Origin of the sequence: Mesorhizobium erdmanii USDA 3471 (assembly GCF_000472705.1) — a bacterium.
GTDB classification, from domain to species: Bacteria; Pseudomonadota; Alphaproteobacteria; order Rhizobiales; family Rhizobiaceae; genus Mesorhizobium; species Mesorhizobium erdmanii.
The window spans coordinates 160,637-217,709 of sequence record NZ_KI421454.1; the positions used below are offsets into that span (position 1 = coordinate 160,637).

The 57,073-nt window shown below is 59.4% G+C and carries 49 protein-coding genes and 6 pseudogenes; 16 read left to right on the forward strand and 39 right to left on the reverse strand.

What is annotated here, in order from left to right:
• Nucleotides 1-196: 196 nt before the first annotated feature.
• Both A3AU_RS1000000138495 and A3AU_RS0131170 read right to left on the reverse strand, forming a co-directional pair.
• Nucleotides 197-312: pseudogene (locus A3AU_RS1000000138495) on the reverse strand (nitrogen fixation protein NifQ); the annotation flags it as partial.
• 110 nt (nt 313-422) lie between these two features.
• Nucleotides 423-1,328 (reverse strand): LysR family transcriptional regulator, encoded by a 906-nt coding sequence (locus A3AU_RS0131170; protein ID WP_027056367.1) that lies wholly within the window; start codon nt 1,326-1,328, stop codon nt 423-425.
• A 43-nt stretch (nt 1,329-1,371) separates the two neighbouring features.
• On the opposite strand from A3AU_RS0131170, the gene A3AU_RS1000000140605 reads away from it, so the two are divergent.
• A complete protein-coding gene (locus A3AU_RS1000000140605) occupies nt 1,372-1,527 on the forward strand; it encodes a GNAT family protein (protein WP_272481108.1) in 156 nt (51 codons plus the stop codon).
• A 35-nt stretch (nt 1,528-1,562) separates the two neighbouring features.
• On the opposite strand, the gene nolL is transcribed toward A3AU_RS1000000140605, so the two are convergent.
• Both nolL and A3AU_RS1000000138505 read right to left on the reverse strand, forming a co-directional pair.
• Entirely contained in the window at nt 1,563-2,684 is a 1,122-nt protein-coding gene (gene nolL / locus A3AU_RS0131175; RefSeq protein WP_027056368.1) for a nodulation factor fucose acetyltransferase NolL, read from the reverse strand.
• Nucleotides 2,677-3,240, reverse strand: a pseudogene (locus A3AU_RS1000000138505) (GNAT family protein); the annotation flags it as partial. The gene nolL and the pseudogene A3AU_RS1000000138505, both read right to left, overlap by 8 nt.
• A 158-nt stretch (nt 3,241-3,398) precedes the next feature.
• On the opposite strand from A3AU_RS1000000138505, the gene A3AU_RS0131185 reads away from it, so the two are divergent.
• A complete protein-coding gene (locus tag A3AU_RS0131185; protein WP_027056370.1) occupies nt 3,399-4,343 on the forward strand; it encodes a LysR family transcriptional regulator in 945 nt (314 codons plus the stop codon).
• 14 nt (nt 4,344-4,357) lie between these two features.
• Here A3AU_RS0131185 and A3AU_RS0131190 read toward each other — a convergent pair whose 3' ends face one another.
• The 11 genes from A3AU_RS0131190 to A3AU_RS0131245 all read right to left on the reverse strand — a co-directional run bounded on the left by A3AU_RS0131190 (nt 4,358) and on the right by A3AU_RS0131245 (nt 16,905).
• Nucleotides 4,358-5,170 carry a TIM barrel protein gene (locus tag A3AU_RS0131190; protein WP_161633554.1) on the reverse strand — a complete coding sequence of 271 codons (813 nt, stop codon included), beginning with the start codon at nt 5,168-5,170 and terminating at the stop codon, nt 4,358-4,360.
• Between the two features lie 295 nt (nt 5,171-5,465).
• Complete coding sequence (locus A3AU_RS0131195; RefSeq protein WP_027056372.1) at nt 5,466-6,116, reverse strand: LysE family translocator; 651 nt, start codon at nt 6,114-6,116, stop codon at nt 5,466-5,468.
• A 21-nt stretch (nt 6,117-6,137) separates the two neighbouring features.
• The gene (locus A3AU_RS0131200; RefSeq protein ID WP_006328898.1) at nt 6,138-6,761 is read right to left on the reverse strand and encodes an FMN-binding negative transcriptional regulator; all 624 of its coding nucleotides are present in this window, start codon (nt 6,759-6,761) and stop codon (nt 6,138-6,140) included.
• Nucleotides 6,762-7,248: 487 nt separating this feature from the next.
• Nucleotides 7,249-7,908 (reverse strand): chitooligosaccharide deacetylase NodB, encoded by a 660-nt coding sequence (gene nodB, locus A3AU_RS0131205; protein WP_027056373.1) that lies wholly within the window; start codon nt 7,906-7,908, stop codon nt 7,249-7,251.
• A gap of 498 nt (nt 7,909-8,406) precedes the next feature.
• Complete coding sequence (gene pdxR / locus A3AU_RS0131210; RefSeq protein WP_010913827.1) at nt 8,407-9,876, reverse strand: MocR-like pyridoxine biosynthesis transcription factor PdxR; 1,470 nt, start codon at nt 9,874-9,876, stop codon at nt 8,407-8,409.
• Between the two features lie 637 nt (nt 9,877-10,513).
• Nucleotides 10,514-10,666 carry a nodulation protein NodZ gene (locus A3AU_RS1000000139320; RefSeq protein WP_418001088.1) on the reverse strand — a complete coding sequence of 51 codons (153 nt, stop codon included), beginning with the start codon at nt 10,664-10,666 and terminating at the stop codon, nt 10,514-10,516.
• A gap of 125 nt (nt 10,667-10,791) precedes the next feature.
• A complete protein-coding gene (locus tag A3AU_RS0131220; RefSeq protein ID WP_027056374.1) occupies nt 10,792-12,813 on the reverse strand; it encodes a carbamoyltransferase family protein in 2,022 nt (673 codons plus the stop codon).
• A gap of 300 nt (nt 12,814-13,113) precedes the next feature.
• A complete protein-coding gene (locus A3AU_RS01000000136450) occupies nt 13,114-13,902 on the reverse strand; it encodes an ABC transporter permease (protein WP_032918482.1) in 789 nt (262 codons plus the stop codon).
• Between the two features lie 3 nt (nt 13,903-13,905).
• Nucleotides 13,906-14,928, reverse strand: a complete 1,023-nt coding sequence (gene nodI / locus A3AU_RS0131235; protein ID WP_081709736.1) for a nodulation factor ABC transporter ATP-binding protein NodI — start codon at nt 14,926-14,928, stop codon at nt 13,906-13,908.
• A gap of 49 nt (nt 14,929-14,977) precedes the next feature.
• Nucleotides 14,978-16,252, reverse strand: a complete 1,275-nt coding sequence (nodC, locus tag A3AU_RS0131240) for a chitooligosaccharide synthase NodC (protein WP_027056376.1) — start codon at nt 16,250-16,252, stop codon at nt 14,978-14,980.
• Nucleotides 16,253-16,308: 56 nt separating this feature from the next.
• Nucleotides 16,309-16,905, reverse strand: a complete 597-nt coding sequence (locus A3AU_RS0131245) for a NodA family N-acyltransferase (protein ID WP_027056377.1) — start codon at nt 16,903-16,905, stop codon at nt 16,309-16,311.
• A 1,000-nt stretch (nt 16,906-17,905) separates the two neighbouring features.
• Here A3AU_RS0131245 and A3AU_RS1000000140610 point away from each other — a divergent pair.
• Both A3AU_RS1000000140610 and A3AU_RS1000000140615 read left to right on the forward strand, forming a co-directional pair.
• Nucleotides 17,906-18,166, forward strand: coding sequence for a hypothetical protein (locus A3AU_RS1000000140610; RefSeq protein WP_027056378.1), 261 nt, complete (start codon nt 17,906-17,908; stop codon nt 18,164-18,166).
• Entirely contained in the window at nt 18,163-18,540 is a 378-nt protein-coding gene (locus A3AU_RS1000000140615; RefSeq protein WP_027056379.1) for a Fic family protein, read from the forward strand. The genes A3AU_RS1000000140610 and A3AU_RS1000000140615 overlap by 4 nt, the downstream gene beginning before the upstream one ends.
• On the opposite strand, the gene nodS is transcribed toward A3AU_RS1000000140615, so the two are convergent.
• The 7 genes from nodS to A3AU_RS0131295 all read right to left on the reverse strand — a co-directional run bounded on the left by nodS (nt 18,488) and on the right by A3AU_RS0131295 (nt 25,623).
• On the reverse strand, nt 18,488-19,057 hold the full coding sequence (nodS, locus tag A3AU_RS1000000138515; protein ID WP_081709737.1) for a nodulation methyltransferase NodS: 570 nt from the start codon (nt 19,055-19,057) through the stop codon (nt 18,488-18,490). The two genes, A3AU_RS1000000140615 and nodS, sit on opposite strands and share 53 nt — an antisense overlap.
• A 386-nt stretch (nt 19,058-19,443) precedes the next feature.
• Entirely contained in the window at nt 19,444-20,625 is a 1,182-nt protein-coding gene (gene ubiM, locus A3AU_RS0131270; protein ID WP_027056382.1) for a 5-demethoxyubiquinol-8 5-hydroxylase UbiM, read from the reverse strand.
• A 417-nt stretch (nt 20,626-21,042) separates the two neighbouring features.
• A complete protein-coding gene (locus A3AU_RS0131275) occupies nt 21,043-22,017 on the reverse strand; it encodes a hypothetical protein (RefSeq protein ID WP_027056383.1) in 975 nt (324 codons plus the stop codon).
• A 243-nt stretch (nt 22,018-22,260) separates the two neighbouring features.
• Nucleotides 22,261-23,991, reverse strand: coding sequence for a ParB/RepB/Spo0J family partition protein (locus A3AU_RS0131280; RefSeq protein WP_027056384.1), 1,731 nt, complete (start codon nt 23,989-23,991; stop codon nt 22,261-22,263).
• Nucleotides 23,992-24,070: 79 nt separating this feature from the next.
• The gene (locus A3AU_RS0131285; RefSeq protein ID WP_027056385.1) at nt 24,071-24,490 is read right to left on the reverse strand and encodes a DUF2958 domain-containing protein; all 420 of its coding nucleotides are present in this window, start codon (nt 24,488-24,490) and stop codon (nt 24,071-24,073) included.
• Between the two features lie 12 nt (nt 24,491-24,502).
• A complete protein-coding gene (locus A3AU_RS1000000139325; protein WP_154674704.1) occupies nt 24,503-24,664 on the reverse strand; it encodes a hypothetical protein in 162 nt (53 codons plus the stop codon).
• Nucleotides 24,661-25,623 (reverse strand): ArdC family protein, encoded by a 963-nt coding sequence (locus A3AU_RS0131295; protein WP_027056386.1) that lies wholly within the window; start codon nt 25,621-25,623, stop codon nt 24,661-24,663. The genes A3AU_RS1000000139325 and A3AU_RS0131295 overlap by 4 nt, the downstream gene beginning before the upstream one ends.
• Before the next feature lie 802 nt (nt 25,624-26,425).
• Here A3AU_RS0131295 and A3AU_RS1000000140845 point away from each other — a divergent pair.
• From A3AU_RS1000000140845 to A3AU_RS1000000137085, 5 genes and pseudogenes are all read left to right on the forward strand, one after another.
• Entirely contained in the window at nt 26,426-26,698 is a 273-nt protein-coding gene (locus tag A3AU_RS1000000140845) for an aldehyde dehydrogenase family protein (RefSeq protein ID WP_272481105.1), read from the forward strand.
• Nucleotides 26,620-26,940, forward strand: a complete 321-nt coding sequence (locus A3AU_RS1000000140850) for an aldehyde dehydrogenase family protein (RefSeq protein WP_272481106.1) — start codon at nt 26,620-26,622, stop codon at nt 26,938-26,940. Before A3AU_RS1000000140845 ends, A3AU_RS1000000140850 begins: the two co-directional genes overlap by 79 nt.
• A 128-nt stretch (nt 26,941-27,068) precedes the next feature.
• Entirely contained in the window at nt 27,069-27,824 is a 756-nt protein-coding gene (locus A3AU_RS1000000138525; RefSeq protein ID WP_161633555.1) for a transposase, read from the forward strand.
• A complete protein-coding gene (locus A3AU_RS1000000139335; protein WP_154674705.1) occupies nt 27,818-28,774 on the forward strand; it encodes a glycosyltransferase family 10 domain-containing protein in 957 nt (318 codons plus the stop codon). The genes A3AU_RS1000000138525 and A3AU_RS1000000139335 overlap by 7 nt, the downstream gene beginning before the upstream one ends.
• 161 nt (nt 28,775-28,935) lie before the next feature.
• Nucleotides 28,936-29,880: pseudogene (locus A3AU_RS1000000137085) on the forward strand (IS630 family transposase).
• A gap of 74 nt (nt 29,881-29,954) precedes the next feature.
• Here A3AU_RS1000000137085 and A3AU_RS0131330 read toward each other — a convergent pair.
• From A3AU_RS0131330 to A3AU_RS1000000138530, 3 genes and pseudogenes are all read right to left on the reverse strand, one after another.
• A complete protein-coding gene (locus A3AU_RS0131330) occupies nt 29,955-30,326 on the reverse strand; it encodes a hypothetical protein (RefSeq protein ID WP_027056388.1) in 372 nt (123 codons plus the stop codon).
• 80 nt (nt 30,327-30,406) lie between these two features.
• On the reverse strand, nt 30,407-31,693 hold the full coding sequence (locus A3AU_RS0131335) for an acyltransferase family protein (RefSeq protein ID WP_161633556.1): 1,287 nt from the start codon (nt 31,691-31,693) through the stop codon (nt 30,407-30,409).
• Nucleotides 31,694-31,790: 97 nt separating this feature from the next.
• Nucleotides 31,791-31,925: pseudogene (locus A3AU_RS1000000138530) on the reverse strand (transposase); the annotation flags it as partial.
• A gap of 232 nt (nt 31,926-32,157) precedes the next feature.
• Between A3AU_RS1000000138530 and A3AU_RS1000000141035 the strand changes: the two are divergent.
• A pseudogene (locus A3AU_RS1000000141035) lies at nt 32,158-32,793 on the forward strand (aldehyde dehydrogenase family protein); the annotation flags it as partial.
• A 197-nt stretch (nt 32,794-32,990) separates the two neighbouring features.
• Here the strand turns inward: A3AU_RS1000000141035 and A3AU_RS01000000136485 are convergent.
• The 5 genes from A3AU_RS01000000136485 to A3AU_RS0131370 all read right to left on the reverse strand — a co-directional run bounded on the left by A3AU_RS01000000136485 (nt 32,991) and on the right by A3AU_RS0131370 (nt 41,040).
• Complete coding sequence (locus tag A3AU_RS01000000136485; RefSeq protein ID WP_209444686.1) at nt 32,991-36,137, reverse strand: class I SAM-dependent DNA methyltransferase; 3,147 nt, start codon at nt 36,135-36,137, stop codon at nt 32,991-32,993.
• 358 nt (nt 36,138-36,495) lie between these two features.
• Entirely contained in the window at nt 36,496-37,521 is a 1,026-nt protein-coding gene (locus A3AU_RS0131355; RefSeq protein WP_027056392.1) for an OmpA family protein, read from the reverse strand.
• Nucleotides 37,509-38,771, reverse strand: coding sequence for a hypothetical protein (locus A3AU_RS1000000137420; RefSeq protein ID WP_051355516.1), 1,263 nt, complete (start codon nt 38,769-38,771; stop codon nt 37,509-37,511). The genes A3AU_RS0131355 and A3AU_RS1000000137420 overlap by 13 nt, the downstream gene beginning before the upstream one ends.
• A gap of 3 nt (nt 38,772-38,774) precedes the next feature.
• Entirely contained in the window at nt 38,775-39,608 is an 834-nt protein-coding gene (locus A3AU_RS0131365) for a hypothetical protein (RefSeq protein ID WP_027056393.1), read from the reverse strand.
• Nucleotides 39,595-41,040, reverse strand: coding sequence for a membrane protein (locus A3AU_RS0131370; protein WP_027056394.1), 1,446 nt, complete (start codon nt 41,038-41,040; stop codon nt 39,595-39,597). The genes A3AU_RS0131365 and A3AU_RS0131370 overlap by 14 nt, the downstream gene beginning before the upstream one ends.
• Nucleotides 41,041-41,452: 412 nt before the next feature.
• Between A3AU_RS0131370 and A3AU_RS01000000136495 the strand changes: the two genes are divergently transcribed.
• Together A3AU_RS01000000136495 and A3AU_RS0131380 are read left to right on the forward strand one after the other, a co-directional pair.
• On the forward strand, nt 41,453-42,280 hold the full coding sequence (locus A3AU_RS01000000136495; protein WP_245235617.1) for an excalibur calcium-binding domain-containing protein: 828 nt from the start codon (nt 41,453-41,455) through the stop codon (nt 42,278-42,280).
• 60 nt (nt 42,281-42,340) lie between these two features.
• Nucleotides 42,341-42,649 carry a hypothetical protein gene (locus tag A3AU_RS0131380; protein ID WP_154674706.1) on the forward strand — a complete coding sequence of 103 codons (309 nt, stop codon included), beginning with the start codon at nt 42,341-42,343 and terminating at the stop codon, nt 42,647-42,649.
• 20 nt (nt 42,650-42,669) lie between these two features.
• Here the strand turns inward: A3AU_RS0131380 and A3AU_RS0131385 are convergent, their stop codons facing one another.
• Together A3AU_RS0131385 and A3AU_RS0131390 are read right to left on the reverse strand one after the other, a co-directional pair.
• Nucleotides 42,670-43,320, reverse strand: a complete 651-nt coding sequence (locus A3AU_RS0131385) for a hypothetical protein (protein WP_027056396.1) — start codon at nt 43,318-43,320, stop codon at nt 42,670-42,672.
• A gap of 50 nt (nt 43,321-43,370) precedes the next feature.
• Nucleotides 43,371-45,038 (reverse strand): DUF4403 family protein, encoded by a 1,668-nt coding sequence (locus A3AU_RS0131390; RefSeq protein ID WP_081709740.1) that lies wholly within the window; start codon nt 45,036-45,038, stop codon nt 43,371-43,373.
• A gap of 435 nt (nt 45,039-45,473) precedes the next feature.
• On the opposite strand from A3AU_RS0131390, the gene A3AU_RS01000000136500 reads away from it, so the two are divergent.
• From A3AU_RS01000000136500 to A3AU_RS1000000139640, 3 genes and pseudogenes are all read left to right on the forward strand, one after another.
• Nucleotides 45,474-46,583, forward strand: a complete 1,110-nt coding sequence (locus A3AU_RS01000000136500; protein ID WP_081709741.1) for a trypsin-like serine peptidase — start codon at nt 45,474-45,476, stop codon at nt 46,581-46,583.
• On the forward strand, nt 46,580-47,557 hold the full coding sequence (locus A3AU_RS0131400) for a DNA/RNA non-specific endonuclease (protein ID WP_081709742.1): 978 nt from the start codon (nt 46,580-46,582) through the stop codon (nt 47,555-47,557). Before A3AU_RS01000000136500 ends, A3AU_RS0131400 begins: the two co-directional genes overlap by 4 nt.
• A gap of 171 nt (nt 47,558-47,728) precedes the next feature.
• Nucleotides 47,729-48,319, forward strand: a pseudogene (locus A3AU_RS1000000139640) (toll/interleukin-1 receptor domain-containing protein); the annotation flags it as partial.
• 858 nt (nt 48,320-49,177) lie between these two features.
• Here the strand turns inward: A3AU_RS1000000139640 and A3AU_RS01000000136505 are convergent.
• From A3AU_RS01000000136505 to A3AU_RS0131440, 7 genes are all read right to left on the reverse strand, one after another.
• Nucleotides 49,178-50,344, reverse strand: coding sequence for a Shedu immune nuclease family protein (locus A3AU_RS01000000136505; RefSeq protein ID WP_051355518.1), 1,167 nt, complete (start codon nt 50,342-50,344; stop codon nt 49,178-49,180).
• Between the two features lie 129 nt (nt 50,345-50,473).
• On the reverse strand, nt 50,474-51,103 hold the full coding sequence (locus A3AU_RS1000000137095; RefSeq protein ID WP_335337266.1) for a hypothetical protein: 630 nt from the start codon (nt 51,101-51,103) through the stop codon (nt 50,474-50,476).
• Between the two features lie 23 nt (nt 51,104-51,126).
• Complete coding sequence (locus A3AU_RS0131420; RefSeq protein ID WP_027056401.1) at nt 51,127-51,696, reverse strand: hypothetical protein; 570 nt, start codon at nt 51,694-51,696, stop codon at nt 51,127-51,129.
• 452 nt (nt 51,697-52,148) lie between these two features.
• Nucleotides 52,149-53,117: an omptin family outer membrane protease gene (locus tag A3AU_RS0131425; protein WP_027056402.1), complete on the reverse strand. Its 969-nt coding sequence runs from the start codon at nt 53,115-53,117 to the stop codon at nt 52,149-52,151.
• Nucleotides 53,118-53,457: 340 nt separating this feature from the next.
• Nucleotides 53,458-53,913, reverse strand: coding sequence for a GNAT family N-acetyltransferase (locus A3AU_RS0131430; protein ID WP_027056403.1), 456 nt, complete (start codon nt 53,911-53,913; stop codon nt 53,458-53,460).
• Nucleotides 53,914-54,304: 391 nt separating this feature from the next.
• The gene (locus A3AU_RS0131435) at nt 54,305-55,420 is read right to left on the reverse strand and encodes a threonine aldolase family protein (RefSeq protein WP_027056404.1); all 1,116 of its coding nucleotides are present in this window, start codon (nt 55,418-55,420) and stop codon (nt 54,305-54,307) included.
• 47 nt (nt 55,421-55,467) lie between these two features.
• Nucleotides 55,468-56,343 (reverse strand): AraC family transcriptional regulator, encoded by an 876-nt coding sequence (locus A3AU_RS0131440; RefSeq protein WP_027056405.1) that lies wholly within the window; start codon nt 56,341-56,343, stop codon nt 55,468-55,470.
• A gap of 166 nt (nt 56,344-56,509) precedes the next feature.
• Here A3AU_RS0131440 and A3AU_RS1000000141040 point away from each other — a divergent pair, with 166 nt between their 5' ends.
• Entirely contained in the window at nt 56,510-56,893 is a 384-nt protein-coding gene (locus A3AU_RS1000000141040; protein ID WP_161633557.1) for a transposase, read from the forward strand.
• Nucleotides 56,894-57,073: the final 180 nt, after the last annotated feature.

The window sequence follows — 57,073 nt, forward strand, 5'->3', positions numbered from 1 at the left end:
TCGGCCCGAAATAGTAGGATCGTTCGGCGATATCGTAGTTGTATTCACCAACTGTGATCCAGCCGCGATTGAACGTCGACAGACCCGCGCGGCGGCTTTCCAGCGGCGGAATCTCAAGCGCCGCCTGCCCTTGGTAAGGCGGCTTACCGGAATTCGGCAGGACGACGAGATGAGTTATCTCACGCTCAGGATCCCCGCAATTCGGTGCGGCGCATGGCGAAAACCTTCAGCCTCGCACAGCTTGCGGTAAAAGTACTTCTTCCACTTCACGTTTTTGGTGTTGCCGGCTGCCAGCGTGGGGAAACACGTGGCACGCGTCATGCAAAATCATCGAATGTGCGTCAGACCCAATTTTACACGCCGGTTCGCACCCGTATGAGGCGCTGAGTAAATCGAGACTAAGACCAGGAGTGCCCGCGACTTCACATGCGGGATGCCTCCTGCAACATTATCTGCCGCATCCAGATGCTTGCCGGATCACTGTTGTGAAGGGTGGGCCATTGGACGGCCTCGGTGAACGTGGGTAGTGGCCGCGGAAGTTCGATGATCCGCAGGGGAAAGGTTTTTTTGAAATGCTGAACCAGCCGGAAGGGCATGGTCGCTATACGAGCTGTGCCTGAGACCATCGGCGGAATCATGCTAAAGGCCTGCACGACGATCTCGACACGTCTCTTGAGACCATGCTCAAGCAAAAACTGTTCCTCGATGGAGGGCATCTGGGCACCGCCGACCCTGAACGCAATGTGCTTCATCGATACGTATCTCTCGAATGTAAGCTGCCGTGGCAACTCCTTGTTCGTGGGGCAGCCCACGCACACGAATGTCTCGTCGAACAGCGCCGCTCTTGGATGGGCGCTTGACATGAAAAATTCCGGAAGAATCAGAAAATCGACGTCACCGCGCCGGAGAAGCTCATCGGGGTCGTGGTCGAGCGGCCGCAATTCGAAGCTGACGGCGGGTGCTTCGCGTGCAACCCGCTCCACGACCTTTTCAAAAAACACGAGTGTGGCGAAATCGGAAAGAATGATCCTGAAGCGGCGATCGGATTGAGCCGGATTAAACGGATCCCAAGAAATAATCGAGCATTGGATGTGCAAGAGTGCGCCACGAACTGCGGGAGCGAGTGTTTCCGCACGCGGGGTTAGAACACGTTCGCGGCCGCTCATCGTAAACAGTTCATCGTTGAAATAGTTGCGCAGCCGGGCGACGGCCGCGCTCATGGCCGGCTGACTAAGGTTGATGCTGCTTGCCGCCGCCGTGAGGTTGCGCGCGGTCAGCAGTGCGTCGAGCACGACGAGAAGGTTCAGATCAAGGCCTTTGAAACGCATGCCTCATCTGTCCGTAACGTGGTTGTTTGTCATCGTGACCATTATGGGCGCTCGTTTACGGTCCCACTCAGAGGTGTTGTGTCCCGACCTGCCGCCCGCGCGCGTGGAGGACGTGCTCGTCGTAGTTATGGGGATAGCGCGGCCGATGAGCGAATGGCCGACCGGTACAACAGTCGATCGGATAGGTCCGGAGCTATGAAACATGTCGATTACAGATGCGAATTTTTCACGTGGCTAATTGATTACATATTGAGATTTGAGCGGACTTGGGTGCGGCGGCGCTCCGACAACGATCCGCGACACATATCCGAGGTTGCGCGCAATACTGCGAATTGCCATCGCTATGACGACAATCGCCACTCCAAGCACAGTTGCGAAGGCGATTCTGGTCGTGAGATTCCAGACTTCTCCAAACTGTATCAAATCCATGAGGCGAAACACGGCACCCTGGACCAGGTAAAGCAGCAGCGTGCTTTGACCAAGCTGCACCGCGACAAAGCGAGCTACTCTAGTCGAATAGACAAGTCTCCAGCATTGGAACATAGACTGCATTGCTACCGCAGAAGCCGCCAAAGAGCCAGCGAACATCAGAAAAACTCGTTTAGCTGACTGTTCATCATGAATTAAAACGAGATTGTTGTAGGCATAAGTCTCCTTGCCCCATCCGAGGAAGCATATGAAAGCCGCTATCGAAAATAAGACAACAAAAATCGATTTGTAACGCCAGATGACGCCATTCTGCCATCCGATCGGCTGGGCAAACAGGAACCCTAAACAATAAAATGGGTAAGTGTATTTTAACAACGGGGTTATTGATAACGTGATGGGTGCGAATGCGACCGCAATTGCAGATGCGCTTATGATCCATATCGATAGACGGTTGAAAGTTGTAAGAACTCTAATCAGAATGAACGAAATAAATGCCGCCCATATGAACCAATAGGTTCCAATAACTTCCGTCGGCAAATCCAACAATGTATCAGTCAAACTCTTTGTAGGAAAAATCACTGCGGACTTTAACGTCCAAATCAACGTACACCAAAAAAGCATTGGCAGTAGTAGCTGCATTGCCCGCTCACCGACACCTTGGGCGAACGATTTTCGCAAAATTGCCCCAGAAGAAAGATATCCGCTTATCGCCATAAAGAGAGGCATATGAAACATGTAGATCGACTTGAAATACGGCGACAGCCAGAAAGCGTCGGTGCCATGGTAGATTAAATATTGTAACAAGTGCCCAATTATCACCAAAGTAATGAGTATACCTTTGGCGAAATCAAAGCTTAGGTCTCGGTTGTTTGTCCCTGCTGGGCACGAGCCGTGTCCCTTCGCTCCGGCTCTTATGTGATCAAGCATCAGACTCCAGCCTATCTGTTGCAGTTGCTACTTGCCGTTTCTGGGCACGGCGAGCGGGGTGCAAAGGATCGAAAATCACGCGGATCGCGGCGTGGTATGGAGGGCCGATTGGCTGCAACCGAGCGGACAAAGTCCCAGTGCCTGATCGCAAACCTCGAGCGCATTGGCGGTCGCGATCATGTGTGGCGATGCGAACGCCCGGCACTATGGTCGTCTGGCCGTCTCTGCAGAACCTCTCAAGATGGTTTCGCAACGGGTGCCGAACCATGCCAAAAGCGAATGGAATGCCACGCTGCTGCAGCTCCGGCCGCATGATGCGGATAGAATGACTCATTCCGAGTCTCTCAAGATCCGGATGCATCCTGTACGATCCGAGTTCGCCTACCAAGAAATCAACCTCGCCAACCGTGGAGAAATGGCGCAGCAGGTCCTAGTGAGCTGCTACGCCGTGCACATCAGAGCCGATTGCGCGAACCTTCGGCCCTGCACCGGCCCAGCTACAACCGCCTGAAAGCCCCTGTCGCCCATAGGCCTTTTGGAAGAAGGCGGAGAGTTCGACATGATCGGCTACTTACAAGTCATTTCCCAGCACACGCTGCAGAAGCAGTGGCGTGATCGGGCGCATGTCAAGTGCGGTCATCTATGCAGCGCCCTGGAAGTTTGGTAAAATCGATTGTTTAGATCGCGAGCATCCACGCTATGGATAAGTGAAAGATGCGCTTCAAGGGCCTTGATCTGAACCTTCTCGTCGTGCTCGATGCACTGCTGACCGAGCGGACCCTCACGGCGGCGGCAAGCAGCATCAACCTTAGTCAGCCGGCCATGAGCGCGGCCGTCGCCCGGCTGCGCGACTATTTCAACGATGAACTGTTTACGACGAGCGGCCGCGAACGTGTTCTAACCCCGCGTGCGGAAACACTCGCCCCCGCAGTTCGCAGCGCACTGCTGAACATCCAGTGCTCGATTATCTCTTGGGATCCGTTTAATCCGGCTCAATCCGATCGCCGTTTCAGGATCATTCTTTCCGATTTCGCCACACTCGTGTTTTTTGAAAAGGTCGTGGAGCGGGTTGCACGCGAAGCACCCGCCGTCAGCTTCGAATTGTTGCCTATCGACGACGACCCCGATGAGCTTCTCCGGCGCGGTGACGTCGATTTTCTGATTTTTCCAGAATTGTTCATGTCAAGCGCCCATCCAAGAGCGGCGCTGTTCGACGAGACGCTCGTGTGCGTGGGCTGCTCCACGAACAAGCAGCTGCCACGGCAGCTTACATTCGAGAGATACATGTCGATGAGGCACGTTGCGGTCAAGTTCGGGCGGACGCTGAAGCCCTCAATCGAGGAACGGTTTTTTCTTGAGCATGGTCTCAAGAGACGTGTCGAGATCGTTGTGCAGGCCTTTAGCATGATCCCGCCGATGGTCTCAGGCACAGCTCGTATAGCGACCATGCCCTTCCGGCTGGTTCAGCATTTCAAAAAAACCTTCCCCCTGCGGATCATCGACCTTCCGCTGCCACTACCCACGTTCACCGAGGCCCTTCAATGGCCCGCCCTTCACAACAGTGATCCGGCAAGCATCTGGCTGCGAGAGATATTGCTACAGGAGGCGTCTCGAATGACTTCTCTGGGGGACGCCAAAAGGCGCCCCAGGCAGCCCTAATTTACTCCCGCGTCTCACGCCGGCACTCGCGTCAATAGCCCGTGTCGGAAGAGAGCGATGCTCGCGGCAAGTGCGCCTGCGAGGTCGTCCAGCGGGTGGGCTGCGTCGACAAACGGTGCGAATGAGAAGGGCCCCCCATAGCCGCCATCAAGCAGCGCCCGGATCTGGCTGCCATTGTCGGAACCGACTAGGACGCGATCCGGGTAAATCCAGTGGATCGGATCGTTCACGCTTGAAATGTGGACGAGACCGGTCAGCTCGGAAGAGAAGAACGTCTCCCCGGCAAGCGTGTGGTGGAACGTGTCGTGCACGAGGCGGAAGACGGATTGGCCATCAATGGCGGCAATGGCCTTAGCCGCTTCGTTCTTCGATCGAAGCGAGCAGGTCCGGAAGCCCAGCGGCTCGATGAGACCGATCAGACCGCGCGACTGGAGGATTGGCTTGAGCGCCTTCAAGGCGACGCGGAGATCGCCGCGGCGCTCGACATTGGCGGGCCAGGAGCCGTCGTTGACCGGCACCAGCATGAGCGTCTTGGCTCCGCAGGCCGCTGCATAATCGGCGAGCTTGCTCGCCTCGGCCCTGCGGGCGGGGGTCCACTCATTGAAGCGCTGGAGGGCATTGACGGAAATAATCCCAACGCCTGTGTCGGCGGCCGCAGACCGGACGTCCGCCGCCGGCATGCCGCGTGCAATGGCATTGCTGCCCGGTTGGCTGCGGATCTGGACATCGGTTAGGCCCTGGTCGCGGGCAAAAGCGAAAAGTGCCCTGACGTCAAGTCCGGGCGTCGCCAAATAATCGAGTGCAAAGCGGGGCGATGCTTGGCGCATGGCTTGGCTTTCCTTCCATGAAACGGGCGTCATTCTCGGCTGACTGGCTTCTACCGTGCGTTGATTCGCGAGGGCCAAAATGATGGGCATGAGCGAGGCGAGGGAGTCGTACTCACGTTTCTCTCACGCTATGTTTTTCTCTCATTTATGAGCCGACGTTCACCCAAACGGCGGTGCCGCGCCTCCTGAGACATGGCTTGAATAGGTGCAATGACCGAACTGGCTCGCAGCCATCCAACTGCTTCCGCAAGGTACCCGCCAACCCTGAAAGATGCCCAACCGATCAGATTCAAACTCAAGCAGCAGGGTGTTTCGCCAGAGCGAGGCCGACGCCCAGCGCGATCATCGCGCCGCCTGACGCCTCCCTCAGGCGGCGGATCAACCCGGGACGCGCTGCCGCGCCGTCTTGAATGCCGCTGGCCACGACGGCAACCACGATGTCGGCGAGCGTGTTGAGCGCAATGGACACGGAGCCAAGCACCACGAATTGCAGAGCTATGAGCCCTGCGCTCGGATTCACGAACTGCGGAATGAAGGCGAGGAAGAAGATTGCCGTCTTCGGGTTGAGCGCCTCGACCAGTACCCCTTCACGAAACGCCCGCCGGGGTCCGACTGGACCCACAGCGGCGCCGTCATCGCCGCCAGTCGCTCCCTTGAGGCGGGCGGCTTGAAAGGTGCGAAAGCCGAGCCAGACGAGGTAGACCGCGCCGAACAGCTTTAATGCGGAGAACAGTTCCGAGCTTTCGAGCACGATCGCGGAAACACCTAAGCTTGCGGCGAGGACGTGGATCATGCCCCCCAACCCCGTGCCGAAGCTAGAAGCGATACCTTCCCGACGACCACCGGCGAGCGTGCGCGCGGCAACGTAGAAGATGCCCGGACCGGGGGTGATGGCGAGCACGGAGGCCGCGGCGAGGTACAGGGCGAATGGGGTCAGTTCTGGCATGATGGTCGATTCCGACGAAGATTATTTTGGGATGAGAGCGGCGACGTCGCGGTCAGATGCCCGCTCGCTCGCCGCAAGGCCCGCCGCCACGCCAGCGCGGTCGGCCGCGTTCCGGTTCTGGCTCATTTTGCGCTTGCCCTCCAGCCTCGTGATTGGCATGCGCAGGCCGACGATTCCCCGGAGTTGCGCCTGTACAAAATCCGGCGGCGCGTCCGACACGGCCCAAGGCGAGGCGCGCTCGCCCTCGTGGTGGTCGGTCAGCCGATTCACGACGTCCAGCAGTCTTCCCGCATCCTCGAAGAACTCGACCGGGCCATAGGCGTGGACGGCGACGTAATTCCAGGTCGGGACGACCTTCCCGGTTTCCCGCTTGGTCGCATACCATGCCGGCGTCACGTAAGCGTCCGGCCCCATGAAGATGGCCAAGCCGTCGCCCAGCGGCGGAACACGGCACTGGGGATTGGCCTTCGCCAGGTGCCCGTAGATCACGCCGTGCTCGCCCTCGCTTTCGTCAAGGAAGAGGGGCAGTGGCGTTGCGAGCGGCCCTTCCGCCGTGACGGTAACGAAGTTCGCCAGCAGCGCCGCGCGAATGGTCGCGCGCAGGCATTCCTTGTCGTCGTCGCGGAAAGCGGGAGGGATGTACATCGCGAAACTCCTTGCGTTACCAAGTCAGGTATCGGCAAGCTGGCCCGTTGGAAACAGCCAGTCAGAAGCTATTGAGGTAGTCCAGTTGGTGAAAGATGGCATCGCGCGCCGGATCAGAGCACCGGAATCCCCGGTGCCGGTCACGGTATGCGAATTGCTTGCCAAACCTTTTGGACGCAGCCAGCGATCCCGCAGGGTCGCGCTATGTGAGCCTGCGGCAAGCCCAATGAAATCGATCCAACGCGAAGTGGACCATACATTCAAACAATCGTCGAAGAGTGAACCTACCGGCGGTGCTGGGCCATGCCGAGAGCGTGCGCGGGTCCTCATCGTAGCAGGTGACAACAGACGTCTAGGCTTAGCCAACTGTCGGAGCCGACCAGTTCGTCCGATGTGCTTGTTCGCAGGGCGTAAACGGCCTGTAAGCCTTCATAAGCGAGACCACACAGGTACTGGCTGGGAAAGCAGGTCCATGCGATCTCGCATTTCAGTGATGTTCTGGAAGCGAGCGAATTTCATATCCGCAGGCATCTAATGCAGGAATCAGATTGGACAGCGCCATAACGGTCTGGTTGCGCAGACTGGCTTGAGTGCTCCGTGTCGACTCGTCGGGAGGGCATCCGTCGTGCAAGAGCACGATTGCGCCGGGGCGTATCGAGGCGAGCACTGCATCGACGATCGCGTCGGTGCCGGGGCGCGACCAGTCTCTTGGGTCGATCGACCAATGAAGGGCCGCCAGCCCCGCGATCTCTGAGGCAGTGAACACTTCTTCGCTCCAGGCGCCGTATGGCGCGCGAATGTAGCGGATCGAGGCCTGCGGGCATGCTAGCATGATGGCCTGGTTCGCCTCAAATACCTCACGTTGCACTTCGCCCAAACCGCATTTGGACAGGTCCGGATGAGACATCGTGTGGTTGCCTACCTCATGCCCTTCTGCGATCATTCGCTGGATGAGATCCGGATGCTCTGCGGCGTAAGCACCAATGACGAAGAATGTCGCTGGCACCCGATTTTGCGCCAGCACATCGAGTATCTGTGGTGTGAAACATGGATTGGGACCGTCGTCAAACGTCAGATAAACGCTTCGACGCCCGGTGCCGTCAGCGCATTCACTCTGCACCTCCCATCTGTCATCGAGACGTCTCATAGCTGCGAACCCTTGCGGTCAATTGTTGTACCGGTCGGCCATTCGCAATCGGCATAACCCCGATCCTTGAGGCAGGGGCCTACGCTATCGGGGAGAGCTTGTCGCGAAGAGCCGACGCGATGCAGCTTGCGCCGATCACCGATGTACCTGGTCGAAAAGGGGATCGGCTCGCTTGATGTTCGGCGCAGACCAGGAGGGACACACCAGAAAATGCTCCTCGGAGCCAACGCTTGCATCGACAATCTCGTTAGGGCTGCATCCTTGAATTCTTCCTATGGGACGTTCTGTCGAATCGGCAAAATCGATTGTTTCGATGACAAGCATCCACGTTGCGGATAGATGAGACAAAGGCTTGGATCGCGCGCAACCTCACGGCGGCAGCAGGTCAGCCGGCCATGAGCCCGGCCGTCGCCCGGCCGCGCGACTATTTCAACGATGAACTGTTTATGATGAGCGGCCGCGAATGCGTTCTAACCCGCGTGCGGAACCGTCAGCGTCTCAGAGTCGAGCGACGACGTCCCGCAGCATCTCGACGCCTTTTTCGATCTGCCGGATGCTCAGGGCGGAATAGCCCATGACAAGCCCGACGCGGTCGGCTTCGCCTGCTCCCGACTGCCGATGATAAAGCGGCGAAATCGGGTGCAGACCCAGACCCGCGTATTGGGCAGCTTCGACCAACGCCGTTTCACGCGATCGCGGCAGGTCGTTGAACCATATGACGACGTGCAGTCCAGCCTCTGCCCCCTGGACGGCGATCCGACCTTGAAAACTCCGCTTCAGGGCGGTCAGCAATGCCTCCCGGCGCTCGCCGTTGATGCGGCGCACGCGGCGCACATGGCTTTCATAGCCACCGCTCTCGATCAGAGAGGCCAATGACTCCTGCCCCGCCATCGGAGAGTGCCGGTCGGCAAGCTGCTTGGCGGTTTCGAAAACCTGCAGGAATTCCGCCGGGACGACGAGATAACCGATCCGCAGCATCGGCGAGAGCGTCTTGGAGATGGTGCCGAGGTAGATGACGGCCCCATGATCCTCGAGGCTATGCAGCGGGGGAACGGGGCTGATATCGTAGCGATATTCGCTGTCGTAGTCGTCCTCGATGACATAGGCGCCCTGCTCCCGCGCCCATTCCAGAAGCTGATGCCGCCGCGGGATCGGCATGACGCCGCCGAGCGGAAACTGATGCGAGGGCGTCACATAGGCCAGCCGGGCCGCGACCCCCGCCAGTTGCTCCGTTTGCATGCCGTGATCGTCAACCTCGACGGGAACGGGCGTGGCACCTGTACTGGCAAAGACCTGGCGCGCCATCCTGTAGCAGGGGTCCTCGATGACGAAGCTGTCCCCGGGGTCGAGCAGCAGGCGCGCGCAGAGATCGAGGCCCTGCTGCGAACCATTGACGATGACGATCTGCTCGGGGTCGCAGCGCACAGTACGGGCGCGCCAGAGATAGCCCTGAAGCGCTTGGCGGAGCCGGCTCGAACCGCACGGATCGTCATAGGCGAGCCGTGCCGGCCGCTGCGCCATCGCCGCGTTCATCGCGCGCTTCCAAACCGATGCGGGGAAATCTGAGGGCGCCAGGACGCCATATCGGAAATCAACCTTCAGCGTGTTCGGCAGGTAATCCGGCCAGCGCGGAGTACCACGCAGCCGTTCGCCATAGCTTGACAAGTGAACCGGGCCGAACCGTTTTGGGGGATTGGCGGTCAGCTCATGTCCCAGCAGTGAGGATGCGACACGAGGGCGCGCGCCTTGACGGATGTCGATGAAACCTTCCGCGGCCAGCTGCTCGTAGGCGACGGTGACGGTCGTTCGCGAGACTCCAAGTTCCTCGGCGAGACCACGGGAGGACGGCAGCTGGCTGCCGGTGCCGTAAACGCCTCTGAGGATCTGCTCGCGAAGCGCTTCGTAGATCTGGCGCGCGCCCATGCCATGCGAGCGGGTTGAAGCACCGGGACCTGGAGACTGGACCATTTCTTTTCCTGCCAACTGGACATTCCATATCAACCAGTTTGCAGCCACTCAATCCGAAAGCCAAGGTCTGAAGCCGATGCCCGAGACCGCAATCCAGGACCGGTAAACTGGCACAGTCTGCGAACGATGCCAAATTCGGCTTCGCTACCCGCGCGATCCATCACGGCTACGATCCGGCTGGTTTCCCAATGCCGTTCAACCACTCGTCTTCCTGAGCTCGACCTACGATCGAAAGCGTTGCGGCGAATGAGGCCGCCGCCGGCGGCGCAATCCTCGGCGACGCGGAAGCCCCTCCACACGCTGTACGAAACGGGCTTGCGCTACATCACCGGCGCGGCGCTCTCGCCCATGTCAGCCTTCCTGGTTCTGCGCGGGCTGAAGAAACTCTCACGCTTCGCATCGAATCGCCAACGCTAACCGCGCGGGGGCCTTGACCAACAGATCTCGGCTTCCTGAAGAAAACGCCGGCGAAATCCGCAATGGCGTGATGATTGGAGGCCGAAGGGTCAAGCGGCGCTAAGACATGATCGTCGCCCCACCGACGCATTTTGCCAAAAGTATCTCAACGACGAATATGCCGGGGCCGCCGCCTTATTCTGCGAGCGGCCCAGCCGGCTCGCACGTCCCGTCCCGTCCGCTATGCGTGACACCAGGCTGATGCCGGAGACCGTAGGCAGTCACCGAACCCGGTACGCCGTCGAGAAACGACAAATTGGTGCTGTCTTGAGCCACCAGCAAGCAAATCCATTACTGATCCTCGACTGCCATAAGCGTTAGATGGGTTGAGCATGCATGCTCGCAGCAGATGCAATCGTCAGGACCCTTGCCTCAGCCGATGGATGGGGCACAGTCATATGAAGATGCTTGGACAGACCGGTGTTTCGGCAGCTGTTATCTGTCGTCCAGCGATTGGCATCAGTTTTGATGGACGCGAGCAGCTTGCGAGGGACGCATGCGAACGCGGCGCTGCTCCCACAATCGTCGCAGTTCTCCTGTGAGAGTCTCGCGCTGGGCCTGATCCAGCGTAATTGTATCGAGGAGATCCGCGAGCACGGCTTCGCCTTCGATCCGCGTCAGCATATCGAACAACTCATGTGAAATACGCGCACAGTCACGGCTGGAGTGATCCGTTCGGATTTCGCAGACGGTCTCCTGGCGATCCTGCGCCGTGTATGCGCGGACTTTATGCAGGGATACATAAGGCGGCAATGAAACCGCGAGCGCAGTCCAATCCTCCAGCGTTGCGGCCCGTTTTTTGACGAGGAACGGCCCGACCACAAGTCCATCCAGCTCTGTCGTCAGGAACGTGGCAATCGAGTCTGCAACGGAATCAACGATCGGCTCGGCATTGTTGTTGAAGGACGTATTGAGCAGAATTGGGATGCCAGTGCGTTGCTTGAAGGCATTGATGACGTCCCAGTAGGCCGGACTGGCCTTGCGCGATACTGTTTGCAGCCGAGCCGTACCGTCGACGTGCGTGATGGCGCCGAGCAAACCACGCTTGGAATCGCGCACACGAACCACGAAATTCATGAAGGGAAATTCGCACGCACTGCCTGGGAGGTCGAAAAATTCGCGCGCATCCTCCTCCAGCACTGACGGGGCGAACGGGCGATACCCTTCCCGCTTCTTGACCATGGCGTTGATCCGGTCCTTGTTTGTGGCGGGCCTGGGGTCGGCAAGAATGCTGCGATTTCCGAGCGCGCGCGGCCCGAACTCCGAACGACCTTGCACCCAGCCGATCACGGCGCCACCGGCCATCCACTCGGCTGCCCTATCCGCCACCGCCTCAGTGCGTTCAAACTCCAGGTGCCCCGCCCAAGCCTTTAGTTCCTCCTCGACAGCGTGATCGCTCGCGAGATCCGGCCCCCAATAAACCTCCTGCAATCGCGCACGCGGCGCGGGGCGGCCCAGCTCACCAGACACGATTAGTGCGGCGCCTAATGCGCAGCCAGCGTCATGCGATGCGGGCTGCACGAAAATGTCTTCGAAAAGTCCTGAATAGAGCAGCTTGCCGTTCACGGAGCAATTGTGCGCAACGCCGCCGGCCAGGCACAACCGCGTCATCCCGGTGGCCTCACGATGATGCCGAAGAATGTGAAACACGATGCGTTCGAGCGCTTCCTGTAACGACGCACTCACATCTTTATGCTGCTGGGTGAATGGCATTCCCTTTTGCCGGACCTGAATGGTGCGAAGCAAAGTCGGACCGATGCGGTCCAGGTGGACCCGATACTCGCCGCTTGCAGACAGTTCATAGAACTGCTCGAAAAGCTCGCGATAGGGAACGGGATCGCCGTAGGGGGCAAGCCCCATTACCTTATATTCATCGAACAAGCCGTAGCCGAGATACCGGATCACCTCGAGATAAAATAGCCCAAGGGAATTGCTCTCTGGGAAAGTCGCGAGTTGCGAAATTTCAGTACCAGATCCTACCGCCACGAGGCCCGACAGGAAATCACCAGAGCCATCGATCGCGAAAATCAGACTTTGCTCGAAGCCCGACATTGCAAAAGCGCTGACGGCGTGCGCCTGATGATGACTTACGAATGAGATACGCGAAGGGTCGAGTTCGGTACCGAACTCCTGCGCCAATAGCTGCTGCACCAAAAGTTTGGCATCCAACGGAATGGAGGCGTCGGGCTCGGAAGCAAGCATGTTTTCGAGCATGGCGTTGCAATAGGCTTCGGTAGCGTAGTACGCCACATGATCGATTTCGCTGAGCTGAACCCCAGCGGCTGAAAGACAGTATTGAACCGAACTGATTGGGAGCTTGTTGGAGTGTTTGATCCGATTGAGGCGTTCCTCTTCTACGGCCGCAATGACCTGTCCGTCTCGGACGAGTACCGCAGCGCCATCGTGCATGAATGAGTTCGGAACCTGGAATCTGTTTTCATAGACTTTGTCTAATCCGCCGCTCAATCCTAGACACAGCATCTCGCTCTCCATTTGTCGTACAGGAAGACTGAATTGGCCTTCTCAAGGCCGTTTGATCAAAAACACAGGCTGCGTTGTCGTTCGCCGGCGCGAACGCCAGTCAGACATCGCCAACCTCAAAGAAATTCTCTTCCGCCGGGGATCAACATGAGATCCTGTGATCGAGGTGCCGGGCGGCCCAGTTGATAGATTGAGTGGATGCCACCGAAGACCCTGGGTGGCATGCCGATTTCTGTTGGCGATGTCGCTTATTGGCAGCACGAAGTCCGTTGCGCATTGCTTATCTCCCTCTCTTTCGCGTCAGCGCATGAGTCGGCGGCGCAACAGCGCCATCGAGAGGAAGAATGGCAACAGCGCGTACAGGCCGAGCACACCGACATGCAGGGCAATGCCGCCGATCGGGCGATCAAGCATAACCGGACGAATGAGGTCGATCGCATGTGACAGCGGCATGCATCGCGCTATCTGCTGAAACGCGTGAGGCAGCTGATCCGATGGGAAAACGGCGCCCGACAGGAACATCATAGGTGTGAGGACAAGCGTCTGGTAAAACACGAAGTAATCGTAGCTGGGCGAAAGCGCGGTGACGACCATCGCGAGGCTCGCAAACACGCACCCAGTGAGAGCAATGATTGGCAGCGCATAGAGGACGGACGGCCAGGCTGCATAACCCAACGTTGCGGTGACAATGGTGATTGCCGTACCGGCCAAGAAGGCCTTGGTGGCTGCCCACGCCAGTTCACCCAGAACGATGTCGCCGAGGGTAACGTGCGTATACAACATTGCTTCCCAAGTGCGCTGAGAGTGCATGCGAGCGAAAGCCGCGTACAATGTTTCCATGGTAGAGGCGGTCATCGCACTTACCGCGACCATGCCGGCCGCCAAAAAGGCAATATAGGACGCACCGTCGACGCGGCCGACCATTATGCCGAGGCCGGTGCCTAGGCCGAAAAGATAGATCATAGGATCGGCAAGGTTTCCGAGAATCGTCACGAGTGAGACTTTCTTCCATGCCAGATAGTTGCGGCGCCACACCGCAACCCAGTTCCACGCATTGGCCGGCAGCGCCGCCGCAAAACCTTCAATCATCGTTCACTCCTCCATCTCGCGCCCGGTCAGCCGCAAGAAAACATCCTCGAGATTGGCTGGACGCAGAAGAAGACGCAGACCTGCTCGCCCCTGCAGTTGCGTGCGCACCTGGTCAGGGTCTGGCGCATAGCAATAAAGGGTTTCGCCGCTGACCTCGATGCGCTGGGAATGTGGCTTGACCAGCGACAGCAACTCGTGCGGATCGCCGCCATAAATCTCCATGACCTGGCATCCGATATGCTCGTCGATCAGCGCCTGCGGGCCGCCTTCGGCGATGTTGCGGCCCTTTTCGAGCACGCATAGCCGATCGCATAATCGCTCAGCCTCTTCCATGAAATGCGTCGTCAGGATAATCGTCTTGCCGCGTGTCAACAGGGCGCGCAGCCGCTCCCAGATCAGGTGGCGCGCGTGCGGATCGAGGCCGGTTGTCGGCTCGTCCATCACGATGAGCTGGGGGTCGTTGATCAACGCCCGCGCCATCGTCAGGCATCGCTTCATGCCGCCGGACAGTTCCGAGACGCGCGCATCCGCCTTGCGCTCGAGGCGAGCGAACTCGAGAAGCGACGGGATGACCGCTTCGCTCTGACGTGTGCTCATGCCGAAGTAGCGTCCGAACACCAGCAAGTTCTCGCGTACGGTCAATTCCTGGTCAAGATTGTCGAATTGCGGGACCACGCCAATGCCCCTGCGTGCCAGCCGAGCGCGCGCCGGCACTGGGACGCCGAGCACCGTGATCGCGCCCGCGTCAGGGCATGTCATGCCGAGGAGCATACGCGCAATCGTGCTTTTGCCTGCCCCGTTTGGTCCGAGGAGGCCGAAACACTCTCCCGACGCAACGGAGAACGACAGTTCGTCGACAACGACCTTGTTCCCATACGACTTGGTTACGCCGGCAAAATCGACTGCCACGGTTGACGCAGAGTCAGGCACGGAGCTTTTCGCGCTTGTTTGCCCGTGAGACTCCCGTTCGATCGCAGGAGTCTCGAGCCGCCGCAATTCCTCTGGGCCCAACTTACGCTTCAACACTTGATGTTTCTGGTCCTGGCTCAAAACTCTTCCACCTAAGGTCACGTGACTATTGCTGTTCGCTGTAAGCTGCGTCAGATCCAACCAAGTCGGGCTTTGGAATGCTGCCGCCGGTGTCTGGCACGTTGGCCGCAGAGCTTCGCGACAACCAATCGCTATTGCTCAAAGTACACAGCGCGTATGCTTTCAAAGGGAGCAGGAGAAAGATGTTGATGACTGTGTGGAGCGAGAATCCGAGAAATCGAAGTTGGCGCGCACGAAACGCTGCCACGCTGCAGCGAACTATAGTCATGGCTGCAATCATCAGGCATGCCGTCCAAGGCGCAGTACCTGTCGTTACGAATTGCGCGACCCCCGCCAGAATCGACAAAGAGAGCAATAATGGGCCAATATTCTGGCCAATCACGTCCAATGTGAGATAAATATTAAGGCCGCGCAGCAGTTGGAACGCCAGCAACGTGTCACGGAAAGTGCTCCGGGCCCAGCGAAGCTGTTGGCGCAGATAGGGACCCATGCTGTTGGGAACGACTGTTGCCGCGACGGCCTCCGGGACATACTCTGTTCGAAAGCCTGCTTTCAGCATCAGGATCGTAAGGTGGCGGTCCTCGCCGAAGTCGCTCGGCTTCCCTCGAAAGCGCTGCGTCTCGTACTGGTCCAGCAGCGAAACAAGCGCGGATCGCCGGTACATGGCACACGGACCGCAGCAACACATGACGGCACCGAACCGAGCCTGCGCTGCCCGCTCTTCGTTGCAGGCGAGCCAGTATTCCATGTCAATCAACCGCGTCAGCCAAGTTTCACTGCGATTGCTAGCCGCCAACTGGCCCATGGCGGCGCCGACCGCTTGATCTTGCATCTTTAGCGCAAGCCTGGTGATGACGTCCGGCGCGAGGATCGTGTCCGAATCTACATTGAGCACCAAATCTCCGCACGAGCGGCGAATGGCGGCAATCTGCGCCTTGCGCTTTCCGACATTCTTTGGGAGCGCAATGAAGTTGAACCTCGGGTCGCCCGCGTATTTCTCGTGTACACCCACGAGGGCATCGCGGTTTGCAGAACCGTCATCAACGACATAGACCTGCAGTTTGCCGGCGTATTCCTGACTTGCAATGGAAGCCAGGCAGTCCGAGAGGGTGCGAGGCGCCTCGTTGTAGCACGGGATAATGACATCGACGCTCGGCCAAGGCTCACCGCCGGGCGGGTCGCCCGAGGTCGGCGCTACGTTTGTAGGCAGGGTATAAAACACCTGCGCGGTTTTGTAGACGGTCGACAGCAGCGCATAAGAGCAGATGGCAACAGTACTGGCTGTGGCAAACAGGGTCATGAGATGTCAGATTCTTCAGTGGATTTGAGGGAAGCGGACGGATAACAGATCCGCGGTCATAGCTCTGGACCGTTCCGATCGATCAAAGTGCCGGCCGGCCACTCGCTCATCGAGCGTCCAATTGGGAGCACCATGAGGAGTACGTCGTCGTCGACTCGCGTCGTGTAAGGCAGATCGGGGTACACATCCGGGAGGGTTGAACGCACGCGAACGCCCGTCAGAATGTTCGCCAAGCCTTTGCGGCAGAACCTCCCAACATGGTTCCGGAGCGCTTGCCGAACCGTGCCGAAAGCGAATGGAACGCCAAGCTGCTGCAGCACTGGATACATGACGCTAATCGAATGGCCGATTCCCAGCCCCTCAAGATCCGGACGCACCCCGTATAGACCGAGTTCAGCGACCAGCAGATCAACGTCGCCAACTTTGATGCATCGGCGCAGCACGCCCATGTGAGCCGCGACCCCGTGCACATCATAGCCGATTGCGCGGACCTCCGGCCTTGCACCGGCCCAACTTCGACCGCCTTCGAATTGCTTTCCATTGAAGGCTCCGGTCGGCTCATAGGTCTTCCGGAAGAACTCAGAGAGTTCGAGGTGATCGGAAAGCTGCAACTCATTTTCCCAGCACAACCTCCACTGCACGTTATTGCGCATGCGAAGACTTCCTCTTTTTTTGCGTTCTTTTGTGCACCTCACGCGGTAGAGCAACGGCGGCGCATGTCATGTGGAGGTCTATGAACGACCCCCCCAGATTGGTAAAATTGATTGTTTAGATCGAGAGCATCCACGCTATGGATGCTGAAACCATGCGTTTCAAAGGCCTTGATCTGAACCTTCTGGTGGTGCCCGATTGGCCCCGATAGCGGCGACGCACCGATGGCAGCTGGCGGTGACACAACCTGCCTCAAGAGCGGCCGCCAGCGGCGTGGCTGCGCCTCGTGGCGAAGCAGCGATCAAGTGGAGGATGGGCCCGATAGGCGTCAGCAAACGCGGCGACCGTTGACGCACGATCGCGCAGCTCTGGATCGCCGGCGGCAAACAGGTTCCGCGAAGCCTGTGGCTCAACAAGTTGCGGCAAGGCGGCATGCCAATGACGCGATGGTCGCGCTCGCCAACAGCAATCGTCTGGTCAATGCTCTCGAGTGTCGCCTGTCAACCGGACTGTCGGCGAAAGCACCTGGAGCGGGAAGGAGGACGCGCCCGGATGGCGCTACTTCGAACGAATTGTTTGAGGTTTTGGCCGACTGAAGTGCGCGAAGGGGCTGGTCCCAAACTCTTAGATCCCGCGCCCCATCAAAGATCGCCGCACACAGAAAAGGCAGCCTAAGGAGCGTCAGCACTTGCGCCGGCCGAAGGGTCGGGACGCGGGACTGACTGCAACGACGAGATCGGTTAAAAGGGCAGCCGTAGGAGTGGCAGCATAGCGCCGCCGAAGGCGGGACACGGGACCGACGGCCCCCAACGAGGAGTGCCGCTTTCCCGGCTAGGGATCGTCAACCACCTGGGCCGAAACACCTTTGAGGTTCGGTGGCGGCAGCCGTAGAGCCCGTCCCGCATAGGGAGCCATGCAAAATAAGGACTTCGCTTCATTTCGGTATTTATGGGTCATTTATTGGGTAAACCCGTTTCTTGATTTTTTGGGTATTTTTTTTATATGACGCTGAAGACAGATTCCGTGCAAATTACCCCCCAAATCCTTACCCTCGTCTCGGAGATTGACGAATTCAAAGGGGCTTCGCGGGCTGTTGGCACGCTCGCGCCAGAGCGCCTATCGGCTTTGCGCCGTGTTGCGACCATCGAGAGCATTGGCTTTTCTATCCGTATCGAAGGAAGTAAGCTCACCGCCGTTGAAGTCGAGCGGCTGCAACAGGATGAGCTCATCGCGGCGCCTACAAGACATTCGCAAACAATGTGAGTGCGTTCGATGCCGACGGGAACGAGATCGGCGTCATCTTCGAAACGGCGACGCCTTTCGATACGCCGAAGCGGATGAAGGAACTTATCGAGTGGACGCGTGGTACACTCAACGAGCAAAGCCTGCATCCCTTGCTCGTGGTGGCGATTTTCATCGTGGTTTTTTTGGAAATCCACCCATTCCAGGACGGCAATGGAAGGCTGTCGCGCGTTCTGACGCCGCTCCTGCTGATGCGCAGCGGCTATGCATATGTACCCTACTCTTCACTCGAAAGCGTGATTGAGAACAGCAAGGAGGGTTATTATCTGGCGCTTCGTTTCATCAGGAAGCGGAAATCGGCTTTTGGAAGCGGGCCAGCAGGCAGTCTTCATTGATCGACGCGCCCCGGCACTCGATGCACTCGATCTCGGTCAACGATTCGTTCAGCATGGCGATAGTGGTCTCTGCACCAGCAGCGTGCCCCCAGCGTTGGCAATTGGCGTCACGTGCCGACCCGAAGACCAGCTGCCCACCTGGCGCAAGCAGGCCTACCAGGTTGCGGACTGCCGCGCCGATCTGAACGAGGCCTCCGACGTAGTAAAGAACTTCCGCCACGACGATCAGGTCGAACAGTTCATCACTCGAAAATTGTTGAACATCGGAGATTATCCAGCTGATGTGCGGCGGCTCCTTCACGCGTAAACGTGCTCGCGTAATCGCTGGCTCGACGACATCGATCACAGTGAGCCGCTGGCAAATGGGGGCTAGCCGTTCCGTAAAAGCGCCAGCAGCGCACCCGACTTCGAGCGCATTTGCGACTCGACCTTGCGCAAGTGACAAAAGGAGAATTTGCGTGTGGCGCTCCCGCTCGAACGGGTTGCCATCGAGCCGCCATGGATCGTCTGCGGCCATTTCTCGATTCAGCAGTTCATGATCGATTTTATGGGTCAAATTCCCACCTCGCTAAGGCAGCAATCACCGGCGCTGCAAATGCCGTCAGATGTCGCTAGCGTCGGGACCCGGGCACACCAATTCTGAGAAGCGGGGCCGCTTCCTGCACCGGGCAGACCTGCGGGCCGAGGCACTTGATTTCGGTCACGCTCCTAATAGGGTCCGCAGGATTGGCAAATTGATTGTTTGGATGTAACCATCCACGCCGTAAACACATTGAGGGCCGAATTGGGCGTGGCTGGGTCCACGTCTGTGTGGCGCCGGCCGACACACTGCTCACATCGCACCACACTCGCCCGCCTGCTACGACGCCAGCACGCTGACGATGATCCTATGATGACTGCGGTTCACCGTCTCAACATGGCCGCAATGCCATGACGGACAAAGGGAAGATGTTGGCCGAGGCGCAGCCCCAGATGCCTTGCAAGCCGTGCCGCCGGATGCTCGCTTGAGTAGAGCCCGACGAGAATATTCGTAGCATGGTAGAGCGGCGCCGCCGACAGGCGCAGTCGGCTTTCATATCTGTGGAGCATGTCGGGATCGGCAATGTCGCGACGGTCGCGCCATGCTGTCTGGATACCACGGGCGAGCTGCTTCTGGCCGCCGAGGCCGATGTTGAAGCCATGCGCGGTCACCGGGTGCATGCCGATGGCAGCGTCGCCGATCAATGCGGCGCTCGGCGCCCGGAACCTGTGCGCCCAGGTCGTGGCCAACGGATAGATATAACGTTGGCTTGCCAGGCTCATGGTGCCGAGGCGCCCTCGACAGCGCTTTGTCAACTCCCTCAGGAACAACTCGTCGTCGAGGGCAAGCAGTCCGTCGGCCTGGTTTGAGGGCAAAGTCAAAAGCAGCGACGACACGCCTGGCGCGAGGGGCAACATCGCTATCGTCTGATGGTGATCGAACCATTCGATCGCGATCTGGTGGTGGGGGCGCTCGTGCCTCACCCGGCAAATCAGCATGGAGTTGCCAAGCCGATTGATATCGGCGCCGATGCCGAGCAGATTGCGGGTGGCGGAAAAACGCGAATCGGCTGCAACGAGAAGCCGAGCGCTCAGCTGCCTGCCATTGGAGAGCGTTATCACTGCTCTTTGACGGCTGTTTGTTGCACGCACGACCGAGTGGCCGCACAGCAGCCGGGCGTGGCCCTGCAAGCGGATGATCTTGAACAGGGCATCGCGGATCTGGCAATTCGGGACCAGAACGCCCAGTGGTTCCGCGGATCCGCCGGGGGAATCGAAACGCAACGCAAACGGGCTCGATCCGTTGAGGACGCGTGCGCCTTGAAGCGGTGACTTGTCCGAAGCGGAGATAACATCCCAGGCGCCGAGCTCGCGAAGGATTCCAATCGAGGCGTGGGTGAGCGCGATCTCGCGGCCGTCGAAAGCCGGACTTGCCAGTCTTTCCAGGGACTGCCCTTCCACAACCGCCAGTTTGAGCTGGCTATGGGCAAGCGATGCGGCGAAGGAAAGTCCGACCGGCCCGGCGCCCACGACAATAATGTCGAAGCTGTCGTCACAGCCGGCCATCAGCGTGCCGCCAGCGCGTCGGTTCTCTTCGTGAGATGTTGGGGGAGCCGAGCCACATGTCGTGCATCGATTGCGCTGTGATCTATTGCCCGCATCGCCTCAAGCGCGTTTCTCACGTCGGTTCCTGGCTGGTGAAGCGTCATTTGCCTGCTGTATGATCTGGATTGTCAAGACGTTGGGAGCGACGGCAGACTGTCGGTCAGCCCATGCGTTTTTCCCGTGAAGGACTGGGCGATCAAACCACGCCGACAAGGGCGTGGCCTTGATCTGGGTCAGTCGGGGCCGAACCGGCGTCAGATGACATCGATCCAATCCAGTCATGCGCCAGCTGATCCCATGGCGACGCCATGGCACCAGCCAGCGCAAGCGAGAACCAGGCGGCTGATCTGGTAAGGCTGTTTCAGAACTTTTGCGAGATCAGCGAATGACAGGCTCGCCATGGAAGCGCCGGCGCGAGGGTGGCGAGACACCGAAGCCGACTTCCATCATCAGCCGTGGCGTGCGCGAAGGCACGGTGCCCATATGGAAGCCGAACGGATCCTCGACGAAACCGAGACCGGCTTCGCCGGTCAGCGTGACGGGGCTGTCATCGCCATAGACCTTGAGAACCTCCTGCGCCGGATGGCCGACAAGCAGCGTCAGCTGATGCTTGATGGCGCGGCGGTTATGACTGCCCCGCACATAAACATGCGGGCCGGTGCCCTCGTCGACCGGCGTCAGATAGAAGAAGAATTTCAGCATCCGCCAGTCATCGAGATCGAAATGATACTTGCCGAGCGAGGCACGGTTCTTGTCGGCGTCGGAAGCCTCGCTGGTCGGGAAACTCCACCACACGCGTGTGGTGATCAGTTTCGCCTGAGCGCCCAGATAATGCGCGGCGATGTCGAGCAGCAGCGGGTCGTTCTGGATGGCGACCGCTGCCTTGCAGCCGAGGATGTGTTCGAAAAAGTGGCCGCTGAGCAAGGAGCGGCCGAAACGCTTCTCGGCCTCGGCATGGTCCTCAGCCATGAATTCGAGACGGCGATCGAAATTGCCGAAACAAGGCGTGTACCGGGCGAAGGCGGCGATCTCCTCATGGATGGAAGTCGGCAGGACGAGCCCGCAAAACAGCCCGTCCGACCGCAGCGCCTCGACAATTTCCTGGCGATCGACGCCGGCAAACATGGTGTCGTGGGCTTTTTGCGACACGCGAACCGGCTTTGCCCCACGCCAGTGCATCCGGCGCGCCGGCATGGTGCGGGCGAGCACAAACATCGGCAGCCATGCCGGGTTCTCGCGAATGTCCGACAGATAGGTCGGAATGCGCACGGCGATGCGGCGCAGCACGCCGCCGTTTCGCGCGATGGCCTCGAGACTGGCGGCGCCAGATTTGTCAGGGCTCGAAAGGGTCATGAAGGTCCTCAGCTATGAATGCAATATGATATCGACGAAGCATCGATTCTCACTGCCTCGCCGCTGGTCCAAGCCCGATTCCCGCAACGGAAGGACGTGTAGGCGCGCGTCGGTTTTTGTGCAACGCACAATAGCCTTGCGCGTGACAAATGCTGTTCGGATCGCCGTGCGCATCAGCCAATATTCCAGCGGCAGGCAAACGGGGCGGCGGCACTTGAAAAGAGCCGCCGCCCGGCTTGGCAGCTATTGGCGGACGAACAGCGGCTGGACGCTCGCCCATTGATCAGCGGTGCGGAAGCCGCCACGTTTCGTGTAGCTTTCGACCGGGAATTTCATCCAGCGCGGCAGCCAGTTGTCGATTTTCTCGCGGCCGTTCTCGCCCGCGAGGCAATCGCGGATGATCTTCTTTTGCGTCTTGACCTTCTCGGCGACATTGCCGTCGGCGACAGGCTTGCCGGCGAGGTCGGCCAGCATCGCATTGGCGATCTCCCTGTCGCGCAGCAGGTCGAAGAAGGCGTCGTCCGCTAGCCACCATGCGCCCATGTCGATGCCCAGATGATTGCCGAGCGCCTCGACGACGGCGCTGCCGGCTTCGAGCGTCTCGGCCATGACAAGGCCGAGAACGCGCATGACATCGTCGTCGCAAAGTGCCAGCAAACGGGCGAAGACGGCGGCAAGCGCAAAGGCGTCGCCATTGCCGCCGGCTATCGCACCCTCCTCGTCGGCCTGCCCAAGCAGCGCCAGTACCGCGCGCCCTTTTTCGGCGAAGGCGGCTTCGGCCTTGCAGGCTGCGAGGCTTGCCGCCACCGCTTCATTGGCGGTGCGCTGCGGCTCGCGGCGAACCTGCCACAGGCCCGAACCTGTGATGGCATGCGCCACCATCAGGCGCAGCGCGACACAAGGATGGTCGAGCATGGCGGTACGCACGGCACCGTGGCGGTGCAGATCGACATAGTTCTGCATCGGCCCGGTGAGTTCCGGCCGCGACGGCTTGGCGGGGATTTCGTCGAGCGCGCCGGCTTCGCCTTGCGCGCGGGCGCGGCGGGCCTCCTTGCGCGACAGCCAGCCCTCGTGGCATTCGACCGCACCGCGATGCGAGACTGATATGAAGACCTTGCCGCCCTTCTTCCTCGGCGTCTTTTCGTGGTCCCATGACTGGAAATGCTGCCCCGGTTCCAGTACGGCCACCTCGGGCCAGCCGGCTTCCAGATAGGCATCCCGTTTGTCGGCAATGGCCTCGTTCTGCTTTTGCCAGAACAGGTCTGCGTCAGCGAAATAGCTGTCCTCGCCGAACAGGTCGCAGACGATCAGGCCGGGATAATCCTCGACGGCAAACAGCGCCACCTTGGTGGAAATCGACTGGCCGCCGAACAGCCATTGTTTCAACTGGTGGCCGCGCGGCGCGTATTGCTCGGGATCGGCATAAAGCGCCAGCCAATCCTTCTGCTGCGCCTTGGAGGCCATGGTCAGATGGCGCGCCGTCTCGGCGTCGATGTCCTCGCGCCGATAGGCTTCGCGGATTTTGGGCAGAAGATCGCCGAGCGCCAGAATGCGTTTGACCAGAAGCTCGGTGATGCCGAAGGTTGCGGCGATATCTGGAATGGTGCGGCCTTCCCTGATCAGCCGCGAAAACGTCTCCCACTGCGACACCTCGTCGGGATCGAGCCGGGCGAAGTTTTCGATCAGCGAGGCTTCGAGCGCGTCGGCGTCGTCGCCGTCTTCCATGATGGCGCAGGGCAAGGCATCGCCCTCGCCCCGCTCGTCGGCGAGCGATTTCGCGGCGAAATAGCGGCGCCGGCCGGCGACGATCTCGAAGCTTTCCGGCGTGCCGTTGGACCGCACCAGAAGCGGCACCAGGACGCCGCGCGCGCGAACGGACGGCAGGATGTCCGACACGTCGGGCGCGCGTTTGGAATGGCGCATGTTGAGCGTGGAAATGTTGAGCTTATCAAGCGGAATGTGGGAAAGTTGCATGGTCTGTCTCCTTCGTTTCAGGGGTGGGATTGCCCCGCCGCAGAGGCTGCAAGCCGGCGCGGCGGGACGGTTTTCGCGCCTAGCGGCGCGTCTGTTCCGCCGTGTCGGGCGGAAGCTTGGAATGGGCGTTGCCAAGGGCTTCTGCCGCCTGTCGCAGCAGCCGCTCGGCTTCGGTGATGTGGCCGGCGCTGCACGCTGCCTGGGCGTAGACGGAGAGCGGAAAGCGCGGCTTGAACCAGAGGTCGCGCTCGATGCCGAGGCCAAGCCGCCCCTTGACGCTTGCAAGCTCGGCAAGGCTGACGCTGCCGAGTTCGGGGAAGCCGAAGCCGAGGTCGCAAAGGCCGAACAGTGTGTCGCCGTCGGCGTCGAGTTCGGTGAGAAGCCAGGTCGCTGGCCCGGTCGGATCGAACAGTTTTACCACCGGGAAATGGTCGGTTTCGGTGTCGGTTGCGCCATTGGCGAGCAGCCGGGCGCAAAGCTCGTCGGTGATCAGGATCATGGGAAAACTCCTCTAAAACAGGTCGAGTTGATTTCTGGGGGCGTCACCGAACAGCCCGATAACGAGCGGCTTTTGCGCCGCGCGCGGGCGCATCGGCGCGTCGGCCAAAAGGGCGAGTCGGTCGCGCGTGGTGAGCGGCCGGACACCGGGGGTGTCGGGATCGCGCGCGCTCATGCCGCGATCTCGTCTTGTTGCGCGCCTTCGGCCTCGGCGTTGAAGCCCAGAAGAAAATCGGCGGCCTTGGAGGCAAGGCTGGCGGCGCGGAAGATGGCGCGATTGTCCTCGCGCAGCACCTTCAGCCATGTGCCGATATAGTCGGCATGGCGCACGGTCGGCTCGATGCCGAGTGTCGAGCAGACAAAGGCAGCAGTGATTTCAGCAACCAATTCCTCGCGCGCATAGGTCTTGGAACCGAAGGCGCCGGAGAGGTCGCGCGCCAGCCGCGCCGGGTGGCCGGTCCAGTGGCCAAGCTCGTGCAAGCAGGTGCGGTAATAGTCGATCTGCTGAAAGAATGCCGGCTGCGGCGGCACCTGAATGGAGTCGGTGCCCGGCATGTAGAAAGCGCGATCGCCGCCGATGCGGAAATCCGCGCCGCTTCCTCGAATAAGCGCCTCGGCTTGGGGGACGATCTCGCGTTCGGGCAGCGGTTCGGCGTTGCCGTAAAGGTGCTCGGGCAGGCCGTCGCACTGCGCGACGTTGAAGACGGTGAAGCGTTTCAAATACGGCACCGCCTGCGGCTCGTCGCCATCCGTCTTGGCGCGCTCCTTCTCGTTTTTGGGGACAAAGCGGTCGGCATGCACGATGGTGGTGCCGCGCTCGCCCTTCCTGACATTGCCGCCAAGGGCAAGCGCCTGCCGGAAGGTCAGCCAGTTCTGGCCGGGATAGCTGCGCTCGATGACGGCGCCCCACAGGATGAGGATGTTGATGCCGGAATAGCGGCGCCCGGTGGCCGCGTTGCTGGGCAGGCCGAGGTCGGCCTTTGCGCTGCCCCATGGCTTGACCCATGGCACGGTGCCGCGCTCCAGTTCGGCAATGATGCGGTCCGTGATTTCCTGATAAAGGCTGGCGCCCGGGCGCCCGCCCCTGCCCGCGCCAGCTTCTGCGCTGCCGGAACGCTGGTGTTTTGCACGCATCGTCTGGTCCTCCGCTCTTCAATCCCGCGCCTTTCCCCGGAAGCGGGGTGGGCGGCGAGACGCGACCGGAAAGGCCCGCCGTCGGAGGCGGACCGCATCCGAAGGACCGGAACGAAGAGGAGGACCCGAAGCGAAGCGAAGGGTTGCGGGATGCCGCGGCGGGCCTAGAAGGGAGTGCCGCCCACCCCGCGCCGCCGGGAACGGCCAACAGACAAACCGCGCCGGCCGACAGGCCGGCGACCGTCAGCAGCCGACAGGCTGCCCGCGCCAGGGGGCGAAGCCGGATGGCCGAGACCGCCTGAGCCTGGCGAAGAAAAAGCGGGCTCGGTTCACGAGCACCCGGCACGCGCCGTCAGGCGCGCGGGCGCCGTCAAAGCTTAGGCCAAATTGCCGCTTTCCGCGGATGCGTGGATGCCATGCCTTGCGCTGCGGATATCAGGTCGCAGGGCTCAACGCTCGGTGCCCCCGCCAGGCGTACGGGCGAGAAAGGCGCTGAACAGGAATTCTCATTCCAGGAACGGTCGTTCCTGTTCCATAACGCGGTCGGCAGGTCGCCAGTGGCCCGTCGCTCGAGGTCCTATGCGAAGTGCGGTTACACATCCTGACGCAGCCAATAGAAAACATCCGCCGTTTTGAAGAGAAAGCCGGGATGCCTCCGTGCCAGCCGCTGAAGCGAATCTGAAACTCTCCGACCTGTTCGGCGCTATCGACCGCATACCGACGCCTGGCACGTTGTGGGGTGAGCGAAAGTTCGAGGGCTTTTGATCGATCCACTGGCGAAGTGTTGGCAGAGCTACCCGACATGGGCGCTGAGACGCGCACGGCGATCGACAAGGCTTATACGGCGCAGGCTGGATGGGCGGCGTTGACCCCGGGAGCGCAGGGACATGCTCTGGCGCTGGCATCAGCTGATCAAGACCATACCGACGACCTTGCTGCCATTCTTACGGCAGAGATTGGCAAGCCGCTTGCCGAAGCCAAAGTCGGAGGTCTCGCATGCGGCGGCATATCTGCAATGGTATGCCAAAGAGGCCAACCGCATCCATGGCGAGACGATCTCCCCGCCCTCGACTGACCGGGGCATGCTGGGTGAACAAGCAGCCAGTCGGCGTTGTTGGCACGATCACGCTATGGAATTTCCCGGCTTCAATGGTGGCGCGCAAGATCTCACCGGCTCTGGCGGCGGGCTGCACCGTGATCTTGAAACCTGCCGAACAGACGCCGCTTGTTGCAGGCGCAATGTGCGCGGCCGGCTTTCCCGAAGGCGTCGTCAACCTGATCTATACTTGCAAAGGCGATGCCATCGGCCGCAGCTGATTAGCCGAGGAACTTGATCCACAGGCGCTTGATCCATGCGAGGATGGCCCTGAGCCCCTTCGGCTGGGCGCCGCGCTTGAGAAGGCGGTCATAGGCACGGGCCGGCTTCGATCTGCTCGCGAGCCATCTTGCCGGCCCAATGGATCGATGATGACTGCCTGCAGGAACTGCGCTGGATTTTCCAAAGTGCGGCGCGACCTCGCCCAATGGCTGGCCAAGTGGGAGACGCGCGCTGCCCCAAACTGTGCCAGTGGGTGGAGGACAACATCGAGGAGACGCTCACCTTCACCCGGCTGCCACGCCAGCATCACAAGCGCCTGAAGAGCACCAACATCCTGGAGCGGCTCAATCAGGAGATCAAGCGGCGCATCCATGTGGTGCGCATCTTTCCCAGCGCCGAGAGCTGCCTGCGGCTCGTCCGCGCGCTCGCCGTCGAAACACACGAAAACTGGCTGGAGGCCATGCGAATCTCAACATGGAGCGCCTGGCCGAGCACAAGAAGGAGATGCTGCGCAAGCTGGAGCAGCCCAAGGCCGCGGTTACTTGAAGACGCCGCGCCTGACCCGCCAACACCGGCGACCGTGATCGCAAATTTGCAGAAGACTCTGGACAGAACTCCCAAACTGCATCAAAAAATAGTCAGAGCTAAATTATGGAAGCCGATTGAGATGGAGGAGGAGGGCTTACAAGCCTTTGTACAGCTCTGCCAAACTTTTCGATATCGATGGGTTTACCTGCGGACCGTTTGGCCATCGATTCCGATCGTTTTAGCTTCATCTCACGACGGGAATAGGCGCAGAGAGGTCTGGCCCTCGTGCAGAAATTACTGCCGGTACCACCGAAGTGAAGGAGTCGGACTGCTTTGTGTAGCGCCAAATTGCTGACGGAACGTCCGGCGCCCATTGTTGCTGCATGCCTCGATTCTTGGGGCGGTCTGGAAGACGCAATCCACCATCTCACTCCAAAGGGCAGTGGAATCTGGAACAATGTCGCTTTTGTACGCAAGACGTCCTTCACGCCGGATTGGCATATAATCTTTAACTCTCCTTCTGTTTTTGGACTTCCTGTTGATATCGAGGCGAGCCCGAACAGGACCATTTTTGCAATCGGCGAACCGCCGACGAAAGCGCATCGCGCCCTCCATCTTGGGCAGGGGGAAAATACCATCGTTCTGACGTCTGACGCAGAGCTGGTAGCTCGGCAGAATGCAGGGCGTCGATTCGTCTTGTCTCCACCTATCACTCGGTCTTGGTCTGTAAGAAAGACGTATGACCAACTTCTGCTCAGCGAAGTCGTTGACAAGCCGCGTCGGCTCTCATGGATTACCAGCAACATCGCCATGCTTAAAGGACATCGATATCGGCTGGCGTTTTTGGAACGGCTGAGAGGGGAGCTCGAGTTCGACCTGTTCGGCCGAGGTTTTCAACTGATTGGAGATAAATGGGACGCACTTGCACCTTACCGCTACAGTATAGCTTTCGAGAATACGTGCGCTGATTACTATTTTACAGAGAAGCTTATGGACTGCTTCGTTGCTGAAACAATGCCGATCTATTACGGCAGCCCGGCAATCACGCGGTTCTTTCCGCCGGACTCAATGGTTCTGATTGATCCAGATGACAAGAACGTAATTCAAAAGATCCGAGAAATCATCGACTCGGACCTCTGGAAGGAACGTCGCGATGCAATACGAGAGGCGAAGCGGTTGGTACTTGAGAAGTACAATACATTTGCTTATCTCGCGGGCTTCATCGAAAGCGTTCAGGATAAGCCTTTGCCGCCTAAAGTTATGCACATCGGTACGCCTGCAGTCGATTTTGGGGTAGACGAATGAACTCCAAAGTTCATTCGCTTTGCGCGCCCGGCGGTTGGTGGTCTGGCAGGGTCCGTACGGAACACTCGGCGGAGAATGCCTCGAGCATCTTTGATGAACACAAGAATCGGCCGATAGGTCCTGTCTGATTCACTGTCCCGGTGATTTGCGAGGAGGTGATGATGACGAGGAGCCTAAGGGCGGACCTTCGTGGGCGCGTGATTGCGGCCACTTAAGGCGGGGTTTCGACGCGGGAGGCGACGCGTCGCTTCCGGATCGGTATTTCGACGGCCGGGAGTTGGTATCGCCGCTATCACGAGACCGGCCAGATGGAAGCGCGCAAGCAGGGCCAGCCGTCGCGTTCGAAGCTCGATGCGCATGCGGCCTTCATTCTTGGTCTCATCGAGGACGCGCCGGACATCACGCTTGCTGAGATCGGGGAGCGCCTTGCCGCCGAGCGTGGCGTGCGGGCAGCGTCGTCCACGGTCCGGCTGTACCTCGACCGGCGCGGCATCACGTTTCAAAAGAAGACGGCGCACGCCGCCGAACAGCAGCGCCCCAATGTCCTGCGCCGCCGCAGAAGCTGGTTCGATGGCCAGCTCGATCTCGACCCCGAGAGGCTGATTTTCATCGATGAGACCGCAGCATCCATAAAGATGGCGCGGTTGCGTGGCCGCAGCCTGCGCGGCGAACGATTGTCGGGCGGCCGTTCCTCACGGCCATTGGAAGACCACCACATTCATGGCCGGCCTGCGGCTGGGCGGCTTGGCGGCGCCAATTCTGCTCGAAGGCCCTACGAATGGTTCTGGCTTCCTCGCCTATGCGCAGCAGGTCCGCGCACCCGAGCTTCGCCCCGGCGACATCGTGGTCATGGACAACCTGCCCGCCCAAAGATCAGCGGCGCGCGCGAGGTGATCGAGCAGTTGGCGCGGCTCCTGTTCCTGCCGCCATACTCGCCCGACTTCAACCCGATCGAGATGGCTTTCTCGAAGCTCAAGGCTCTCCTGAGAAGGGCTGCAACCCGAACCATCGACGAATTCTGGTCGGTCGTGGCCAACTGCCTCGCAGCTTTCACAGCCGAGGAATGCACGCACCATGTCGAGGCAGACGGCAATGACCCGGAATAAGTCGAATCTGCTCTAGCTGCGCAAACGGGCCGAGATGGGCGCACGACATTGGTACGCCACCCGGCTGCTGCTGATCAGGCGAACTGGGGAAGGCCGGGAATGGAATTGAGAACCTCGTCCACGAGTTCGTCGCCGGCATGTTCCTTGGCCAAGGCGATCGTCTCGTTAGCAAGGCCGGCGATATTTCCCAGGCTGAGACCCTCGTTCATCAATTGCTGGCCGAAACCCACCACACCGCCTCCGGCGAGGACGCTGCCGCCCTCTGTGTCCTCACCATCATGCTTCGCCACTAATTCCGAAGCTCCGGGAATGGCCTCGATCATGCGCGTAGCGGGACCGTCGGCTGCCTCGCGTTGCAGGAAACCCAGCATCATGCCAACGGCCTTGTCTGCGAGGGCCGGGTCGACGCCGACATTGGTGGCGATGCGTGATACGAATTCTTCCAAGGCAGGGCACCTTTCGTTTTATTGAGGTTAGAATGATTAGCTATGTTTGTCCCGCTCAAATGGTTGAGCGCAGCGCCAGTCTACGCCTCCGCAGTCTTACGCAAAAAACCTCTCAGGTATTGGTCCACCCTCTTGGCTATTTCCATGGACTTCACGTCTACAAGGCGCTGAAAAGGCACCGCAGCAATGATGGTGGTTACAAGTACAATGAGGACAGTGCTACTAGCCGCAATGGCATGCCCCCATTGGATAGTCCAGAGATAGGCAAAGCACCCGAGCGAGCAAAGGATAGGGAAATGAAGGAGGTAGACCGAGAACGACAATCGACCCAGGAGTGGGAAAAAGTATGACGAGAAGGCTCGCTGAAGCGATGGAAGCGCGAGAACGCTAGCGACAAGGAAGGTTGCACCGACGCAGTGCATTGCGTCTTTCAGGGGATTAAAGTCGATTGGGGAGAGTTTGATGATCGGCTCATACAAGATGTCGTTTGAGAAGCCGCCAAGATAGATGGCAGCAAGAAAGATTGCGATCTTGGCTTTGTGAGGCCATTTCGCTGGAGAAACGCGAGTCAGGAGGACGCCGACCCCGAACGACAAGGCGAAGGGCAGGTAAGCTATATGGATCGCAAAAGAGAGAGCCGCGGCAAAAACTGTGACGAGGGCGAAGGTGAACCACCTCGCAGCGAAGGCGAACATGAAGGCTAAGTATGAACCGACGAGCTCAATGGACATCGTCCAGAGTGGTGAATTGAGTTTGTTCTTACCGAGAAATAAGGACTCATATAGGGCCTCCTTGGCGATGGTCGCGGCCGTAATTGAGCTAGGGTAATACCAGGTCAGCCAGATCGAGCCCGTGAGTGGAGCAACTTCAAGATTTCTCATCAGCCCCATGGCAAAAATGGTACCGGCAAAAACGATTGAAGCCGCGATTGGAATGCCGAGGCGGGGTATCCGTCGGATTGCCCTGGATACAAGCACCGACGCATTTCCAGTGTCAGCATAAGACTTGGTAAGGACGAAGCCGCTTAGAACGAAGAATACACAAACCGCAAAGCTTCCGTTGATAAGCATGCTGAATGGGGGAAGAGTTAGAAGCTGAGCAGGCCATCCGATTTCTGGCCACGCTGCTTGCGCCAACGGGTACATGGTTTTGAATATCCCTGGCTCGACAGCGAAGAGGGCGTGAGACAAGAGGACGCCAACTGCAGCCAGCCCCCTCAACCCCTCTAAAGCAATAAAACGTTCAGATCCGGCCTGCCCCGCCGCCATTCCGTTCATGGATACCTGCCCCTTACGATGCGCCGGTTTCGACTTGGTTCTTCCTACAAAGTCCACGCTCGTGAACGTGAGCTGGAAAACACGGGACATTGGCTTTCCTGCGCTATGCAGCATCATGACTGATGGGTAAACTTGATTGTTTGGATATAATGCATCCATGGGATGGATATGGGGCCATGCCCACCGGCGACGGCCGGTCCTGGATCTGAAACTCGGCCTGATCGTGCGAGAGACAGTAGAGCGCCTGAAGCACCATGATCTTCAACATCATCACCGTATCAAAGGGCGGCCGTCCGCCCTTGGCGCTTCGGAGGCGGCGAAGCCGGTTGGCCGAGGCCGCCTGAGCCTTGCGAAGAAAAAACGGGCTCGGTTCACGAGCACCCGGCACGCGCCGTCAGGGCGCGCGGGCGTCATCAAGTGCAGGCAGGCTGCCGCTTGCCGGATGCCTGGACGCCATGCCTTGCGCTGCGGTTTTATCAGCTCGCAGGACTTAACGCCGGTGTCCCCGCGAGGCGTGCCTCTGTGCCAACCGCTTGCACCTGAAATCTGCTTAGCTGTTCGGCGCCTTCGACCGCATGCCGCCACTCGGCACGCCGCCTGGCGAGCGAATTTTCGAGGTCTTGATTCCACTGGCGACGTTTTGGCGGAAATTCGCAACATGGGGTCACGGAGACGCGGGCAGCAAGGCCTGTATCGCAAGAGACTGGATGGGCAGCCATGACCTCCCGAGAGCGCAGCGACATGGCTTGGCACTGGCATCAGCTGATCATCGACCATGCGGACGACCTTGCTGCCATTCTCACCGCTGAGATGGGCAAGCCGCTTGCCGAAGCCGGCTCGGAAGTCTCTCACGCTGCTTGCGATCTGCAATGGGACGCCCGAAGAGGCCAAAGCCATCTATAGCGAGACGATCTCCCTGCCCTCGACGGGCCAGCGCATGCTGGCGGTCAAGCAGCCGATCGGCGTTGTTGGCACCATCACGCCGTGGAATTTTCTCGGCCTCGAGGGTTGCGCGCAAGAGCTCGCCGGCGCTGGCGGCCCGCTGCGCGGTCATCCTCAAACCTGCCGAACAGACGCCGCTTGTTGCAGGCGCAATGGTTGCACTCGGCGCGGAGGCCGGCTTTCCCGAAGGCGTCGGCAACCTGATCTGTGCCTGCAAAGGCGATGCCGTCGGCCGCACGCTGATTAGCCGATGAACTTGATCCACAGGCGCTTGAACCATGCGACGATGGCCTTGAGCCCCTTCGGCCGGGTGCCGCGCTTGAGAAGGCGGTCATAGGCGCGGCCGGCTTCGATCTGCTTTTGATGAGGTGTAACGGAAATGACTGGAATGGGTCTATCATCGGTCTTGGAGCAAGGGCGTCTCGCACAATTTGGCTGACCTGGGTCAGCTTGTTCGGCGTTTGGTGTTTCGCGGACGCTCTGCTGACGTCGGCTGGTTTTCGCGATCCTCGGTGGTCAATTGCTGCGGACCGACAACGGACTTGCGGCCACCTGCAATGGGCAACTTCATCTGCGGGGCACGTCGAACCTCTTCCGGCGTCGGACGACGACGTGGCCTTCTTGTCTTCAGACCGGATTTGGCGTGCTCGTTGAATGCCTCACGCGCCAGATTGAGTTCTAGGAGATTCGCCAGAGCTTGATCTTCAGAGATATCTGTAGGCCACCCGTAGGCTCCGGCAACGGCGGCATCCAGGTCCGAGTGAGCGTCGACCAACCACTGCGGACGCCGGTTGTAGAGGTTGGTCAGGGCACGCTCGCGGAGGATCGCGTGCGACACGATGTCCTTCGGAAGGATTTGATCCGGATAGCCGGGCACGACCTCGGGCTTGATCTGGACAAGGTCGCTCGGGTTGAGCCACGCGTTTCGTAAGTCATCAAGCCTCTTGGCCACCTGTGATATGGCGATGGCTCGTGAATCCTTTTCATATCGGACTGCTGGGATATCCGGCGTGAGGCCCTCGGGGAACGGGAAGGTCTCGAATACCCCCGCACTATTGTAGGTTGGATCATTGCCGACGCCGTGCCACGAGCAAGTTCCGAAGCTCCAAGCCTCATGAAATCGGGAGTGAAGAATCCCGAAAAAGACATCATCTGACCGAGAAAACGCGAAGATGCGGGAGTCGGGCACTATCGCTTGATCAAGCCACACGAATGTCCGATGCTTTGCGACGCGAGGTGTTGCCATGTAACGCGAGTGGCCCTGCAAGGAAGCGTGAAAAGCCGGTCTCGGCTCCACGTGTCGCCACCAACGCTCGCGGTAGGCATCACGCCTGTTCTTTGAGCGCTCCGGAAACACATGCTCTCTAATGTGCTGGAACGGCGCCTCGTAGAGGGCAGCCTCCTGCTCGGACATCTCCCAGCCGAAATCCACAATCCACATGTCGCGGCCGCGGCGAGTGACGTCCATTCCATTGCGCCATGGACGGAGCACATCTGAGTTTGGCCTACCGTTGGGATTCATCGGCATCGAGAGCCAGGCCCGCGCCAAGCTACCCGGGACGTCGAAGGCACCGCCCTTCGTGTCGCCCATGAACGCTACGTTCTGGTTTTCAGACAGCCTGCGCGCCTTGGTCAAGTCGGTTACGCCGGCGGTAAGATCTGCGTTTATCTGTGCAACCGTCCTCCCATCGAGGCACAACGGGTCCTCGCCGTGGCCGAAGCAGATTAGGGATACTCGTACGGCTGCGCCATCGACGACCCACGGCTCGTCACTCCAGGCTTCGAATAGCCGGCTTTCGGCGATGATCCGATCCAACACCCTTCTGTTCGCTCCACCGCGTATGGAATTCGTCGTGACCAGACCCACTCGACGCGTTCGATCTGCTGCGACAGCGGCGCGGGATTTCTCCACCCAATAGCAGACGAGATCAGCCTCGCGAGAGACGCGCCCATCGTACATATCGAAAAGGCGATCAACCGTTGGATCGCCCAAGGCTTGCCGCATCAAACGCACGCCGACAAACGGCGGATTTCCAACGATGAATTCTGCTTCTGGCCATTCTGCTTCAGCATCTTCCGAGACTGGTTGCAGTGCAGCAAGAAGGTCTCCTTGTGCGTCACGAGCTGTATCAACGTCTTGGGCCTGCCTAACCAAGGCGTCTCGCCTTTCGATTGCATCTAGCTTGCGTAGGATTGGTATCGATTTCGAGCGTATCCCATTCTTGATCTGCCACTGAATGTCTCCGATCCAAATGGTCGTGCGTGCAAGCTCGGCCGCCATCATGTTGATTTCGATGCCGCGCAGGATTTCAGGCCCTACGAGCGGAAGCTGAGCGGGCATGCCGAGCATCTCGCAGTCGAGGTTGGCGCGGTGTTCGATATCCTTCACACCCTGGAGAGCGAGGTATAGGAAGTTCCCAGACCCGCATGCCGGATCCAGGATGCGGAGCTTTCGCAGCCGTTCCGTGAACCGGGACCGTACTTCGGCGGCCGCTTCCTCCCGCGTCATCCGGCGGGATTGCTGCCTGCGCATTGGCGGCTTGCGATTGCCATTCAGGAGTTCGACAATCTCCCGTCTTGCTTGTTCCCATTCCTGTCTCAGAGGCCTCAGGATGACCGGATCGACAAGACGCATAATTTTTTCTGGATCGGTGTAGTGCGCGCCGATCTGGGCGCGTTTTTCCGGGTCCAGAAACCGCTCGAACAGAGTTCCGAAAATCGTCGGATCGATGAGGCCCCAATCGAGGCTGTCTGCGGCGACAAGCAAACCAATGTCACCGTCATCGAGCCGTAGCGCTCGGCGACCATCAAACAGGCCGCCGTTGAACCATGTGATGTCGGTCAGGTCGAACTCGCCGCCGCGCTCCATTGCTTCAAACAGCTTGTCGAGGTAGCTCATGGCTCGTTCGGGAGCACGGGCCGATCGCTTCAGGAGCTTCGTGAACAGGCCATCAGGCAGCAGGCTGACACTCTGGGCGAAAAAGCAGAAGACCAGCTGATTTACGAAATGAGCAATCTCATCTGGTGTGCCTCGCCCCTGAACGCGGAGTGCGATCGTGGAAAACTTGTCTGCTGCCTCCTTGGTGACCGCCGCGCGTGTTCGGGTCGGCCTCAGCTTTTCCGGGCTGAAGAAGACGTTGTGCAACATCTCACGCGCTGAAGGTTCCGCCAGGTCATCTAGGGTGATCACGTATGTGGACGGAACGGTGTTCGTCCAAGCGGTATGGATGCGAAGGCGTTCGATGTCGCAAACGATGAGTAGCGGCGGGCTCAAAAGCGCCGGCGCGTATCGCATCAACTGGAGGAGGGCCTCGTCGAGGTTTCCCTTCTTACGCTTGTACTCCCATGCGAAGTGATCCTTCTTCCAGACGTCAGCAAAACCTTTACCCCCTCCGAGCTTGTTCGCACCTTTCTCGAACGCGAAGAACGCGCCGGTCGGGTCCTCATCGCTCGGAGACGGATGGCCGACCAGCGAGCAGATATCGAGGAAGTGTTCTTGAGCTGCCTGCCGCTCGCCAAGTTCCGACTTCCTCCACTTCTTGATGAAAGCAGCAGGCGTTATGGGCGTGAGCCCTGCGGCACCCAGACTCATTACACATCCCCTCCGACACAGTCATCGGACCCGGCAGAAGAGGTTGCCAATAAAACTCTGATTATTGGTTAATATTAGTCACCGATGCATCAATAATTGCCTCGCCCTGACCTATTATTGTGTAGCATCAGAAATAGGGGACACCATGCATTGTGGCAGCGGTGATCACACGACTGGAATGCATTTCCTGGTTTCCTGAAGCGCTTTCCATTCGACTTCCGGCGCGGAAAAAACGCGTCAGCGAGCGCCCGACTAATTAAAGCGCGGCGCGCTGGCACTGGACCGCGGCAGTTTGCGGGCTTTCTACTCGTGTTCCGGTGGATGGCAACCCACGCTTTGGCTCAACATGGTTTGCCTATTAATTGCCTTCGTGATGCCCCTCGGCGGCCAGCTTCTGCTTGCTCTTGCGTACTCGGATCTCGATACGACGCCTTTCTGGAGCGTCGCCTGACTGAGCTCCATCCGTGAGGCGATCATCCGGCAGGATCAGTTGGCCGCCTGACATGGGTAGGATGTTCAAATGATCAAACGCCGGTATCTTTTTCAGAACGGACGCGACGGATATCGCTCGCGCGAGGCCTAGCCCGGCATTATCACCCGGCTCCATTTCGCTGACGCTCTCATCCCCAGAGAGTACGCGCCCCAGAACGAAGTCCATGTTCGACTGCCTCGACAATCGCTGCTCGTCAGTGTGGCCAATGACCTCGACGACATCGACATCGTATTTTGCGACGATATCGGCAATCTGCTCGGCAATAGCGCCCTCAAGCTTGGCCTTAAAGGCCGGTTTGAGTTCGGCACTGCTGACTTCGAAGGAATAGCCCTTGGCTTCGCTCAGATTGATGATCGGTGGCAGATCCTTAGGCTGCCGTGTCGTTTCAGCGAGTTCCTTTTCGGCTTCAGCCAGCTTCCGTTCGGCTTCGGTCGCACGCTGATCTGCTGAGACTAGCTTGCGTACGTCGTCGGCTGAGAGATTGTTGTCTCGGACCGCGACTGTGGCTTCCGCCAGCTGAACTGCTTCGTCGGCCGACAGTCCCTTTTGCTCGATCTGCTCGATCGCTTTTTTGGCGAGGACGAGCTTTCGCCATTCCTCATCAGGCACTTTGTGCCCAGTGAAGCGCTCCATGAGCTCGGCAACCTGGGCCAGCAGGTTCTTGTTCTCCTGCTTGAGTTGCTGAATCACTGCTTCGCTGCGGGATACCCTTTCAAGGGCAGTTTCCAATTCGGCCTTCTTCTTTGCGACAATGGCGCCTGCAACCAACAGCAGGCAGAAGACGAGCAGGAGCATCGTTTCGGCCATGGTGAGCCCGAGGATCAAGCCGCGGGCATAGCCTTTCTTTTCGTAGCCGACCGAAGCTCCGCCGGGTTCGTTCAGCGCCACCATCTCGGCCTCGGCTGGACTTTCTCCACGATCGGCTGGGAGGCCTGCTGCCCGGCATCAGCGCCGTTGGCTGTTGCCGTTGCGCCTGGCTTCTCACCCTGCGCAGTTGCCGCCGAAATGGGGATGAAGATGGGAGGTTCAACAGACGGTTCATTGGCGTGCACAGGTGCAACCGGAGGAATTTCGTTCGGGACGGACACACGATCGCGATCGAGGATGCGGGATAGCAGGTTCGTCGTACTGGCGTTTTGCTCAGCCTGCTTCTCAAGCCTCTCCAGGAGGAGCTTCTGATGCGCCGCCATCCTCAAGACGGTATCCGAAAGCTTGTCGGTCCTTTCCCCCTGCTCTTTGGAAAGCGCCTCAGCCCGCTCGGTGAACCTTCCGACAGACGCTGCAAGCACCTTGAGAACTGTGACGACATCCGTCTTGAGGACCTCGTCCGGAATAACCACGTTGGCGAGCTTCCCGGCAACTATGTCGGCCTGCGCCTCGAACTTCGAGATCGTGCCAGCCATGGAGGCATTCGCCGTGTCGAGCGACGCTGCGACTGTGTCGACCTTTTCAGCGACACCTGAAAACCTGCTTTCGATACGGCCGAACGTGTCATCGAGGCTTTTGGCTATCTTCTCCGAAGTCTCCTGGACGGGCTTTATCGCTTTGGCGGCCATACCCTCGAAGGCCTGTCGGACCTGATCGCCGTTCTTCTCCGCCTGTCGGGCTATTTCGTCGAAGCCTTCTTCCAACATCTGATTGCAAACCCGGCGGAAGTCGGCGAACTCACGCGCTACGCTTTCCATCTCGGTGCGCACGCGACGTGTCATGTCCGCGAGCTCGTGACGGGCAGCCCGTTCCACGTCGGCGGGGTCGCGTCGGACCTGATTGTGGAAGATGCGCAGCGCGATGCCTGTGATGGTCGACGTCACGGCAATGCCGAAATTCCTGACGATTTCGTCGGTCGATGCGTCTGTGCCGAACTGGTAAAGCGAGGTGCCCAGGCTGGAGAGCGTGAACAGGAAGCCCATGTAATAGAGGTTGTCACCTGTCTGCTCGTCGTGAACGCGCAACTTCCCGACGTACCAGGAAAACGCGAAGTAGCCGATCATGATGCCGATCGGCACCGTTGACGAGATAACGGGACTTATGCCGGCGGTCTTTGTGACGGCGATGAAAATGCACCCCCCTACCGTTAGCGCGATATAGAAAGCCTGCGGGAAGATCCACGTATCGAGGAAGGATTGTCTACGCGCGGCCATGGGTTACATCCCTTCCAGCTTTGTAAAGTCGCTGAGATTGCCCCCGTTCTCCGAAAACCACTGCGTCCAAAAATTGGCGTGGTCGACGGACGGGAACTTCCTTTCCGGCCTGTTGAAATAGAGAATGGTTACGTCGGCGCCGAGAAGATCGGTCCTGAAGCGCGAATTCGCTGGGCTTTTCTTGAAGGCGTTGTAGTCGGCGCCCGCTTTGTATTGGGAATAGGCGGGCGTGTTCTCCATCATGTCCGACACGAGGACCAACCGTTTTGGAACATTGTCGAACATGCCGTTGTCGAACAGGCTGAGCTTCAGTTTCTGGATGCCAGCCATGATCGGCGACTGATCAGCCTGGCTATCCGCCGGCAAGTGCTCCGGCAGTTCCTTGAGGGGCTTGTCGAAGGCCTCTTCCCAGATTCTCTGATGCTTTCCGGGATTGCTGGTCCAGACGTCAACCGTTGAGCCGTCTCCCGGATTGCATCGCGCGTACAGCTCTTTCAGGTCGCCAGGTACCGCTGTCAAGGTGCCAACCCAGAGGTAGCCGCCTTGCTTGATTGAGCCGGCAATCTGCCTGAATTTGTTGGCAAGATCCTCCATGGTCGCCTGCGGGACGGGATCAGAGGTGTCAAAAAGAACAGCGGTGACGCTGTTCGGTCCCGCCTTTGTCGGGCAGCCCGTCTTTGCGTCTGTTTCCACCACGTCCCGGGCCTTTACGTTGAGCCAGACGTAGCCGGAAAACATTGCGAGCGAGGCAAGTCCAAGCAGGATTGCTCCGACAATCGCTCCAACGCCTTTCCCGCGCGAGCTCCCTGCCCTGCGACGGCTTCTAGGCCTGGCCATCGAGCGTCTCCGGATACAGCTTGTCGAGGTCGCGATACTTTTCGATCCCGGACTCACATTCCTTGCCCACCTGCAGCATCTGCTCGTTCAGCGCCTGCTGGGCCGCGGCAATTGATGAAGCAAGATCGCTATCCTTGATCTCACCGTCGTTTTGGACAATGGGCGTGGTCTTTTGGAGTTTAAAGGGCTGGGAGAAGTGTTTTGGAGCGGGAGTTTTGCGCGCCCGAATGTTTGCTTCGCGGTATTTTGAAAGCAGCTGGTTGCAACTCCTCTCGAGCTGCTCTTGATGTTCATTGAACAGAGCCAAAAGCCGCGCACGGCTGGATAGGATTGCAGCGTGTTCTCTTCTACGGCTGCTTAGCCCCTTCAAGATGTCTTCGACCTTGGTATTGTGGTCGTCGCGCAATTCGATGAGGCGGTCTATGAGGTCGGCTTTGGTATCGGTGTAATCCTGCCGCCTCTCCCGGCGCCTTTTTTCCACGCCGGCATAACCTGGATATGGATCGAGAACGAACCAGCCGTCGATGAAGGCGATGATAGAAAAGAGCAGACCGACCAGGAAGAGCATCCACGATCTCACCTCCTCAAGCCCGAGCGGGTTATGGAGCATTCTCTGGACCGCAATGTTGCCAGCTCCGTCGGCGAGCGTTCCGCTGACCTCACGATAGTGCGCAAGCAGCAAGTTGATCCCGAGTGCAATAGCGGCATAGAGCAGGATGAAAACGGTTCCGACAAGCTTCCCTCCCCAAGACCGATGGGTCACCCAGCGCACGCAGAAGATGGCGAAAATCAACGCGGACACGATATTCACGAAGGAAAAGGCGAATGCTTCCGTGGCACCACCGAGGAAGCCTTGGTCGTTGCCCTTGGCCAGAAAGGATCCGTTGAGATACGTCTCGACCAGCAGGAGGAAAATAAGGAGCGCCACCCTGAAAAGATGGGCTGTTCCTTGCTGCAGTCTGGCAACACGGTCCAGGCGGTGGTTCTTGCGGAAGCTGGAAAGCTCTCTGGTGGCCTCATGAAGGTCGGTTCGCTTGGCGTGAAGGGTATCCAAACCGACCGCTATTTCTCCCTTGAAGTCGGACAGGCTTGAAGAATTGGCCTGCTGAAGGAGGCCGAACTGCTCCTCAAGGCCCAGGTTCGCAACGCGGCCGGAGAAGAGGTGAAGCTGATCCTCCAGGATCTGGTGGGCCGCCTTTTTCTCATCCTGCACCCTTTCGACGATGGAGTGTTCGATCTCGTCGAAGGTCTTCGACGAGGACGATGGCTGGTCTTTTTCGCCATGCGCCGTTCCCTGACCGTCGAGGTCCATGTCCCGGGCAATCTTTTCGACATTGAGACTCGGGAAAATGTCTGCCCCCACCCTATAGTCGTGGTTCGCTTCCATTATCCGATTGCGCAGCTTCTCGAGCGCTTCAAACCTCGCAGCCAACGTCTTTACCCCTACGATCGAACCCCGGAAAAAACATGCTTGCAGCACGCCGCGCGCTTCATCGCGCAGCAGTCCCGCAATCGGCGTCTGTCATATCCGGCTTGCCCCACCCAGCAGAATGCAAAAAACCCATTCTGAATGTGCTCGATAGTACATCGACGCGCTGCGTGCAAACTAAAGAAGTGGTTCGGCCTCCGGAGCGATTCCTTGCAACCAGCGCGGCCGGCCATGGTCTTTCGCATCGCGTACTTTGAGGCCGCTACCTTTTGCTCCAGTTCGCAAGAGTTATTGACACACTGTGTTGACGCGATCGATCAGCTCCCGGCCATACAGAAAGATTCTCAACCCTTGTCACCCGCCAAACCTAGACCAGCGCCAAATTTGATAGCATTCTAGTGATGGGGAGAATGGCTTGGACAAATCTCGCTACAAAAATCGCTCGCGTCAGGGGCGCAAGGGCAATGGCGTGGGTCGATCACGCGCCTGGCGTCGCGCAAGCGTGCCGTTGGGCCTGGTCTTTCTGACAGTGGCTGCCGCTGCCGCCCTAGCCACGCAATCAGCCATGCAGCACACCGACCGAATACCAGACATTGGCGTTTCGAACTGGTTCGGGTCGAAGCCGGAGCCGATCGCTGGCGTCGCGTCCGTTATCGATGGGGACACGATCGAAGTCCATGGCCAGCGGATCCGCTTTAACGGCATCGACGCGCCGGAGAGCAAGCAGTACTGCAGCGACGCCAAGGGATTCGACTATCCCTGCGGGCGCCGCTCAGCCGACGCACTGGACGCATTTCTAGCGGCCTCCAGGCCGGTGCACTGCACCTTCGTAACTTGGGACCGATATCACCGGTTTGTCGGTGATTGCCAGCGCGCGGATGGCGTCAGCGTCGCCTCCTGGATGGTCGAGCACGGCCAGGCTCTGGATTGGCCCCGCTTCAGCCACGGGGCGTATTCAGCGCAGCAGGCGAAGGCGGAGGCCGCGAAACTCGGTCTTTGGGTCGGAACGTTTCAGGCACCCTGGGAATGGCGGGCTTTGCACGCCGGCGATGCGAGGCCGTCGAGCCAGCCGCTTGGCATCATCAGCCGCTCACAGGTAGCGCAAAGCTTTTCATGCCAACCGCGGCGGACATGCTCGCAAATCAGCTCTTGCGACGAAGCCCAATGGTATCTCAATAACTGTCCATGGGGTGGCAAGCTGGATCGCGATGGCGACGGAATTGCTTGCGAGACACTCTGTTGATGGCGCTGGATAAGAAGCGGCCACAGATGCAAACGCCGTAAAGGCGGAGGGATGAGAGAGATGGTGTTCTTTGCAACAATCGGACTTCTTATCATCGCTGTGAGCATCCCCATTGCCGCCATGTACGCCTGCGGACAGTTTGTCGGACAGAAACCGCCACACGCGCTGTTTAAGATGGCCGTGATGTTGGCGGTGGGGTTAGGCCTGTTCTCAGCCGTGGTAGGCGCAATGCTCTACGCGCGCGCCGGCGGCATGACTGTTTCCGAGTGGGTGATGCTGGCGTGGGTTGCCGGATCTGCCGTTACCGGCCAGGTCGCCTTGCTGGAATTGCTTGGCCGCAAGCCTCTTTCGTCGCCCGCAACTGACTGACAGTTTCAATCCGCTGACTCCTACTTGCCGTGGGTCGTGATCGGTGAGGCCTCATGCCGTTGACCCATCGCCACAGCACGCCAGTGCATCGCGAGCGCAATAAAGCCCGCGAGGGTAAGCGCGCCAAAGATTGTTGGCTCAAGGCCCGGCAGCACCGTGGCGCTGCCGATACACGGCTTGTCGAGCCCCTTGTCAAATTCAGTGCAGATACGAGCGGGATCGTTCAGCGTCCGGAGTTCCGACCAATCCCAAAGGCTCGCGCCTGGGTCCTTCTTGCCGTCGTTCAGCATTACCGTCGCGGAGAGAAACGTACACCAGAAATAGACCAGCGCGATCGCGGGCAGCACAGAGAAGACCACAATCATCGCGCCTTGATAGACGCGGCCTTCTCGCGAGCCCGTCTCGATCGCGTCGAAGCCGACAACCGGTATCCGCGCATGCCAGTGCGAGCCGCTGCGTAGGGCATAGACCCGTCCGATGAGTGAGGTTAGGGCGAGCAAAATCGAACATATCGGGATTGCGATCATTACTGCAGGCACCCTCGCCTTCATGACCAGCTTTGCACCGAAAATCTCTTCCCCGCCTTGCGCGACCACCCAAGAATTCAGGGCGTAATAGAGAAGGAGCGCACTGACCACAAACCAAACCTTGCTAAGCTGGGATTGCGTCATTGGCACCCTCTTGTTCGTTATGAATGGCCGCGGCTCGCTTGGCAGATAGGCTACTGACCTACCAAATCAGCTGATAGCGCCATATCGAAATTCATTTTGAGGCGGGCACTGGCAATCAGATTTTCCGGCCCGACAGTGATATCCAGAAGTTCAATCGACGGAGTGTCAGCGGAAATCTTCAACCCCGGAACGTTGGTATTGTGAACGGCCTTCAAGATCTCATCGGACGCGTCGTTGATCTGCTTGTTGAGATCGACTTTCGAATGAGCCTCTAAATCTGCCAGGATCTGGGTTTCGAACAGGGATTGTGCAGCCTTCCAGAAGGCGTTGTCCAGGACGGTCGCGAAATGCAATTCATTGATCGAGATCGCTGTGCCAGTTTTCTCGGCGCGGGGTAGCCCTGAGAGGTAAACCCAGCCGGTCGTATTCAGGAACTCGCCCGGCAGCTTTGCCTGTACCTTCAAGCCCACCACGACGAAGCCAGCGCTCGGATAGAGGTCAACATCCTCGACCTTCACATCGACGGCGCCGGCCGGTGTCTGCTGCTGGAAATCGCGACCCTTAAGGTTCTTTGACAGCTCGTCCAATAGCAATCCGTAGGGAGCAGCTGCTTGCACGGTGATATCGGCTTGACTTCGATCGGCTGCTGTTTTGCCCAATGGCGGCAGAGACAGCGACTGTGTGGCAACTGGCTCTGCGGCAAGACTGGTCTTTGCTGCGACACGCACGGTCATCTTCATGCCTTGCGCTTCACCGACCATGCCCGAAAAGCTCGCCGCTGTGGGGACGATGTTGAGATAGACGGGCGTGCTGTCCGGGCGGTCGATCTTGATCGCAATGGCGTGCCATTGGGCCTCAACCTTTGACCGAAGCGCATCACAAGGCAGAGCTTTGGCGATGGCATCCTGTATCTTGGCGCGGTGGTCATTGATCTGGCCGTTCAACACGTCAGCCAGTCCCAGATTGATTGGCCCTGCGCAGACTTGGGGGTGCCCCAGGTTTCCAAAATCAAAGCCGAGACAGTTTTTGCCCACGACTTCCACCGAAGCACTGCTCACCCATCTGCCGGTCGGGGTTCCCGAGAGCACGGGGCACCACTTATCGTTCATGTCGAACTGCAGATCGACGCCGGGGACCAGCCGAGCTTCGAAGTTCTTTCCGGAAAGCGAAAGCAGTTTGGCAAGGTCGCCACCTACGCCGGCCTGACCGCTGACAAACAGCGGCTGTTCGACGTGAACGCCATTGCCCGCCTGGGCCACAACAAGAGGGCCATCTCTTGCGATGTCAGCATGCCAATGAAAGTCGGCGCATTGGTTCGTAGTGCCAAGGCTCGGAGCGGTAATATCCGGCACCTCAGCGCAAACACGGACACCGATCCAACGGCACTCAGTATGATGTCCCACGTGTCCGGGATTAATATGAGGAATACCGACACATCCGATTTGACCATCTCCTTGCACTGGAACGGATTGCGGTATCTTCGATTGGGCTGCTTGCACTAGCGTCTCATACGGGATTTGCGCCACCAGCGTGAGAACGCTGTCCGACACGGGTGCCGGCGGCACATCGGCAGTGCCACCATGGATTGGCGCCTGGAAGAGATTTTTTTCGCAGCCCGAAACGCCAACCAAAATGAGAAGGACCGGAACGAACCGACGAGCGGCGGCAGCAAAGTGAGCGACACGCAACTTCGTGTCCGGTCTGGTACGCGCTGTCATGGACGTCTCCCCCAAGAATGCTCTGCACCCGTTGAAGCGGCGGCACTGAAAATCACCGCTTTGTGATCTCTACGTGATCGAATGACTTCAGGTGCCCCTATGCGCAGGCAGGCGCCGAAGCTCCTGCCGCTAAAGACAACCGAACAAGCGATCCCGCCCTAGGAACTTCGTTGAGAACTCTATTCTTCACATTGACCGCACATTACTCTTTGTTGCATAGTGACGTAAGAGGCTGTTTGGATTCTTTTTAGAAATTGATAGAGGAATAGCGGGTCAGAATGGCCTGCGTTTGCAAATATGTTAGCCGCGTAAATATGACGCATTTGAACTATTCACTCGCCTGGAGATTAAATCGTTTAATGTCAAATCTCTCAATCCCTATCGTCAAATAGAATCTCATAGACTGTCTCTATTCCTTGGAGGGAGGAATCAACCATGGTTGCGACTAATTTGTTCGACGAGCGCCGCCGCGCGGTAATGATTGCGGCTGCAAAACGATGGAAAGCGCAGCCGCCGACGCCTGCGACGACGCAAGTGACGCCATCGGAACAGGCGCGCTACGACGCTCGCCGTTCGAGCTTTGATCAGGCGAGCGAACTGAAGGCACAAGGCCGTCTTCCGGTGTTCGTCGAGCGGAAGATGGGGCCTACCCTTGACTGGTACACCTTGCCGCCAGACGATGCTGCCCGAGCCGCTGGCCGGCCGGTCGCCCGCATCGTGGCCAACGTCGATCCGAAGGTCGACCCGGTCGGGTTTGCGACCGGGTTCATGGTTTCACCTAACGTTCTTCTGACAAACTGGCATGTGTTTCCGGATCCCGGCTCGGTACGAGGAACCGGCGCAAATTTTCTTCATGATGAGACGGCATCAGGTGTCGCCCGCGGCATCATTTTCGAGTTTGATCCGGACGCCCTTTTCTTCTCGGCGGAGGATCTCGATTTCGCGCTCGTCGCGGTGAAGCCGAAGGCAATCACCGGCGAGCTTCTCTCCTCTGTCAACTTCCTGGCGATCAATGGATCGCGGTCAAAGATCCTGCCCGGGATGCCTATCCGGATGATCGAATATCCTGATGGCGGGCCAAAACGCTATGCGATGGAGAATTGCCGGCTGCTCGAGCTGCGGGAGGACGGTTTCCTCCGGTACGAGACCGACACCGAGGAAGGATCGTCGGGCTCGGCCTGCTATTCGGAAATGTGGGAGGTCGTCGGTTTGCACCACGCCTCCATTCCAAAAATGCGTGGCAATACTATTCTCAATAAGGACGGTTCGGCATGGTCACCTGGCCAGCCGGATGACGGGATAGACTGGATCGCGAATGAGGGTGTGCGCATAAGTGCGTTGGTAAAGGCCTTCGGCGGGCTTGTACCGACCACGCCCGCCTCGAAGCATCTTTTGGACGAATTGCTGGCCAATACGACCGATCCTACCGATGAGGTCGCGAAGCTAGCGACGCCTCGCGCGCCAGAAGCCCTTAGTCCTGTGTTACCTGATCCCTCCAAAATTTTCGCAAACACGAAAGGAAACGTGATGGGCGGGTTACCATGAATTTTTCCGGACCAGTGACGATTTTCGTTGGTAGCGGTGTGCCGGCATCACAGCTTCCACAGGCGACGGCCGCGGTCGCGGCAGACGAGGCGCTCGAGAAAGCACTGCGCTTCGACCCCAATTACGACGATCGAGAAGGCTACAACCCTGACTTTCTCGAAAACGATATCACAGTGCCGCTGCCTCGCATTTCGCAGGAGCGGGACCAGGAGATGTATAAGGAGAATGGCCAGATCGTCGTGCTCAAGTACCATCACTTCAGCCTGGCGATGAACGCTTCCCGGCGCATGCAGATGTGGTCGGCGGTGAATGTCGATTACGATGCATCGAAAAGGACCTCCAGCGGCCGCGCCTTCTTCGGTCAAGATCGTTGGGTGGTTGACCCGCGAATTCCTCAGAAATACCAGTTGGGCGATCCCGACATCTACGCGCCCGCCAAACAGATCGACCGGGGTCATATCGTGCGTAGGGAAGACAATGCCTGGGGTGATACGCCGACGGAAATCGAGTTTGCCAATTCCGACACGTTTCACTTCTCAAATTGCACGCCGCAGCACGCGGCCTTCAACCGCTCCCAACCGGGAAAGCAATGGCCGGGAGTTCAAGGCTTGTGGGGCGGTTTCGAAAACCACATTCAACGCGACTTGCAATCAGGTGACACGCGCGCCTGCATCATAGCGGGTCCGATCTTGAACCCGAACGATCCATCCGAAGATTTCGGGACCGGCCCGGTGCAGTATCCTCTTGTCTTTTGGAAAGTGGTTGCGGTCACGACGCGCGATACCAATGGGCGCCGGTCGCTACGCACCTACGGCTTCAGGCTTTCCCAAAAGGATGTCGTCGACCGGTTCGGAGTGGAATTCGCGCCCGGCGAGTATGCACGCTATCAAGTCGCCCTGTCAGCCATAAGCGATGAGGCCGGCGTTATTTTTGACGATGTTCTCTTGCGCGCCGATACCCACGCCGACGCGTAACGTGACACTCGGCGTGGCAGCGACGGCCAGCCGTCGCATGCTGTAGACGCTTCGGTCCAGAAGGCCGCCGCTCACGCGGCGGCTGCTTCGGAGGCGCTGAAGCGCAACAGATAGTCTACGGCGCGTTGCGCGTGCGCGGCGGCGGCGAAGATCGCCCGTTTATCGTCCTTCAGCGCGGCCGACTTCGACGCCCTCGCCTTCGAGCTCGACATCGGCAAATGGGAGATGAATCGCACGCACTGGGCGATCAAGGACGTCAACCTGCCGAAAGAACTGCATGCTGCGCGGGGCATTGCCTTGCCCTCGTGGACGCGGCAGGCCAGCCGCGCCGTCGACATCACCCAGCACCATTTCGATGTTGGTCTCTCGTTTCCCGGCGAAGCCCGCGGGCTGGTCGAGCAGGTGGCCCGCGAGCTCGAGGCGAGTCTCGGCCCCAACGCCTATTTCTATGACAACAACTACGTCTCCCAGCTTGCCCGGCCATCGCTCGACACCCTGCTGCAGGACATCTATCGCAACCGCTCCAAGCTCATCGTAGCCTTCATCGGCGCCGACTATCAGCGCAAGGACTGGTGCGGCGTCGAGTTCCGCGCGATCCGCGAAGTCACCATGGCTTGGGACGAGCAGCGCGTCATGTACGTGCGCGTCGACGACGGCGCCGTCGATGGCGTGTTCCGCACCGACGGCTACGTCGACGCGCGACGCTTCAATCCCGCCGAGATCGCCCAGTTCATCACCGAGCGCCTCGCCCTCATCCCCTAATCGTCGGTGAGCCAGCCCGACCGTCCGGCGGTCGACCATGACGTGACGACGCCTCGGCGCGCCGGGATCGGTGAGGCGCGGCGTCACCGAGACAATGGCGACCTTCCAGTCCGGCATGCCCGGCTGAGGCGCGGCCATGACACCGGACAGGACCGTCAGCCCGCGGCGCTCCAGCTCGGACACCGCGGCAAGAATGTCATTGTAGAGCTGGCGCCGCCCTCGCCCCGACGACAATGGCTCCTCGACGATGTCGGAGAGGATGAACGAGGCGAGATCGAGCCATTCGCCGAGATTAGCGATGTGGTCGTCATGGGTGTCGGGCACGCCGGGACGGTGGATGAGATAGGCGTCGCACTTCGCGGCATCGCGGATGGCCTTGTGCGTCTTCATCGGCGACACCGCCACCGGTTCGAGATGGCCATACGCCTCGACGAGGTGTTCGGCCGCCTTGTCCGGACCGATCGGCAGGCGCGGCGTGGTGAACGCGCCCGGCGCGTGGCCGAGCGCTTGGGCGATGCGGTCGAGCGCCTCGTCGCTCACCTTCTCCGCGCGTTCGACGCGCTCGACCGTCGACAGCGAGACACGCGCGGAGTCGGCGAGCGTGGTGGCTTTCCACTGCTTGAGATGGCGACCCCAGCGCACCACCATGGCGACGAGCTCGATCGCCGGCGGCGTGGGCACATCGACCGGCTTGTTGGGCAATTCCTTAATCTTGTCGAGAAGTTCCTGGGCATTCATGGACGAGGTCTCCTTTCGTGCCCGCGAACATGCCTCAACTCCGCCGAGCAAAAGAGGTCGAAACGCCCTTCAGCACGCATCAGCTCCCGACGCATCCCCGCCGCCCGCGCACCTGTCGGTTCAATCCCGCCGTTCTGTGCCACGCTTGTCAGCGCGTTGCCCCAATCCGGCCGAGCCCGCGCGCTCCGTCAGCGAGACGATGATTCTGTCGAGGCGGCGGAGCAGATCGTCGTAGGTGACGATGTCCATCATATTCACATATTTCCGCTTGATCACCTCCAGGTCGAACGATTGGTTCTCGGTGAGCCCGCCAGTGCCGTCCGTTCGGCGATCGCGGCCGAGCAGAAGCAGCGCCTTGGGATTGGTCACCCGGATCTGGAGGCCGGCGGGAAGTGCTGACCCGTATCGCTTCGACAGTTCGCGCTCCCCCTCAACGCCCCATTTGGAGAGGTGGAACAGGTATTTCTCGGCCTGCATGATGGTGCCTGACAGCTCCTTGGTCGGAACGCTGTTGCCACGATAAATTCCTCTGCTCAGCAGAATGTCGTCAAAAGGCTTCTTGATCTCGATGACGTCGATGTTGCCGTTGGCGTCGACCACGCAAAGGTCGACGTATCGGTTCTTTCGCTTGTCCGGCCTCGAATAGAAGTCGGCGATCCGAACATTCTCCAACACCGCCACATATTTCGGGAACAGCAGTAGGATGACGCCGACGACCATCTTCTGCCACTCCTTCTCGGAGTAGCTTGCCGCCCTGGCGAGCCAGGAGGAGAGGGTCTCGCGCAGATAGACGAACTTGTCGATCTCGGCACGAAGCAGCTCATCCCGTCGCAAGGCCCGGCCGCGCGCACCGGCGGTCCGGCGATTCAGGTAGCTTTCGTAGTGATCGCGCGCGCTGGTCGCGCCGTCGAAGAATTCGCCGAGGATGGTCTCCACGCGCGCCGCGGCATAGCGGTCGACCTCGATGCTGTTCGGGAACCTCTCGAGCAGCTCGCCGAAGGCCTCGACGGCGATGCTGTCGACCCGGTCGCCGCCAACGACGATTTCGCTGCCGGGCTTCAGCTTTGCAATGCGCCGAAAGATGCTGATATTGCGCTCGGCGACAAAGACCTTCCGGTCCAGCGCGATCCCCTCCGCGACGATCAGCACATCGTTGTCGATCCCCAGGATCCGCCCGGGAATGCGGTGATATCCGTTTTTTGTGGTCGCGAACCGAAACCGATAGAGCGGTCGATCGTCCTCGTCCGCCTCGTCGTCGTGCGCGGCACCGTGCGCCGTCTCCGCCACGAGGTCGGAACTGCGGAAGACACGCCCTTGCTGCCGACCTCAAACGAAATCATCACACGTGCTCCTGCACTGGCTGCCACCATCCTCTTCACCCGGCGCCACGACTAATGGCGACAAACCGGTCTCGCACTATGTCGGTCCGCCCTGCCGGGCCGCGGACATTTCCCTCAAGGAAATATTCGAAGTCGCCGTTCTGAAGCAGGACTGTGAACTGTTCGGCGATGAACCGGTGGACTTCGGCCTCTGCAGCAAGAATCTCGTCCACGATCTCCGGCCGCCGTCGACGATGAGGAGGATATCTTCCATGTCACGGCTCATGAACAGATCACCTGCGCCGCGCCCGAGATAAGCTTCCAGCTTTGTCGCGACAAATAGCTCCGGGGAAAGCTTTTTGATCCTGAGCGTATCGGTCAATTCATGGGTTACTGCCGTTTCGATCCCAGCTGCGTACCAGTGGTTAGTGAAGCCGAGTATGCCGGCATCGTCCGGCATAAAGTCGACCTTGAGGTCCCGCAGCCGCATCCGGCAGATGACGTTGTCCTCGGGGGACTCAGCGAAACCTCGCTGCCTCAATTCTTCCCGCAACTGCGCCCACTCTCCATAACCGGCAAGATCGACGATGAGGTCGACGTCGTCAGTCGCCCTCACATCCTCAAGGGTCACTTCGTCTGTTATAAAAAGAGCGGTTGTGCACCCGCCGACAAAGACCAGCCGTTCCCGGAAGTCTTCCCCCAAAGCTTCCGCCACCGTCTGCAGCATCAGGAGCAATTGGCCTCGGACCGTCATTTTTTCAGGAACCTCTCCGAAAGCCGCTGTCCCGCCAGGCCCGCTTCGCGCTGATTGCCGAGCCGGATGGCATCAACGAGAGCAAGATATTCGTAGAGCCGTTCATCTTTCTGGACTGCTTCAGGCACACTCTTGAACAAAGGTTCAACCGACTGCCCCATGTCCCGCCCTTGGGCATAGGGCCATATGTGTATGTACTCGCCTCCGCTGACCAATAGCCCCTTCAGCATCGGCGCGGCGAACGCCGTCGGAATACCGCGCGTCATCGCGCCTGCCTTCGCGGGAAACACGAACTTCAGGCCGTGGACGATAAATTCATAGAGATTGCGGCGGTGAGGATTGGCCCGTCCCGTATCCCGGTCTTTAATGGCCAACCCCGATGAGAGACTGCGCTTTAAGGAGGCGTTGATCTCCGTCTTGCTGATACCTGTTAGGGATTCCAGCCCGCGAACAGAGAAGGGGTCCTCGCCCGCAAAGCCCCTACGCTGTTCCCCATGGCCCGCGAACTCTCCTTGCTCCTGCAAGCTCACGAGCTTCAGAAGCACCACGATATCCTGACTTTTCATTCCAATCATTGCAGCTTGTCCTCTGTCCTAGGACCAAGGACATTCCATCATTCGATGTCTCTCCTGTCAATGAGAACGCCAGGAGGGCGCCGCGGAAAGTCCAAAATACGTCGTTTTGAGCCGCCGGTAGGTGGTTCGCCGGCAGCATGATGATTGGCTCAGGGCGCTCACCCTAGCTAAAGAGCATTCAAACCTCATCGTACGACTGGCGAGCGCCGCCGGCAGCATTGAAGCGGTCAATATCGTCGGCAGAAGAGCGTCCGAAAAGGGCTGTCGGTTGCTTCATGGTGGGAACGAAAAAGCGAGAGAAGCAGAACTTTCGTGTGCGATCTTTGCACCAGGCCCGTAACTGGCTGATTTTCCTTAAGTATCTGTCCAATCCAGTCGCGCGGGCGCGTCAGATTTCTGCGCGGTGCGGACATCGGTTTGGCGTTCCGGTCGAACTCGTTCAATCAGAACGAGGTCTTGATGCCGACCATCACCGTCGCCGCGGCAAAATCGCCGCCGATCCAGTCGTCTTCGCCGCCAGTCTCTGCGCCGGTCGCAATGTCATAGGTGTTGTAGTCGCCGCGAGCGGTGAACACCTTTTCGTAGGAACCGGAGACGAAGAAGCTGGTCCGCTCGTTGTACTGGTAGCCGACGCTGCCGCCGACCATCAGAACCGGCGCCAATTCGAAATCATCCTCGAAGCGCAGGTCACGCATCCAGTGATGATCGGTATCGCCGGCCGAGAAGGTCGTGCCGCCCTTCAGCGCAAAGCCGAAGTTCCAGCGATCCTGGACATAGGTCGCATCGATGCCGGCGAAGGCGACCGGCAATTTCTGCTGGTAGCTGATGGCCTTTGCGTCTCCTGGGAAGTCGCCAACCGAATCCCGGAAGCCGGCAACGCTGTAGACATAGGAGCCGCCATAGGCAGTCCACTTGACCGAGGTGTACTTGAAACCACCGTTGACGTTGATCAGCAGCTGGTCGCTGAACTGGAAATCGTGGCCGAGCGCGACGGTTGCCGAATAGAAGTAATCAAGATCGGTGTCGGAATGGCGCGAACGGTTGCTCCAGTCGTTCCAGCCATCATTGGTCGAGAATGACGGGTTCCAGTCATAGTCTTCCATGTAGCTGTCGCCGCTGAAGGCGATCTGGCCGGAAAGCTTGGCGGTCCAGCCGGCCTCGCTGCGCGCCGTCATCTCGGCTGAAATGACCGCAGAGGTGTTTTCCCAGATAAGGTGGCTCAGCTTCGAGCCGCTGCCGGGAGCCTGATAGACCAGCTCGTTGGCCTGGATGTCGATGACGCCGACGCCGCCAACGAAAGAGAAATTGGGATTGTAGGGCGCCGGTTCGCTCGCCACCGCGTCGCTGGCCATCGCCGGCCAGGCAGCGAGCAACGCTGCCGCTCCACCAAAGACTTTCGCGTGCAATTTCATAGGACTACCCCCATAGGAATCATCCGCCATTCGGCTATACGCAGCGTAACCGGGTGCAAGTCAGGTGCGGTCGTCTATGCAGCGCCCCTGTAGGTTGGCAAAATTGCCGCCCTCGGCTCTGTTCCTCAACACTCAAGGAAACGCCGCTAGCGTGACCCGATTGACGGCGGTTTGCCGATGCGTTCCGGGCGGCCGGCGTGACGGGAACCGTGCATTATCTGAGGCACACATTTGCGATGACGATGCTGGTACGATTGCAGCGTCAGGCAGCGACCACGCCGGACCTCAACCCGCTGAGGTCGTGCAGGTTGCTTTGAGCAGCCCATAGCAAACTCTGAGTCTAGATAATCCGACAGAGCCGAGGGCCGAGTTCCTCGAACCCGTTGCGCAGATAGAAATCGAGCGTGCGCTTCCATTTTGGTTGCCTGGGCGCTGCAAGCTCAAGTCGCTTCCAACCACGCGCACGGCCTTCCCGCGAGGCGACCTCAAGCAGTTGAGGGGCAATCCCTTTGGACCGCTTTTCGGGTCGAACATACAGCTCCGAAATATAGCCGAACTTACCGCCTGCATAGATCGCCGTGCATTCATTCAGCACCATGATGCCGACCGGCTCGTCATCTGCACTTGCGATCACTGCGACCACGCCAGCGTCGGCAAGCATTATCTCCGCGCTTTGTCTCACGTCGTCGGGCGCGGGAGCTTTCCCGCCAGTGAGTTCATCGAGTAGCGCGTGAATAAAACGGACGACCGTCCCTGCGTCCGTTGCGTTGGCGCGGCGCGTAGATATGGAAGGCATATTTTCTCCTGCTAGTGCTCAAATCCCGATTCATGCTGCTATCCGCGCAGATCCGACTCACTCTTTTAAGTAACTCGGACGAGTGAACAGCATTTTTCATCAAAAATATGATAAAAAAATGCAAAATAAATATTACAAGCATGCAGTATTCCGGGATGACTTGAGGTCAATTGCGCAGATAGAGGTCCTTCTTACAGAAAATCAACCCGGTCACTTCGCTACTGCACGGTGAAGCCGCCTTGCCGAGGTAAGATGAAGCTGCAAGTCTAAAAGGGCCTGGGACAAACGATACAGCCTGAGATGCTCGTGCGGCCAGAACGCTCGGACAATGCATTCGAGCAAAGAGGGACATCCGTGACGGGCGGCGAGAGCGCTCGACGGTCGCCACAACTCATTCGGCGCCAGCCGGAACACGAGCCGAGCCGACCGGTGCGCAGAGGCTGGTTGCCGCGCCGATCAAGTCGGACACGTCCGCCTCGGTCGTCGCGAAAGAGGTGACGAACCTCACGATTCCGGGCTCCCAGCGATCATGGTAGAAGCGGAATCCCATGTCGAGCAGCCCTCGGATCAGGGACGTGGGAAGTCGGCAGAAGAGGATGTTGGCCTCGGGACGCTGCTGGATTTTCACGCCTGGCACCAGGGCCAACCCCTGCGCGAGGGCCGATGCCATCGCATTGGCATGGGTCGCGTTGCGAAGCCAGACACCGTCCCTCAGATAACCGTCCATTTGCGCCGCCATGAAGCGCATCTTGGAACTCAACTGGCCGGCCCGCTTGCGGCGAAAGGCGATCGTGCTCGCGAGATCTCCGCGGAACGAGACGACCGCATCGACCCCAAACGTTCCATTCTTCGTGGCGCCAAATGACACAAGGTCGACGCCGGCCTTCCACGTCATCTCGGCCGGCGAGCAGCGCAGAGTGACGAGGGCGTTGGCGAAGCGAGCACCGTCCATGTGGAGCGGCAGGTTCGCTGACTGGCAGATATGGCTGATGGCCTTGATCTCGTCGAGCGCGTAGACCGATCCCATCTCGGTCGCCTGCGTGATGCTGACGCTGGAGGGCTGGACCGAGTGGATATCGCCCACCATGCGCGTTGCATTGGCCGCCAAGGCGTCGATGTCGATTTTGCCAGCCTCGCCTGGAAGCTGCACCAACTTCGCACCGGCGGTGTAGAACTCCGGCGCGCCGCACTCGTCGCGGTTGATGTGTGCGTCGGCGTGCGAGAGGATGCTGCCCCATGGCGGCGTAATCGCCGCGAGCGCCAGCGCGTTCGCCGCCGACCCCGTCGAAACGAGGAACACGTCGACCGCATGCTCGAACACCTCGGCGAGCTGGCGCTCGACGGTATGCGTCAGCTCATCGTTGCCGTAGGGAGCCGCCTGACCTGACGCGCACGCGGTGATGGCTGCGATCACCTCGGGGGAGACGCCGGCGATGTTGTCGCTGGTGAAGCCGCGGGGGCGGGTCTGCTTGCTTTCGTTCATGGTCTTGACGCTCTTTTCATCCATTGAGCGTCCAAGCTAGACGGTTCGCCGCGCGCTTTATTGAACGATATTCAAACCGAGAGGTAACGCGCCGGCGTCACCCCCAGCACCGCCTTGAAGTGCCGGGTCAGGTGGCTCTGGTCCGCGAACCCGACCGCGACGGCGACATCGGCGACGTGCTGGCCTCGCCTCAGCAGCCGTCGCGCCTCGTCGATGCGGACCTGGATGAGGTAACGGGTGGGGGGCAACCCGAAATGCGCCTTGAAGCCATCGATCAACGTCGCCTTGGAGCATCCGGCGAGGGCGGCCAGGGCGGCGAGCTGCAGAACTTCGTCGAAGTGGGCATGGATGAAGTCACATACGTCGCGGAACCTCGGTGGCACGAATTTTGGCTCAGCAACGCGCGACCTGCCGACTTGTGCGAAGACGTGGGGCAGGAAACGGACCAGATGCTCCTCGATCTCCAGTGCCGAGCTATGCCCATGTTCAAGCAGGCGCCAAAACGCGCTGAGGCCGTGTGCAACTGGCGCATTCTCCTGGAACGGGCTTTTGAAGTCGATCGTTCCGGGTTGGTGTTGGCCGCTGTCCTCAAGGACTTGCCGGACAAGGCCTTCGGGCATGTAGAAGATCTTCTGGCTCCAGCCAAGATCGTCACCAGCACCCCCGAAATGCGGTTCGCCGGGCGCGAAGGTCGCGACGGTGCCGCTACCGGCGTGCCAAACCTCACCTCGGCACCAAACATCATGGACGCCTCGCTCGATCAGCCCGATCAGATACTCGTTGTGGACATGCTTGGAGAAATCCTGCCGGTGATAGTCCGCCGCCAGGTAATCGAGCCCGCCAAGGACATCGGAGTGCTTCATCACCGCACGATTGCGCGGCGGCCGGCCCGGAGGTTCAGAACGGCCACGCGCCTTTTCGTCGCATTCTACGGCGGTATCGGCCACTTGATGATCAATCCAGGTCGGTCGTCACAACGATATTGTGCTCTCATAGCGAATTTCAAACCGAAGCAGGATTAATTGCCGCCCGAAGAGGGGCCTGCTGCAGGGCGGGCAGCGGATTGGCGGGATTAATCGTGTTTCAAGCTTGGGAAGTGGACCCGAGCGACGCGTGGCCGGATGGCCGATATCGAGAAGAAGACCAAGCGCTATCCTCTCCGATCTGACGGATGAGGAATGGTCGCGGATACAACCGTTCCTGCCGGGCGCGGCCAAGACCGGGCGGCGCGTGGTGACGGACTTGCGCAAGGTATTGAACGCGTTCCGCTACATGGCCCGATCGGATGGCGGCTGGCGCATGCTGCCAAAGGATTTCCCGCCCATATCGGTCGCGGTCGAGACGCCTTACGGACACGCCCACGGACTGCGCCAACTGGCTGGAACGTTCCCCGGCCTGACGGCGAAGCAGCAGGCGACGATCAAGGCGCTAAACGCAGAATACGCCAAAACTCGAAGCCGAGTACGAGCGTGTCAACGAACTGCCGGCCGATGTTGACGAACGGCTACCAGGGGCGGCTACGGCTGCACTCATTGTCGGATCTTCGACGAAGTTGGACATGAGACAGAGCGCTATCGGAGGTGGTCGCACTGTTTCGCAACGATTTTCTCATTTGGCACAACACATGCGAGGGCTCTCCCGCATGAGCGCTCCGTCAATCTCGAATGATGCGGGCAG

Excerpts from the sequence above, each read along its gene's own strand:
- A3AU_RS0131390 (WP_081709740.1), bottom strand. The coding sequence starts at position 45,038 with ATGACAGCGCGTACCAGACCGGACACGAAGTTGCGTGTCGCTCACTTT.
- A3AU_RS0131245 (WP_027056377.1), bottom strand. The coding sequence starts at position 16,905 with ATGCGCAATAACGTGCAGTGGAGGTTGTGCTGGGAAAATGAGTTGCAG.
- ubiM (WP_027056382.1), bottom strand. The coding sequence starts at position 20,625 with ATGGCCGGCTGTGACGACAGCTTCGACATTATTGTCGTGGGCGCCGGG.
- A3AU_RS0131355 (WP_027056392.1), bottom strand. The coding sequence starts at position 37,521 with ATGGTGGCGCTGAACGAACCCGGCGGAGCTTCGGTCGGCTACGAAAAG.
- A3AU_RS0131220 (WP_027056374.1), bottom strand. The coding sequence starts at position 12,813 with ATGCTGTGTCTAGGATTGAGCGGCGGATTAGACAAAGTCTATGAAAAC.
- pdxR (WP_010913827.1), bottom strand. The coding sequence starts at position 9,876 with ATGGTCCAGTCTCCAGGTCCCGGTGCTTCAACCCGCTCGCATGGCATG.
- A3AU_RS0131435 (WP_027056404.1), bottom strand. The coding sequence starts at position 55,420 with ATGGATGAAAAGAGCGTCAAGACCATGAACGAAAGCAAGCAGACCCGC.
- A3AU_RS1000000140605 (WP_272481108.1), top strand. The coding sequence starts at position 1,372 with ATGGGCGCTCGTTTACGGTCCCACTCAGAGGTGTTGTGTCCCGACCTG.
- A3AU_RS1000000137420 (WP_051355516.1), bottom strand. The coding sequence starts at position 38,771 with ATGGCCGCGCGTAGACAATCCTTCCTCGATACGTGGATCTTCCCGCAG.
- A3AU_RS0131420 (WP_027056401.1), bottom strand. The coding sequence starts at position 51,696 with ATGAAAAGTCAGGATATCGTGGTGCTTCTGAAGCTCGTGAGCTTGCAG.
- A3AU_RS1000000140610 (WP_027056378.1), top strand. The coding sequence starts at position 17,906 with ATGACGCTGAAGACAGATTCCGTGCAAATTACCCCCCAAATCCTTACC.
- A3AU_RS0131185 (WP_027056370.1), top strand. The coding sequence starts at position 3,399 with ATGCGCTTCAAGGGCCTTGATCTGAACCTTCTCGTCGTGCTCGATGCA.
- A3AU_RS0131170 (WP_027056367.1), bottom strand. The coding sequence starts at position 1,328 with ATGCGTTTCAAAGGCCTTGATCTGAACCTTCTCGTCGTGCTCGACGCA.
- nodB (WP_027056373.1), bottom strand. The coding sequence starts at position 7,908 with ATGAGACGTCTCGATGACAGATGGGAGGTGCAGAGTGAATGCGCTGAC.
- A3AU_RS01000000136500 (WP_081709741.1), top strand. The coding sequence starts at position 45,474 with ATGGTTGCGACTAATTTGTTCGACGAGCGCCGCCGCGCGGTAATGATT.
- A3AU_RS0131425 (WP_027056402.1), bottom strand. The coding sequence starts at position 53,117 with ATGAAATTGCACGCGAAAGTCTTTGGTGGAGCGGCAGCGTTGCTCGCT.
- A3AU_RS0131200 (WP_006328898.1), bottom strand. The coding sequence starts at position 6,761 with ATGTACATCCCTCCCGCTTTCCGCGACGACGACAAGGAATGCCTGCGC.
- nodS (WP_081709737.1), bottom strand. The coding sequence starts at position 19,057 with ATGGCCGCAGACGATCCATGGCGGCTCGATGGCAACCCGTTCGAGCGG.
- A3AU_RS1000000139325 (WP_154674704.1), bottom strand. The coding sequence starts at position 24,664 with ATGAGCGCGCGCGATCCCGACACCCCCGGTGTCCGGCCGCTCACCACG.
- A3AU_RS0131285 (WP_027056385.1), bottom strand. The coding sequence starts at position 24,490 with ATGATCCTGATCACCGACGAGCTTTGCGCCCGGCTGCTCGCCAATGGC.
- A3AU_RS0131380 (WP_154674706.1), top strand. The coding sequence starts at position 42,341 with ATGGTGTTCTTTGCAACAATCGGACTTCTTATCATCGCTGTGAGCATC.
- A3AU_RS0131335 (WP_161633556.1), bottom strand. The coding sequence starts at position 31,693 with ATGTCCCGTGTTTTCCAGCTCACGTTCACGAGCGTGGACTTTGTAGGA.
- A3AU_RS0131275 (WP_027056383.1), bottom strand. The coding sequence starts at position 22,017 with ATGACCCTTTCGAGCCCTGACAAATCTGGCGCCGCCAGTCTCGAGGCC.
- A3AU_RS1000000140845 (WP_272481105.1), top strand. The coding sequence starts at position 26,426 with ATGGGCGCTGAGACGCGCACGGCGATCGACAAGGCTTATACGGCGCAG.
- A3AU_RS0131195 (WP_027056372.1), bottom strand. The coding sequence starts at position 6,116 with ATGCCAGAACTGACCCCATTCGCCCTGTACCTCGCCGCGGCCTCCGTG.
- nolL (WP_027056368.1), bottom strand. The coding sequence starts at position 2,684 with ATGCTTGATCACATAAGAGCCGGAGCGAAGGGACACGGCTCGTGCCCA.
- A3AU_RS0131295 (WP_027056386.1), bottom strand. The coding sequence starts at position 25,623 with ATGCGTGCAAAACACCAGCGTTCCGGCAGCGCAGAAGCTGGCGCGGGC.
- A3AU_RS0131190 (WP_161633554.1), bottom strand. The coding sequence starts at position 5,170 with ATGCGCCAAGCATCGCCCCGCTTTGCACTCGATTATTTGGCGACGCCC.
- A3AU_RS0131430 (WP_027056403.1), bottom strand. The coding sequence starts at position 53,913 with ATGCCTTCCATATCTACGCGCCGCGCCAACGCAACGGACGCAGGGACG.
- A3AU_RS01000000136485 (WP_209444686.1), bottom strand. The coding sequence starts at position 36,137 with ATGAGTCTGGGTGCCGCAGGGCTCACGCCCATAACGCCTGCTGCTTTC.
- A3AU_RS0131280 (WP_027056384.1), bottom strand. The coding sequence starts at position 23,991 with ATGCAACTTTCCCACATTCCGCTTGATAAGCTCAACATTTCCACGCTC.
- A3AU_RS1000000140850 (WP_272481106.1), top strand. The coding sequence starts at position 26,620 with ATGCGGCGGCATATCTGCAATGGTATGCCAAAGAGGCCAACCGCATCC.
- nodC (WP_027056376.1), bottom strand. The coding sequence starts at position 16,252 with ATGACCCTGTTTGCCACAGCCAGTACTGTTGCCATCTGCTCTTATGCG.
- A3AU_RS01000000136450 (WP_032918482.1), bottom strand. The coding sequence starts at position 13,902 with ATGATTGAAGGTTTTGCGGCGGCGCTGCCGGCCAATGCGTGGAACTGG.
- A3AU_RS0131400 (WP_081709742.1), top strand. The coding sequence starts at position 46,580 with ATGAATTTTTCCGGACCAGTGACGATTTTCGTTGGTAGCGGTGTGCCG.
- A3AU_RS1000000139320 (WP_418001088.1), bottom strand. The coding sequence starts at position 10,666 with ATGCTCAACCCATCTAACGCTTATGGCAGTCGAGGATCAGTAATGGAT.
- A3AU_RS0131365 (WP_027056393.1), bottom strand. The coding sequence starts at position 39,608 with ATGGCCAGGCCTAGAAGCCGTCGCAGGGCAGGGAGCTCGCGCGGGAAA.
- A3AU_RS0131385 (WP_027056396.1), bottom strand. The coding sequence starts at position 43,320 with ATGACGCAATCCCAGCTTAGCAAGGTTTGGTTTGTGGTCAGTGCGCTC.
- A3AU_RS1000000137095 (WP_335337266.1), bottom strand. The coding sequence starts at position 51,103 with ATGCTGCAGACGGTGGCGGAAGCTTTGGGGGAAGACTTCCGGGAACGG.